Origin of the sequence: Streptomyces gobitricini, from assembly GCF_039532985.1 — a bacterium.
GTDB classification, from domain to species: Bacteria; Actinomycetota; Actinomycetes; order Streptomycetales; family Streptomycetaceae; genus Streptomyces; species Streptomyces gobitricini.
The window spans coordinates 172,662-230,332 of sequence record NZ_BAAASR010000027.1 but is presented as its reverse complement, the minus strand read 5'-3'; the positions used below and the strand labels follow the sequence as shown (position 1 = coordinate 230,332).

Annotated in this window: 46 protein-coding genes, 1 tRNA gene and 2 pseudogenes (1 of these 49 only partly in view); 24 read left to right on the top strand and 25 right to left on the bottom strand. The window is 72.5% G+C overall.

Annotated features, from left to right (window positions below):
• Together ABD347_RS24225 and ABD347_RS24220 are read right to left on the bottom strand one after the other, a co-directional pair.
• Positions 1–324, bottom strand: partial view of a helix-turn-helix domain-containing protein gene (locus ABD347_RS24225; RefSeq protein ID WP_344364945.1) — the 5' portion only. It extends 462 nt beyond the left edge of the window; 324 of the gene's 786 nt are visible here — the first part of the coding sequence; its start codon is at positions 322–324; its stop codon lies beyond the left edge, outside the window.
• Between the two features lie 83 nt (positions 325–407).
• A tRNA-Leu gene (locus ABD347_RS24220) sits at positions 408–493 on the bottom strand.
• Between the two features lie 96 nt (positions 494–589).
• Here ABD347_RS24220 and ABD347_RS24215 point away from each other — a divergent pair.
• Positions 590–1,246: an ANTAR domain-containing response regulator gene (locus tag ABD347_RS24215; RefSeq protein WP_344364943.1), complete on the top strand. Its 657-nt coding sequence runs from the start codon at positions 590–592 to the stop codon at positions 1,244–1,246.
• Positions 1,247–1,305: 59 nt separating this feature from the next.
• Here ABD347_RS24215 and ABD347_RS24210 read toward each other — a convergent pair whose 3' ends face one another.
• The 8 genes from ABD347_RS24210 to ABD347_RS24175 form a co-directional block, all read right to left on the bottom strand.
• A complete protein-coding gene (locus ABD347_RS24210) occupies positions 1,306–2,022 on the bottom strand; it encodes an ABC transporter ATP-binding protein (RefSeq protein ID WP_064073040.1) in 717 nt (238 codons plus the stop codon).
• Positions 2,019–3,116 carry an ABC transporter ATP-binding protein gene (locus tag ABD347_RS24205; RefSeq protein WP_344364940.1) on the bottom strand — a complete coding sequence of 366 codons (1,098 nt, stop codon included), beginning with the start codon at positions 3,114–3,116 and terminating at the stop codon, positions 2,019–2,021. The genes ABD347_RS24210 and ABD347_RS24205 overlap by 4 nt, the downstream gene beginning before the upstream one ends.
• A 2-nt stretch (positions 3,117–3,118) precedes the next feature.
• Positions 3,119–4,945, bottom strand: a complete 1,827-nt coding sequence (locus ABD347_RS24200) for a branched-chain amino acid ABC transporter permease (RefSeq protein WP_344364938.1) — start codon at positions 4,943–4,945, stop codon at positions 3,119–3,121.
• 7 nt (positions 4,946–4,952) lie between these two features.
• A complete protein-coding gene (locus ABD347_RS24195; RefSeq protein WP_344364936.1) occupies positions 4,953–5,882 on the bottom strand; it encodes a branched-chain amino acid ABC transporter permease in 930 nt (309 codons plus the stop codon).
• Positions 5,883–5,976: 94 nt separating this feature from the next.
• A complete protein-coding gene (locus ABD347_RS24190) occupies positions 5,977–7,209 on the bottom strand; it encodes a branched-chain amino acid ABC transporter substrate-binding protein (RefSeq protein WP_344364935.1) in 1,233 nt (410 codons plus the stop codon).
• Between the two features lie 435 nt (positions 7,210–7,644).
• Entirely contained in the window at positions 7,645–8,040 is a 396-nt protein-coding gene (locus tag ABD347_RS24185) for a hypothetical protein (protein ID WP_344364933.1), read from the bottom strand.
• Between the two features lie 783 nt (positions 8,041–8,823).
• A complete protein-coding gene (locus tag ABD347_RS24180) occupies positions 8,824–9,330 on the bottom strand; it encodes a PaaI family thioesterase (RefSeq protein WP_344364931.1) in 507 nt (168 codons plus the stop codon).
• A 63-nt stretch (positions 9,331–9,393) separates the two neighbouring features.
• Complete coding sequence (locus ABD347_RS24175; protein WP_344364928.1) at positions 9,394–11,676, bottom strand: FdhF/YdeP family oxidoreductase; 2,283 nt, start codon at positions 11,674–11,676, stop codon at positions 9,394–9,396.
• A gap of 190 nt (positions 11,677–11,866) precedes the next feature.
• Here ABD347_RS24175 and polA point away from each other — a divergent pair, with 190 nt between their 5' ends.
• Entirely contained in the window at positions 11,867–14,521 is a 2,655-nt protein-coding gene (polA, locus tag ABD347_RS24170; RefSeq protein WP_344365036.1) for a DNA polymerase I, read from the top strand.
• Between the two features lie 137 nt (positions 14,522–14,658).
• Here polA and ABD347_RS24165 read toward each other — a convergent pair whose 3' ends face one another.
• Complete coding sequence (locus ABD347_RS24165) at positions 14,659–15,468, bottom strand: DUF4184 family protein (protein ID WP_344364926.1); 810 nt, start codon at positions 15,466–15,468, stop codon at positions 14,659–14,661.
• 207 nt (positions 15,469–15,675) lie between these two features.
• On the opposite strand from ABD347_RS24165, the gene ABD347_RS24160 reads away from it, so the two are divergent.
• Complete coding sequence (locus tag ABD347_RS24160; RefSeq protein WP_344364924.1) at positions 15,676–17,460, top strand: lytic transglycosylase domain-containing protein; 1,785 nt, start codon at positions 15,676–15,678, stop codon at positions 17,458–17,460.
• 125 nt (positions 17,461–17,585) lie between these two features.
• On the opposite strand, the gene hrpB is transcribed toward ABD347_RS24160, so the two are convergent.
• Both hrpB and ABD347_RS24150 read right to left on the bottom strand, forming a co-directional pair.
• Complete coding sequence (gene hrpB / locus ABD347_RS24155) at positions 17,586–20,150, bottom strand: ATP-dependent helicase HrpB (protein WP_344364921.1); 2,565 nt, start codon at positions 20,148–20,150, stop codon at positions 17,586–17,588.
• Entirely contained in the window at positions 20,147–20,941 is a 795-nt protein-coding gene (locus tag ABD347_RS24150) for a class I SAM-dependent methyltransferase (RefSeq protein WP_344364919.1), read from the bottom strand. The genes hrpB and ABD347_RS24150 overlap by 4 nt, the downstream gene beginning before the upstream one ends.
• A gap of 351 nt (positions 20,942–21,292) precedes the next feature.
• On the opposite strand from ABD347_RS24150, the gene rpsA reads away from it, so the two are divergent.
• From rpsA to ABD347_RS24130, 4 genes are all read left to right on the top strand, one after another.
• Positions 21,293–22,795 carry a 30S ribosomal protein S1 gene (gene rpsA / locus ABD347_RS24145; RefSeq protein WP_344364917.1) on the top strand — a complete coding sequence of 501 codons (1,503 nt, stop codon included), beginning with the start codon at positions 21,293–21,295 and terminating at the stop codon, positions 22,793–22,795.
• 252 nt (positions 22,796–23,047) lie between these two features.
• Positions 23,048–23,986, top strand: a complete 939-nt coding sequence (locus ABD347_RS24140) for a PAC2 family protein (RefSeq protein ID WP_344364914.1) — start codon at positions 23,048–23,050, stop codon at positions 23,984–23,986.
• Between the two features lie 31 nt (positions 23,987–24,017).
• A complete protein-coding gene (gene coaE, locus ABD347_RS24135) occupies positions 24,018–24,632 on the top strand; it encodes a dephospho-CoA kinase (protein WP_344364912.1) in 615 nt (204 codons plus the stop codon).
• A 110-nt stretch (positions 24,633–24,742) separates the two neighbouring features.
• Positions 24,743–25,135 (top strand): tetratricopeptide repeat protein, encoded by a 393-nt coding sequence (locus ABD347_RS24130; protein WP_344364909.1) that lies wholly within the window; start codon positions 24,743–24,745, stop codon positions 25,133–25,135.
• Positions 25,136–25,206: 71 nt separating this feature from the next.
• Here the strand turns inward: ABD347_RS24130 and ABD347_RS24125 are convergent, their stop codons facing one another.
• Entirely contained in the window at positions 25,207–25,479 is a 273-nt protein-coding gene (locus ABD347_RS24125; RefSeq protein ID WP_344365033.1) for a DUF6343 family protein, read from the bottom strand.
• Positions 25,480–25,609: 130 nt separating this feature from the next.
• On the opposite strand from ABD347_RS24125, the gene ABD347_RS24120 reads away from it, so the two are divergent.
• The 6 genes from ABD347_RS24120 to ABD347_RS24095 all read left to right on the top strand — a co-directional run bounded on the left by ABD347_RS24120 (position 25,610) and on the right by ABD347_RS24095 (position 33,546).
• Positions 25,610–26,305: a class I SAM-dependent methyltransferase gene (locus ABD347_RS24120; RefSeq protein WP_344364907.1), complete on the top strand. Its 696-nt coding sequence runs from the start codon at positions 25,610–25,612 to the stop codon at positions 26,303–26,305.
• 75 nt (positions 26,306–26,380) lie between these two features.
• Positions 26,381–26,851: a DoxX family protein gene (locus ABD347_RS24115; protein ID WP_344364905.1), complete on the top strand. Its 471-nt coding sequence runs from the start codon at positions 26,381–26,383 to the stop codon at positions 26,849–26,851.
• A 97-nt stretch (positions 26,852–26,948) separates the two neighbouring features.
• Positions 26,949–28,388: a carboxylesterase/lipase family protein gene (locus ABD347_RS24110; protein ID WP_344364902.1), complete on the top strand. Its 1,440-nt coding sequence runs from the start codon at positions 26,949–26,951 to the stop codon at positions 28,386–28,388.
• 104 nt (positions 28,389–28,492) lie between these two features.
• The gene (locus tag ABD347_RS24105; RefSeq protein WP_344364899.1) at positions 28,493–31,318 is read left to right on the top strand and encodes a DEAD/DEAH box helicase; all 2,826 of its coding nucleotides are present in this window, start codon (positions 28,493–28,495) and stop codon (positions 31,316–31,318) included.
• Complete coding sequence (locus ABD347_RS24100; protein WP_344364897.1) at positions 31,315–32,577, top strand: SWIM zinc finger family protein; 1,263 nt, start codon at positions 31,315–31,317, stop codon at positions 32,575–32,577. Before ABD347_RS24105 ends, ABD347_RS24100 begins: the two co-directional genes overlap by 4 nt.
• A gap of 189 nt (positions 32,578–32,766) precedes the next feature.
• On the top strand, positions 32,767–33,546 hold the full coding sequence (locus tag ABD347_RS24095; protein ID WP_344364895.1) for a chaplin: 780 nt from the start codon (positions 32,767–32,769) through the stop codon (positions 33,544–33,546).
• 14 nt (positions 33,547–33,560) lie between these two features.
• Here the strand turns inward: ABD347_RS24095 and ABD347_RS24090 are convergent, their stop codons facing one another.
• Both ABD347_RS24090 and ABD347_RS24085 read right to left on the bottom strand, forming a co-directional pair.
• Positions 33,561–34,229, bottom strand: a complete 669-nt coding sequence (locus ABD347_RS24090; protein WP_344364892.1) for a DUF2293 domain-containing protein — start codon at positions 34,227–34,229, stop codon at positions 33,561–33,563.
• Position 34,230: 1 nt separating this feature from the next.
• On the bottom strand, positions 34,231–34,728 hold the full coding sequence (locus ABD347_RS24085; RefSeq protein ID WP_344364889.1) for a hypothetical protein: 498 nt from the start codon (positions 34,726–34,728) through the stop codon (positions 34,231–34,233).
• Between the two features lie 7 nt (positions 34,729–34,735).
• On the opposite strand from ABD347_RS24085, the pseudogene ABD347_RS30790 reads away from it, so the two are divergent.
• Positions 34,736–34,968: pseudogene (locus ABD347_RS30790) on the top strand (DUF7873 family protein); the annotation flags it as partial.
• 105 nt (positions 34,969–35,073) lie between these two features.
• Complete coding sequence (locus tag ABD347_RS24075) at positions 35,074–35,706, top strand: nucleoside/nucleotide kinase family protein (protein ID WP_344364887.1); 633 nt, start codon at positions 35,074–35,076, stop codon at positions 35,704–35,706.
• A gap of 176 nt (positions 35,707–35,882) precedes the next feature.
• Here the strand turns inward: ABD347_RS24075 and ABD347_RS24070 are convergent, their stop codons facing one another.
• The 4 genes from ABD347_RS24070 to ABD347_RS24055 form a co-directional block, all read right to left on the bottom strand.
• Entirely contained in the window at positions 35,883–36,776 is an 894-nt protein-coding gene (locus tag ABD347_RS24070; protein ID WP_344364885.1) for a carbohydrate kinase family protein, read from the bottom strand.
• Positions 36,773–37,681, bottom strand: coding sequence for a pseudouridine-5'-phosphate glycosidase (locus ABD347_RS24065; RefSeq protein WP_344364882.1), 909 nt, complete (start codon positions 37,679–37,681; stop codon positions 36,773–36,775). Before ABD347_RS24065 ends, ABD347_RS24070 begins: the two co-directional genes overlap by 4 nt.
• A 264-nt stretch (positions 37,682–37,945) precedes the next feature.
• Positions 37,946–39,187: an MFS transporter gene (locus ABD347_RS24060; RefSeq protein WP_344364880.1), complete on the bottom strand. Its 1,242-nt coding sequence runs from the start codon at positions 39,185–39,187 to the stop codon at positions 37,946–37,948.
• Between the two features lie 120 nt (positions 39,188–39,307).
• A complete protein-coding gene (locus ABD347_RS24055; RefSeq protein WP_344364879.1) occupies positions 39,308–39,850 on the bottom strand; it encodes a methylated-DNA--[protein]-cysteine S-methyltransferase in 543 nt (180 codons plus the stop codon).
• Between the two features lie 481 nt (positions 39,851–40,331).
• Here ABD347_RS24055 and ABD347_RS24050 point away from each other — a divergent pair, with 481 nt between their 5' ends.
• From ABD347_RS24050 to ABD347_RS24030, 5 genes are all read left to right on the top strand, one after another.
• Complete coding sequence (locus ABD347_RS24050; protein ID WP_344364878.1) at positions 40,332–41,201, top strand: MHYT domain-containing protein; 870 nt, start codon at positions 40,332–40,334, stop codon at positions 41,199–41,201.
• Between the two features lie 91 nt (positions 41,202–41,292).
• Positions 41,293–43,431 carry an excinuclease ABC subunit UvrB gene (gene uvrB, locus ABD347_RS24045; RefSeq protein WP_344364875.1) on the top strand — a complete coding sequence of 713 codons (2,139 nt, stop codon included), beginning with the start codon at positions 41,293–41,295 and terminating at the stop codon, positions 43,429–43,431.
• A 136-nt stretch (positions 43,432–43,567) separates the two neighbouring features.
• Complete coding sequence (locus tag ABD347_RS24040; RefSeq protein WP_344364873.1) at positions 43,568–44,146, top strand: TerD family protein; 579 nt, start codon at positions 43,568–43,570, stop codon at positions 44,144–44,146.
• A 101-nt stretch (positions 44,147–44,247) separates the two neighbouring features.
• Positions 44,248–46,212 carry a TerD family protein gene (locus ABD347_RS24035; RefSeq protein ID WP_344364871.1) on the top strand — a complete coding sequence of 655 codons (1,965 nt, stop codon included), beginning with the start codon at positions 44,248–44,250 and terminating at the stop codon, positions 46,210–46,212.
• Between the two features lie 244 nt (positions 46,213–46,456).
• Positions 46,457–47,455, top strand: a complete 999-nt coding sequence (locus ABD347_RS24030) for a TerC family protein (RefSeq protein ID WP_344364868.1) — start codon at positions 46,457–46,459, stop codon at positions 47,453–47,455.
• A 311-nt stretch (positions 47,456–47,766) separates the two neighbouring features.
• Here ABD347_RS24030 and ABD347_RS24025 read toward each other — a convergent pair whose 3' ends face one another.
• The 3 genes from ABD347_RS24025 to ABD347_RS24015 form a co-directional block, all read right to left on the bottom strand.
• Positions 47,767–49,050, bottom strand: coding sequence for an MFS transporter (locus ABD347_RS24025; RefSeq protein ID WP_344364866.1), 1,284 nt, complete (start codon positions 49,048–49,050; stop codon positions 47,767–47,769).
• A 119-nt stretch (positions 49,051–49,169) separates the two neighbouring features.
• Positions 49,170–49,826 carry an MBL fold metallo-hydrolase gene (locus ABD347_RS24020; RefSeq protein ID WP_344364864.1) on the bottom strand — a complete coding sequence of 219 codons (657 nt, stop codon included), beginning with the start codon at positions 49,824–49,826 and terminating at the stop codon, positions 49,170–49,172.
• 9 nt (positions 49,827–49,835) lie between these two features.
• The gene (locus ABD347_RS24015; RefSeq protein ID WP_344364861.1) at positions 49,836–50,519 is read right to left on the bottom strand and encodes a maleylpyruvate isomerase family mycothiol-dependent enzyme; all 684 of its coding nucleotides are present in this window, start codon (positions 50,517–50,519) and stop codon (positions 49,836–49,838) included.
• A gap of 190 nt (positions 50,520–50,709) precedes the next feature.
• Here ABD347_RS24015 and uvrA point away from each other — a divergent pair, with 190 nt between their 5' ends.
• The gene (gene uvrA, locus ABD347_RS24010; protein ID WP_344364859.1) at positions 50,710–53,703 is read left to right on the top strand and encodes an excinuclease ABC subunit UvrA; all 2,994 of its coding nucleotides are present in this window, start codon (positions 50,710–50,712) and stop codon (positions 53,701–53,703) included.
• Positions 53,704–54,029: 326 nt separating this feature from the next.
• On the opposite strand, the pseudogene ABD347_RS24005 reads toward uvrA, so the two are convergent.
• Positions 54,030–54,317 (bottom strand): annotated as a pseudogene (locus ABD347_RS24005) (PfkB family carbohydrate kinase); the annotation flags it as partial.
• 123 nt (positions 54,318–54,440) lie between these two features.
• Here ABD347_RS24005 and ABD347_RS24000 point away from each other — a divergent pair.
• Positions 54,441–54,869 (top strand): Rieske (2Fe-2S) protein, encoded by a 429-nt coding sequence (locus tag ABD347_RS24000; RefSeq protein WP_344364856.1) that lies wholly within the window; start codon positions 54,441–54,443, stop codon positions 54,867–54,869.
• 10 nt (positions 54,870–54,879) lie between these two features.
• Here ABD347_RS24000 and ABD347_RS23995 read toward each other — a convergent pair whose 3' ends face one another.
• On the bottom strand, positions 54,880–55,887 hold the full coding sequence (locus ABD347_RS23995) for a hypothetical protein (protein WP_344364853.1): 1,008 nt from the start codon (positions 55,885–55,887) through the stop codon (positions 54,880–54,882).
• Positions 55,888–56,108: 221 nt separating this feature from the next.
• Between ABD347_RS23995 and ABD347_RS23990 the strand changes: the two genes are divergently transcribed.
• Both ABD347_RS23990 and ABD347_RS23985 read left to right on the top strand, forming a co-directional pair.
• A complete protein-coding gene (locus ABD347_RS23990) occupies positions 56,109–56,729 on the top strand; it encodes a papain-like cysteine protease family protein (protein ID WP_344364850.1) in 621 nt (206 codons plus the stop codon).
• Positions 56,730–56,734: 5 nt separating this feature from the next.
• Positions 56,735–57,550 (top strand): hypothetical protein, encoded by an 816-nt coding sequence (locus ABD347_RS23985; protein ID WP_344364848.1) that lies wholly within the window; start codon positions 56,735–56,737, stop codon positions 57,548–57,550.
• Positions 57,551–57,671: the final 121 nt, after the last annotated feature.

Below are 57,671 nucleotides of genomic sequence, written 5' to 3'. Positions count from 1 at the left end.
TTCCTCGAGCAAGCCGGGCCACGTGCCCGCGCAGGCGACCGACAGACTGGGGACTCTCATCGCTCGGTTCTGGATGATGTGGCCGTCGCCGAGGTAGAGGCCCAGGAGGTAGGCGTATGCGGCGTGGTCCAGCCCTCCTTCACACCGCGGGCAGGCAGGGGTGTGCTTGTCGGGACACTCCCCACGCTTGGCCCGGTCCATGTGCAGCCAATAGGACACCGTGCCGGGCGGCACATCCAGCTCTCGTGCCACGTCCGCGTTCCGGGCGCCGCCGCGCAGCAGGGTGAGGGCCTTCTGTCGCACTGCTGTGCCGTGAAAGTTCATACGGCAACTCTGAGTGAGCGAACATCACGACGGGCAGCAAAAAGCGGATGTTCACGAGAATGAGAACATCCGCTTCAAGCTCTTGGTGCCGGGTGCGGGATTCGAACCCGCAAGCCCTTTCGGGCAGATGTGTTTGAGACATCCGTGTATGCCCTTCCACCAACCCGGCAGGAGGTCGCTCGTCGGAGTCTACCCGGTGCCCATGATCCCTGACAGCTAGGTAGGCTCATGGGGAGCTGTACCTGCCTTGGAACGAGGAGCCCACGTGACCGCCCCCGAGTCGCCCCAGCCCGACGCCGCCGACGACGACACGTCGCACGTCCCGCCGCTGACGACCCGTGTCGTCATCGCCGAGGACGAGGCACTCATCCGCCTCGACCTCAAAGAGATGCTCGAGGAAGAGGGCTACTCGGTCGTCGGCGAGGCCGGTGACGGTGCCCGCGCCGTCGAGCTGGCCCGGGAGCACCGGCCGGACCTGGTGATCCTGGACGTGAAGATGCCCGTCCTGGACGGGATCTCCGCCGCCGAGAAGATCGCCGGTGAGTCCATCGCGCCCGTGCTGATGCTGACCGCGTTCTCGCAGCGCGACCTGGTCGAGCGGGCGCGGGACGCCGGGGCCATGGCGTACCTGGTGAAGCCGTTCAGCAAGAGCGACGTCGTACCGGCCATCGAGATGGCGGTGTCCCGGTTCGCGGAGCTGAAGGCGCTGGAGAAGGAGGTCGCGGACCTCTCGCAGCGGCTGGAGACACGGAAGCTGGTGGACCGGGCGAAGAGCATCCTGCAGACGCAGTACGGGCTGTCGGAGCCGGCGGCGTTCCGGTGGATCCAGAAGACGTCGATGGACCGGCGGATGTCGATGCAGCAGGTGGCGGAGGCCGTCATCGAGGACGCCGAGGAGAAGAAGGCCGCGAAGGGCCAGTAGTTCCCCGTGCACGAGGAGGGCCCGCCCGTCACCGGGCGGGCCCTCCTCGTGCGTACGGCTCAGTCCTCGCCGAGGTAGGCCTTGCGGACGGACTCGTCGTGCAGGAGGTCCCGTCCGGAGCCCGAGAGGACGATCTTGCCGATCTCCATCACATGGGCCTGGTCGGCGAGCGAGAGCGCGGCCTGGGCGTTCTGCTCGACGAGCAGGATGGTGGTGCCCTGGGCCTTGAGCTCGGCGATGGTCGCCATGATCTTCTGCATCATGATCGGGGAGAGGCCCATGGAGGGCTCGTCGAGCATGAGCAGCTTGGGCTGGGACATCAGGGCGCGACCCATGGCGAGCATCTGCTGTTCACCGCCCGAGAGGGTGCCGGCGGCCTGCTTGCGGCGTTCACCCAGGATGGGGAAGAGGTCGTAGGCGCGCTGGATGTCCTTCTCGATGCCCGTCCGGTCGCTGCGGAGGAAGGCGCCGAGGCGGAGGTTGTCCTCGATCGTCATGCGGGGGAAGATGTGCCGCCCCTCGGGGGAGTGGGCGAGCCCGAAGGAGACGATCTTGTGGGCGGGGTACTTCCTCAGCGGCTTGCCGTCGAACTTCACCTGGCCGCCGACCGGCTTGAGCAGCCCGGAGAGGGTGCGCAGGGTGGTGGTCTTGCCGGCGCCGTTGGTGCCGATGAGGGTGACGACTTCCCCCGCGTCGACGGTGAAGGAGATGCCCTTGACGGCTTCGATCTTGCCGTAGGCGACGCGCAGGTCCTCGACTTCGAGCAGGGCGGTCATGAGTCGTTCTCCTTGCCGGAACCCGAGTCGCCCGGGGCTTCGGCGGCGGTGGTCGGGGCGGTGGTGCGGTCGGTGTCGCCGTCGCGGCCGGCGTCGCGGTCGGCGTCGTCCGAGGTACCGGTGTCGTCGGATGCCCCGGCGTCCGTGCGGGTGGTGTCGTCCGCGTCGGCGGCGTCCGCCTCCGGGGCGTCGTCGGCGTCCGCTTCGGCGCCGGCCCCTTGGGAGGCCTCTTCGGAGGCGGCTTCGGCAGCGGCGACTTCCGCGGCCTCCGCCTCGCCGGGCTCTCCCTCGAAGGGTTCGCCGAGGTAGGCGGCGATGACGCGTTCGTCGCGCTGGACGGTCTGGCCGTCGCCCTCGATGAGCTTCTCGCCCTGGACGAGCACCGCGACCCGGTCGCAGAGGTTCATGATGAACCGCATGTCGTGCTCGATGACGAGGATGGCGATGCCCATGTCCCGGATGGCGAAGACCAGTTCCTCGGTGGCGCGGGTCTCCTGCGGGTTCATGCCGGCGGTGGGCTCGTCGAGGAGCAGCAGGCCGGGCTCGCTGGCGAGTGCGCGGGCGATCTCGAGCTTGCGCTGCTCGCCGTAGGGGAGGTTGCGCGCGAGGTGGTCGGCCTTGGCGCCGAGGCCGACGAACTCCAGGAGCTCGGTGGCGCGGGCGCGGGAGGCGGCTTCGGCCTTGTGGAAGCCGGGGCCGCGGAGGAGGGCGGACCAGAGGCCTTCCTTGGTGCGGGTGTGGCGGCCGACGAGGACGTTCTCCAGCACGGTCATGTTGCTGAAGAGCCGGATGTTCTGGAACGTCCGGGCGATACCGGCGGCGGTCACCTTGAAGGACTTGGGCGGCAGGACCCGGCCCTTGTACCGGACTTCTCCCTCGGTGGGGATGTAAAGGCCGGTGAGGCAGTTGAAGAAGGTGGTCTTGCCGGCGCCGTTGGGTCCGATGAGGCCGACGATCTCACCGCTCTTCACCGTGAGGTCGACCGAGCGTACGGCGGTGAGGCCGCCGAAGCGCATGGTCACGCCGCGGGCGTCGAGGACGGTTTCGCCGGGAGCCGGAGCCTTGGCCGTGGTGGCCGTCGTAGGGGTGGTCATGTTCAGGCACCTGCCTTGGTGAGGGTGGCGGGCGCTTCCTCGTTCTCGTGGAACTCGAGCTGACGGCGGCGGTTGGGGATCAGTCCCTCGGGGCGGAAGCGCATCAGCAGGACGAGCGCGACGCCGAAGGCGAGGAGCTGGTAGTCGCCGAGGAACTGCAGCTTGTTGGGGATGAGGAAGAGCAGGGCGCCGCCGACGAGCGGTCCGCTGATGGTGCCCATCCCGCCGAGGACGACGGCGGCCAGCAGGAAGGCCGAGTTGGGCGGGACCACGTGGGCGAACTGGTACTGCTCGGGGGTGACGGTGTAGGTGACGTGGGCCTGGACGGCGCCGGCGAGGCCCGCGAGGGTGGCGCCCAGGGCGAAGGCGACGAGCTTGACGCGGAAGCCGTTGATGCCCATGGCGAGCGCGGCGGTCTCGTCCTCACGGATGGCGATCCAGGCGCGGCCGATGCGCGACTCGGCGCTGCGGCGGAACACCACGACGACGATCAGGGTGACCAGCAGCATCAGGAAGAAGTAGTTCGCGAACCGGCCGATGGTGAAGCCACCGATGGTGTGGACGGCGCCGAAGTCGAAGCCGAACATGTTGAGGTTCGGGATCGAGGAGATGCCGTTGGAGCCGTTGGTGACGTCGGGGCCGGAGGTGCCGTCGAGGTTCAGCACGGTGATGCGGAAGATCTCGCCGAAGCCCAGGGTGACGATGGCGAGGTAGTCGCCGCGCAGTCGGAGCGTCGGTGCGCCGATGAGCACGCCGAAGATCATGGAGACGGCCGCGCCGACGAGGATGGCCGCCCAGAAGGGCAGGTGGACGTCGTACGGCGAGGAGGGGGAGCCGGAGACCATGGCCGCGGCGTAGGCGCCGACGCCGAGGAAGGCGACGTAGCCGAGGTCGAGGAGGCCGGCGAGGCCCACGACGATGTTCAGACCGAGGGCGACGGTGGCGAAGATGAGGATGTTGACGCCGATGGTGGCGTACTGGTCGTCGCTCTGGGTGAACGGAAAGGCGGCGGCGGCGACGAAGGCGCCGATCATGGCCACGTTGCGGTGCCGTGCGGTGAGCAGGGAGACGCGGGCGATCAGGCCGGCCTTGTTGAGGGCCGCGAAGCCGAAGCCGGCGGTCATCAGGAAGCCGAGGAAGAGTTCGTCGTACTCGGTGCCGATGCCGTAGGTGAAGACGGTGAGGCCGAGGGCGAGTACGGCGGTGATGATGAGGATCTCGGCGTAACCGGGCAGCCGCCGGGCCGGGGCGATCGGCCCGGTGGCGAAGGCGGCCTTGGTGGTGGCCCACTGGTTGCCGGCGCGGTGCTTGAACTGGTCCCAGCCGGCGTCCTCGGGGTCGGCGGGCAGCAGCTGCGGCCGTTCGAAGGGGAGGGCCAGCGCGCCGATGAGCGCCGCCAGGGTGGCCAGGGCCACGACGTAGCCGCCGGGTTCGAGATTGATCACGCCGCCGAGCTGGACGCTGATGGCGATGACCGTGTACCAGGCGGTGACGAAGGCGGCGAGGGCCGACAGCTTGATGGCGGAGTCGGCGCCGGCGGGCACGAGCCAGCGGGTGCCCTTGATGCCGTACGAGGCGAGTCCGAACAGGGCGGTCAGGGCGCCGCCGATGAGGACGAGCCACTGGAGGCCGCCGGGGTAGCCGTAGTACGTGAGGTCCCCGGGGAAGGCGGGGGTCCAGGTCCAGGCCAGGAACGCGGAGACGACGGTGAGCGCGCCACCCGCGGTGGCGGTGGCCCGCGCGATGTGCGGGGGCAGGGCTATGAGGCCGGTGCGCTCGTCGGTCGTCGTGGTGTGCGGGGTGTCCGCGGTGGTGGTCTGTGTGGTCATGGTGGTGTCACGCCCTGTCCGCGACGCGCTCGCCCAGAAGCCCCTGGGGCCGGAAGAGGAGCACGAGGATGAGGAGTACGAACGCCCAGACGTCGGCCCAGGACTGGCCGCCGAGCTGCTGCATGCCGGGGATGTCGGCGATGAAGGCGGTGGCGAGGGTCTCGGCGAGGCCGAGGGCGAGGCCGCCGATCATGGCGCCGTAGATGTTGCCGATGCCTCCGAGGACGGCCGCGGTGAACGCCTTGAGGCCGAGGATGAAGCCCATGCGGAAGTTGACCTCGCCGTACTTGAGGCCGTACGCGACGGCTCCGATGGCGGCGAAGGCGGCTCCGAGGGCGAAGGCGACCACGATGATGCGGTCGGTGTTGATGCCCATGAGCTTGGCGGTGTCCGGGTCCTGTGCCGTGGCCTGCATGCCGCGTCCGGTCCGGGTCTTCATCACGAAGTAGCCGAGGATCGCCATGGAGAGGGGCGCGGCGGTGAGGAGGAAGATGTCACCGGTCTGGATGGTGACGCTGCCGAAGTGGAAGGGTCCGCCGGGGATCTCGGGGAAGGTGAGGGAGGAGGTGGCTCCCGGGTACCAGGCCCAGACCGCCTGCTGGAGTGCGAGCGAGATGCCGATGGCGGTGATGAGGGGCGCCAGGCGTGGTCCCCCGCGCAGGGGCCGGTAGGCGAATCGTTCGGCTCCGACCGCGATGGTGACGGCGACGATGATCGCGCCGATGATCATGAGTGGCAGGGCGAGCCACAGGGTCGTGCCGCCGGGGAGTATCAGCCAGACCGTGAGGGCGCCGAAGCCGCCGGTCATGAAGATCTCGCCATGGGCGAAGTTGATGAGCTGGACGATGCCGTAGACCATCGTGTAGCCAATGGCGACCAGCCCGTACATCGATCCGAGTAGCAGGCCGTTGACCAGCTGTTGCGGCAGTTCGTTCACCGCAGGTCCTCCGAAGTCTTTCGCCGGATGTGACACCGCGCGGGGCGCTTTGTGCAGCGTCCCGCGCGGCCAGGGATGTGATGCGGAGTGCTGATCAGCCGGTGTAGGTGCCGGACTTCACGGGCTTCCAGGCGTTGCCCTCGTAGCGGTACACGGTGAGCTGCTTGTTCGTCGCGTCGCCGAACTCGTCGAAGGAGACCTTGCCGGTGACACCGTCGAAGGAGACGCCCTTCATGGCGTCGAGGACCTTGGTGCGGGCGTCGGAGGGCAGCTTGCCGCCGTTGTCGTCGACGACCTTCTTGACGGCCTCGATGATCGACCAGGCGGAGTCGTAGGAGTAGCCGCCGTAGGCCTCGAAGGCCTCCTTGTACTTGGCCTTCTCGTAGTTCTCGACGAACTCCTTGGCCGAGGGAAGGGTCTCGACCGGGGCGCCCACGGAGGTGGCGAGGTCGCCCACGCCCTCCTTGCCGGAGAGCTTGATGAACTCGGCGCTGTAGATGCCGTCGCCGCCGATGAGCGGGATCTTGGCGCCGGAGGCCTTGATCTGCTTGCTCAGCGGGCCGGCGGCGGGGTACTCGCCACCGTAGTAGACGACGTCCGCGCCCGAGTTCTTGATCTTGGTGACGACCGCCGAGAAGTCCTTGGTGTCCGGGTTGACGTGGTCCTCGCCGGCGACCTTGCCGCCCAGCTTGACGAACTCGGCCTTGAAGGTGGCGGCGAGTCCGGCGCCGTAGGTCTTCTTGTCGTCGACGACGAAGACCTTCTTCTTCTTGGCGTCGTTGAAGAGGTACTGCGCGGCGAAGGGGCCCTGGATGGCGTCCGTGGTCGAGGTGCGGAAGTACGAGGCGTACGGCCGCTTCTTGGTGCCGTCGTTCCAGTCCTGTCCCTGGGTCAGGGCCGGGTTGGTGTTGGCGGGGGAGACCTGGACGAGCTTGGCGTCGTCGAACACCTTCTGCATGGACTCGGCCACGGAGGAGTTCAGCGGGCCGACCACGCCGAGGACGTTCTTGTTGGCGACGAGCTTCGTGGCGTTCTGCTGGCCCGAGGAGGGCTGTGCCTGGTCGTCGAGCGCCTCGATCTTGAAGGTGACGCCGTCGACGTACTTCTTCTCGTTGGCCTGCTTGGCCGCGAGGTCGACCGAGTTCTTGATGCCGAGGCCCAGGGCGGAGAGGTCGCCGGTCAGCGGGGCGTCCACACCGATGACCACGGTGGTGCCGCCACCTGCGGCGGCGTCCCCACCCTTGTCGTCGCGCGAGCCGCAGGCGGTGAGCGACAGTGCTCCGGTCGTGAGCACTGCGGTGAGTATGAGCAACGAACGCTGTCGCACGAAGGGGTCCTTTCCCTGGCGCGGTCTCCTCGGGTCGAGGAGCCGTGTCGAGCGCCGGGCCGTACATGGAGTGGTACAGCCGTGCAGTTGACGCGCCCGGCGGCGCGGTGACTGGCCGTGACTCTAAGCGCAGGCGGGGCGGCTCGGGGAGCGCCATCGGCAGGATGTGACTCTCTTGTTATGCCGTGGCCAAACGTTTTGATGCGTGGCGCTTACACCCTTCGGAGACGATCCGGCGTTCCTCTCACATGCCGAGAACGCCCAGTTCCGCTAAGGGGCTTGGGGTGATCTTGGTGCTTACGGCCGGCTCCGGTGCCGGTGCTCCGGGAGGGGTGGCCGAGGGTCCCTCGCGGCGCCCCGAGCCCTCCTGCGGGCATGATCGTCCGCTCGCCATGTTTATCACGCAGAGTGACGGTCGGCCGTTGGGCGTCAGGGTCATTGCCAGGGGTGGCCGGTGGGTCCGCCGCTCCCGTGGCGCTCGGCGCACCGCCGGTTCGTCTCCGCCGTGACCACCCTCTCGGCGCCGGCCGCACCGGAGCGTTCACGCTCGTCGCGGGCCGCTGCGACGACCGCCGTGAGGATCTCGTTCTGGCCGCCGGACAGACCCTTCTGCATGAAGTCCCCTCCGGCGCGCCCGGCCAGCTCTTCTCGTGCCCAGTGTCCGATGAGGGAGACGCAGAGTTCGATAGGTGAAGTGGGGTGCGGCGAGGGCGACTTGGGGTCGCCGTCGCTGGGCGGCCGGGGACTGCATCCGGCGAGCAGGGTGACGGAGACGAGCAGGGTGAGCGGCAGTGTGCGCCGTCGTCCGCGGTGCGGAACGCCGAGCCTCATACGGCAGACGTTACGGCGTGCCCGGGGCCCCGGCCAGTGGCGGAGGACATCAACTGTGCGTGAGCGGGGGGAGGTTGGGGCGGACTGGTGTGACTGGTGTGCGGATCGTGGAGCATGTGGGCGCATCGGGCGGCCTCGTCGGGTCCGCCGCCCTCCGTGGGTGGGGCTATGCCGCGATCAACCGGATTGTCCATGCCTCATAGGGAGTCGTCGGCTCGGCCTCGGGCGCCGTCGCCGCTCCACTTCCGGTGGCGTTGCCGCTGCCGCTCGGGCGGGCGCCGGTGACGCTCCCGTGGCGCGGATCCCGGGGAGGCGGCCAGGCCGTTCCTGTCGCGTGCGGGCGGGTCCCACCGGCGGGTGGACGGGCGGGCGGCGACGGACAGCGACGGACGGCGACAGCGGTGGAGGGGCGTGGCCGTGAGCGGACGGGGGTCTCGCGTGCCTGGGGACGCCGCTGCGGGCCGGGGCCGCGACCTCTGTGGCGGCGTCGCGGGGGCCCGGCGAGGTGGAGGCGCGGAGGGTGGGCCGAGGTGCCGCGAAGTAAGGAGCGCCGGCGGTCTGCGGGGCTTCCCCAGGGGGCGGCGCGCTGCTCACGAGGGGCGGGCGGGGGCGGGCGCCTCATCGCGGTGGCGCCGGTGACGTGTCCAAGGGGTGGACGCCCCGGGGGGGGCGCCCGGAGTGGTGCCCGGCCGGGGGTGCGGCGGGGTCGAGGGGCGCCGGGGCGGCGGGCGGCGGGCCGGCCGGGGCGTCGTGCTGCCGGTCGGCCCTTGACGGCTCGGACGGTCAGCGCGTGGTACCCGGGGCCGGCGTCCCGGGGACGGTGTCCGCGTCCTTGGGGGAGGCGTCGCGCAGCAGGCAGGTGAGGCGGGCCGTGCAGACCCGCTTGTCCTGCTCGTCGGTGATGACGATCTCGTACGTCGCGGTGGAGCGCCCGCGGTGGACCGGGGTGGCCACACCGGTCACCAGTCCGCTGCGGACACCGCGGTGGTGCGTGCAGTTCAGGTCGACGCCCACGGCGATCTTGGAGCTGCCGCCGTGGAGCATGGAGCCGACCGAGCCGAGCGTCTCGGCCAGGACGGCGGAGGCCCCGCCGTGCAGCAGTCCGTACGGCTGGGTGTTGCCCTCGACCGGCATGGTGCCGACGACCCGCTCGGCGGACGCCTCGACGATCTGGACGCCCATGCGGTTGCCGAGGTGCCCGGCGGAGAAGAGGGCGGGCAGGTCCACACCGAGCGAGGCGTACTCGTCGATGATCTCCTGCGGGAACTTCACCTGTGTCTGCTCGCCCATGGGTCCGGCTCCGATCGTCGTACGGTCATGTCCCTGCACTGCCGCCCCCGCCTAAGCGAACGCTCAGGCGGGGGGCGATTGTTCCAGACGCACGATGACCGACTTGCTGGCGGGGGTGTTGCTGACGTCGGCGGTCGAGTCCAGGGGCACCAGGACGTTGGTCTCCGGGTAGTACGCGGCCGCGCAGCCGCGCGCGGTCGGGTAATGGACGACGCGGAAACCGGCCGCGCGCCGCTCGGTGCCGTCCGTCCACTCGCTGACCAGGTCGGTGTACGCGCCGTCGGCCAGGCCCAGCTCCCGGGCGTCGTCCGGGTGGACCAGCACGACCCGGCGGCCGCCCCTGATGCCCCGGTAGCGGTCGTCCAGCCCGTAGATCGTGGTGTTGTACTGGTCGTGCGAGCGCAGCGTCTGCAACAGCAGCCGGCCTTCGGGGACCTCGGGGTACTCCACGGGCGCGGCCGTGAAGTTCGCCCTGCCGGTCTTCGTCGGGAAGCGGCGTTCGTCGCGCGGGCCGTGCGGCAGGGCGAAGCCGCCGGGGCTCGCCGCCAGCTTGGCGTTGAAGTCCTCGAAGCCGGGCACCACGCGCGCGATGCGGTCGCGGATCGTGGCGTAGTCCTCCTCGAAACGCTCCCATGGGGTGGCCGACGCCGCGCCGAGGACCGCCCGCGCCATGCGCGCCACGATCGCCGGCTCGGACAGCAGGTGGGGGCTTGCCGGCGGCAGGTTCCCGCGCGAGGCGTGGACCAGGCCCATCGAATCCTCGACGGTCACGAACTGCTTGCCGCTCTTCTGTACGTCCTTGTCGGTGCGGCCCAGCGTGGGCAGGATCAAGGCGCGCCTGCCGGTGACCGCGTGGGAGCGGTTGAGCTTCGTCGACACGTGCACGGTGAGCCGGGCGCGCCGCATGGCGGCCTCGGTGACCTCGGTGTCGGGAGTCGCACCGACGAAGTTGCCGCCCATGGCGAAGAAGACCTTGGCCCTGCCGTCGCGCAGTGCCTGGATGGCGCGTACGACGTCGAAGCCGTGGTGACGGGGGGAGGTGATCCCGAATTCCCTGTCGAGCGCGTCCAGGAAGCCGGCCGAGGGGCGCTCGAAGATCCCCATGGTGCGGTCACCCTGCACGTTGGAGTGGCCGCGCACCGGGCAGACGCCGGCGCCGGGGCGGCCGATGTTGCCCCGCAGCAGGAGGAAGTTGACCACCTCGCGGATGGTGGCCACGGAGTGCTTGTGCTGGGTGAGGCCCATGGCCCAGCAGACGATGGTGCGCTGCGAGGCGAGCACCATGCGCAGTGCGCGCTCGATGTCGCCGCGCTCCAGGCCGGTGGCGGCGAGGGTCTCGTCCCAGTCGGCGGCCTCGGCGGTGGCGGCGAACGCCTCGAATCCGTGGGTGTGCTCCTCCACGAAACGCCGGTCGACCGCGCCGTCGGTTTCCAGGATCAGCTTGTTGAGCAGCCGGAACAGGGCCTGGTCGCCCCCGATGCGGATCTGGAGGAACAGGTCGGTGAGGGCGGCGCCCCTGATCATGCCCTGCGGGGTCTGCGGGTTCTTGAACCGCTCCAGCCCGGCCTCGGGCAGCGGGTTCACCGAGATGATCCTCGCTCCGGAGGCCTTGGCCTTCTCCAGGGCGGAGAGCATCCGGGGGTGGTTCGTGCCCGGGTTCTGCCCGGCCACGATGATCAGGTCGGCCTGGTGCAGGTCCTCCAGCGAGACGCTGCCCTTGCCGATGCCGATCGTCTCCGTGAGCGCCGAGCCGGACGACTCGTGGCACATGTTGGAGCAGTCCGGCAGGTTGTTGGTGCCGAACTCGCGGGCGAAGAGCTGGAGCAGGAAAGCGGCCTCGTTGCTGGTGCGGCCGGAGGTGTAGAAGACGGCCTCGTCGGGGGAGCCGAGCGCCGTGAGCTCCTCCGCGATGATCGAGAAGGCGCGCTCCCAGCTCACCGGCTCGTACCGGTCGGCGCCTTCGGCGGCGTACACGGGCTGGGTGATGCGGCCCTGCTGGCCCAGCCAGTACCCGCTGCGGGTGGTGAGGTCCGCGATCGGGTGGGCGGCGAAGAAGTCCGGTGTGACCCGGCGCAGTGTCGCCTCCTCGGCGACGGCCTTCGCCCCGTTCTCGCAGAACTCGGCGACGTGCCGCTTGTCGCCCTCCGGCCAGGCGCAGCCGGGACAGTCGAAGCCGTCCTTCTGGTTGACCTTGAGGAGTGTGCGCGCGGTGCGGCGCACGCCCATCTGCGCTTGCGACATCCTGAGCGTGTGCCCGATCGCCGGGAGGCCCGCGGCGGCGTGCTGCGGCGGCGCGACCCGCGGCGCGTCCTGGACCGGGTCACCTGCGGGCGGCTTGCTGGCCATCGCGCTCCCCCTTGAGCGGTCGTGTCCGTCGGACGTCCTCGATGTACGTCTCCGATCCTGTCACGCGGCACCGACAGCGGCGGACTCAAGGCTCGCTCGGTCGGGATTGTCAGTGGGCCGTGGCAGGATCGTCCCCGTGGTAGAGACAGCATCGAAGAAGACCGACGACAACCGTCCGCGCCTGCTCCTCATGGACGGGCACTCCCTGGCGTACCGGGCGTTCTTCGCGCTGCCCGCGGAGAACTTCACCACCGCGAGCGGCCAGACGACCAACGCCATCTACGGCTTCGCGTCGATGCTGGCGAACACGCTGCGCGACGAGGCGCCCACGCACTTCGCGGTGGCGTTCGACGTGTCCCGCAAGACCTGGCGCTCGGCGGACTTCCCCGAGTACAAGGCCAACCGCTCCAAGACCCCCGACGAGTTCAAGGGGCAGGTGGAGCTGATCGGCGAGCTGCTCGACACCATGAACGCGGACCGGTTCGCGGTCGAGGGCTTCGAGGCCGACGACGTGATCGCCACCCTGGCCACCCAGGCCGAGGCGGCGGGCTTCGAGGTGCTGATCGTCACCGGCGACCGTGACTCCTTCCAGCTGGTCTCCGACCACATCACCGTGCTGTACCCCACCAAGGGCGTCTCGGAGCTGACCCGCTTCACCCCGGAGAAGGTCCAGGAGAAGTACGGGCTGACCCCCGCGCAGTACCCGGACTTCGCCGCCCTGCGCGGCGACCCGTCCGACAACCTGCCGGGCATCCCCGGCGTCGGTGAGAAGACCGCCACGAAGTGGATCAACCAGTTCGGCTCGTTCGCGGAGCTGGTCGAGCGGGCGGACGAGGTCAAGGGCAAGGTAGGGCAGGCGCTGCGCGACCACCTGGAGTCGGTCAAGCTCAACCGTCACCTCACGGAGCTGGTCCGTGACGTCGAGCTGCCCAAGGCCGTCGCGGACCTGGAGCGCAGGCCCTACGACAGGACGGCGCTGAAGGGGTTCCTGGAGATCCTGGAGATCCGCAACCCCAGCCTGCGGGACCGTCTCCTCGCGGTCGACCCGGGCGCCGAGGAGGAAGAAGCCCCTGCCCCCGCCGCCGGCGTCGAGCTGGACGGCTCGGTGCTGGGCGCCGGGGAAGTGGCGTCCTGGCTGGAGGAGCACGGCCGGCAGCCCCTCGGCGTCGCCACCGTCGCCACCTGGGCCCTGGGTGTGGGCAATGTCAGCGAGGTCGCGCTCGCGGCCGCCGACGGCAAGGCGGCCTGGTTCGACACCACCCAGCTGGACGAGGCGGACGAGAAGGCCTTCGCCGGCTGGCTCGCCGACCCCGGCCGACCGAAGGTCATGCACAGCGCCAAGGAGGCGCTGCGGGTCTTCCCCGAGCACGGCTGGCACATCGAGGGCATCACCATGGACACCGCCCTCGCCGCCTACCTGGTCAAGCCCGGTCGCCGGTCCTTCGCGCTGGACGCCCTGTCCGTCGAGTACCTGCACCGCGAGCTGGCCCCCGCCGCGGCCGACGGGCAGCTCGCCTTCGGCACCGACGAGCAGGCCGAGGCCGACGCCCTGATGGCACAGGCCCGCGCGGTCCTCGACCTGGGCGAGGCGTTCGGCGAGAAGCTGGACGAGGTCGGCGCCGCCCAGCTGCTCCACGGGGTGGAACTGCCCACGTCCCTGCTGCTCGCCCGATTGGAGCGGCACGGCATCTCCGCCGACCGCGCCCATCTGGAGGCGATGGAGCAGCAGTTCGCGGGAGCGGTGCAGCAGGCGGTGAAGGAGGCGCACGCCTCCGTCGGGCACGAGTTCAACCTCGGCTCGCCCAAGCAGCTCCAGGAGGTCCTCTTCGGCGAGCTGAACCTGCCGAAGACGAAGAAGACGAAGACCGGTTACACCACGGACGCCGACGCTCTGGCGTGGCTGGCGGCGCAGACCGAGCACGAACTGCCGGTGATCATGCTGCGCCACCGCGAGCAGGCGCGCCTGCGCTCCACGGTCGAGGGCCTCATCAAGACGATCGCGGCGGACGGCCGTATCCACACCACGTTCAGCCAGACGGTGGCGGCGACCGGCCGCCTGTCCTCGACGGATCCCAACCTCCAGAACGTCCCGGTCCGTACCGACGAGGGCCGGGCGATCCGGCACGGCTTCGTCGTGGGCGAGGGCTTCGAGTCGTTGATGACGGCCGACTACAGCCAGATCGAACTGCGGGTGATGGCGCACCTGTCCGAGGACGAGGGCCTGATCGAGGCGTTCACCTCCGGCGAGGACCTGCACACCACCGTCGCCTCCCAGGTGTTCTCGGTGGAGCGGTCCGCCGTCGACGCCGAGATGCGCCGCAAGATCAAGGCCATGTCGTACGGCCTGGCGTACGGCCTGTCCGCCTTCGGTCTCTCCCAGCAGCTGAACATCGAGGCGGGCGAGGCGCGCGTCCTGATGGACACCTACTTCGAGCGGTTCGGCGGGGTGCGCGACTACCTGCGCCGAGTCGTCGACGAAGCGCGCGCCACCGGGTACACGGAGACGATGCTCGGTCGCCGCCGGTACCTGCCGGACCTGAACAGCGACAACCGCCAGCGCCGTGAGTCGGCCGAGCGGATGGCGCTGAACGCTCCGATCCAGGGCACCGCCGCCGACATCGTGAAGGTCGCCATGCTCAACGTCGACCGGGCGTTGCGGGAGGCGGGCCTGAACACCCGGATCCTGCTCCAGGTCCACGACGAAATCGTGCTGGAGGTCGCCCCGGGGGAGCGTGAGCGCGTCGAGGAGCTCGTCCGTCACGAGATGTCCACCGCGGTCGAACTGCGCGCCCCGCTGGACGTCTCGGTGGGCGTGGGCCCGGACTGGGACTCCGCCGCTCACTGACGCGACCACCCGCCGTCCCGGAGCCCGCCGCCCCGGGCACGCCGCCCCCGGACCGGGGGCGGCGTGCAGGCCGGAGCCGGTCCGCCGGCCGGTGCCCCCGGCCCCGGATGCGGAGGCGCCGGCCGCGCGACGGCTCCTTACCGCGCCGCCCGCAGCCGCATGCCCGCGCCGTACAGCAGGAGACCCGCCGCCAGCCCCGCCCCCGCTCCGAAGCACGCGGTCGGGATGATGTCCAGCGGCGTGTCGATCCGCCCCCAGTACGCGTACCACCGCACGCACCGGTGGACGATCCCCGCCGCCACGCACGCCCCGAGCAGGCCCACCGCCGCCCACCGCCCCCGCCGGTCCAGCACCGGCACCGCCGTCGCAGGCCGCACCGGGGCCTGCGACGGAACCCGCCGCAGCGCGCTGCCCACGAACCACACCAGCACCACCAGCGCGACGGCGGAGCCGCCGTACTGCGCGTAGAGGTACAGAGGGAACCCGGCCACCACCGCCCCGAGTGCCGGAAACACCTCCGTGCCCCACCGGCCCGGGTGGGTGAACAGGTCCCATCCGACGTGCGTCGCCGCCCCGAGGACGGCCGAGGCGTAGAACCGGGCCGCCAGTCCCACCGGGTGGCGCCCCTGCCAGGCCTCTCCCCGTACCAGCGTGTGCACCCGCCCCTGCCACCGCGCCGGCACCAGCGCCAGCAGGGGCTCACGCACCATCAGCCACAACGCGACCAGTGCCCCGGCGATCAGGACGTCGACGGTCAGGATCCCCGGCAGACTGTGCGTCACGTCGCCGAAGAGCATCGCGCCCGGGACCACGGTGTCCGCGAAGTACGTCATATCGGGTGAGAACGTCCCCATGACAAGTGCCGACGCGACAAAAGGCCCCCGCGCGGTGCCGGTCCTCCGTATCCCGGGCAGGACCGCCGCGGCATGGCTGAGCGTGAATGGCATGACTGTCGTGCCCCCGTAGCGCGTACCGCCGATCAATGGCGCCCAGTATGCGCGACGTTCCCGGACCGGATCCCGGACGACTTAGAGGTGACGAATACGTGAAAACCGGTCAGGTGACGGTGTGCAGGGGCGTCGAGTTGACGTAGGGTCGCCTGAGTCACCGCGCTGGGGAGCGCGAAGGGCCGCCAACGGGGAGGGACCAGACGTATGGCAGGGCGTATCGGCCGTCGGCTGCGCAAGGGAGCCACCAGCACAGCGGTGGCCGCGGTGGCGGTGGCGGCGCTGTCCGCCTCGCAGGCGCCCGGCGTCACGCCCGCCGCCGCGGACGGAGCCGACCAGCCGATGTCGGACGTGACACCGCCCTCGCCCGACGGCTCGGCGACCGGAAACTCCCCGTACTACACCGACCTGCCGCCCCTCAACACCCCGGCGCCGCCCGGCGGTTCCCCCCAGCCGCCCGTCGTCACGGGTCCCGCGGAGGCGGGTATCCCCGCGACCGTACTCGCCGCCTACAAGCAGGCCGAGCAGCACCTGAAGACCAACGATCCGGGGTGCAACCTGCCCTGGCAGCTCCTCGCCGGCATCGGCAAGGTCGAGTCCGGACAGGCGCGCGGCGGCCGTGTCGACGCCGCCGGCACCACCTTGTCGCCGATCCTCGGTCCCGTCCTCAACGGTGTCGGTTTCGCCAACATCACCGACACCGACAACGGCGCCTACGACGGTGACACGACGCACGACCGCGCGGTCGGCCCGATGCAGTTCATCCCGTCCACCTGGGCGACGTGGGGGCAGGACGCCAGCGGCGACGGCCGCAAGGACCCGAACAACATCTACGACGCCGCCCGGGCGGCGGGCATGTACCTGTGCGCGAACAACCGCGACCTCGCGGTCAAGGCCGACCTGGACAAGGCGATCCTCAGCTACAACCGCTCGACGGAGTACCTGCGCACGGTGCTGTCCTGGTTCGAGTACTACAAGAACAACAGCCACCAGGTGCCGGACGGCGCGGGTGTCCTTCCGGTCGACCGCAGCGTCGTCGGCACGGACCCGACGCACACCCCGGCCCCGAAGCCCACCCCGGCCCCGCCGGCCGCGCCCAAGCCCACCGCGCCCAAGCCGCCCGCCTCGCCGGGCTCCGGCGGCACCACGCCGGCCCCGACCACGCCGGCCCCGAAGCCGCCGATGCCCACCCCCACTCCGACCCCGAAGCCGCCGACGACGAAGCCGCCGACCCCGGCCCCGCCGGTGACGACCCCTCCGGCCAAGCCGACCCCGCCGTCGCCCCAGCCCCCCACGCCCGCCCCCTCGCCTTCCGCGACCGTCACCCGCCTCAAGGACGCCGGTACCGGGCCGCTGACCGCGACGGCCGGCACCCGGTTCGCGGAGCGTCCCGCCGTCACGGCGCTGAACGCGGGCGGCGAGCCGGTGGCCCGGGTCGGTGTACGGTTCGCGATCACCGGCGACACCGACTCCCGCTTCCCGGACGGCGCCACCACCGTCACCGTCCTCACCGGCGCCGACGGCACCGCCACCGCGCCCGCGCTCCAGGCGGGGGACCGGGCAGGCGGGTTCACGGTCCGGGCCACCGTGGCCGGCCGGACGGTCGCCCCCGTCGACTACGCCGCGACCGTGACCGCCCGCCAGGCCGACGCACTGGTCAGGGCGGACGACAAGGAGCTGACGGCCGGGCCCGAGTCGGAGTTCGCGAACCAGGTCCAGGTGAAGGCGACGTACAAGGGTGCTGCCGCCTCCGGGGTCGCTCTGACCGCCACGATGATCAAGGCGGCGGACGACGCGACCGTCAACGACCAGGGGCCCTTCTTCAAGGACGAGCAAGGGAACGCGGTCCGCACCCTCCAGGGCCTCACGACCGACGCGAACGGCATGCTCACGCTCCCGAAGGTCCACGCGGACGGCCGGCCCGGCACGTACCTGCTGCGCCTCACCACCACCGGCGGCGCCACCCTGACCGTCGAGCTCACCGTCGCCTGACCGGGCCCGCCTGACCGACCGCCCGGCCTGACCGCCCGCGCGCTCCCCGGTCGCCCCGCCCGGCGCCCGCCCGGTCCCGAGCCCCGGCGGGCGCCGGGCGAACCGGGCCCGGCGCCTCCCGGCGGTCAGCGACGCGCGTTCGTCCTCCGGGTCGGCCGCGCCGCCGCCGGGTCCTCCGGCCACGGGTGCTTCGGATACCGGCCGCGCAGCTCCGCGCGGACGGAGCGGTATCCGTCGCGCCAGAAGGACGCCAGGTCCGCCGTGACCGCCGCCGGGCGCCCCGCCGGCGACAGCAGGTGCACCAGGACCGGAACGCCCGCTATGGAGGGCGTTTCGGTGAGCCCGAACAACTCCTGGAGCTTCACCGCCAGCACGGGCTGCTCGCCGCCGTACTCGACGCGGATCCGCGACCCGCTCGGCACCTCGATCCGCTCCGGGGCGAGCTCGTCCAGCCGGGCCGCGTCACCGGTGGCCCAGGGCAGCAGCCTCCGCAGGGCGTGACCCGCGTCGATCCGGCCCAGGTCCGCCCGGCGCCGGGCCCGGGAGAGTTCCGGCTCCAGCCACTCCTCCGGGCGCTCGAGCAGCGCGGCGTCCGACACGTCCGGCCACGGCGCCCCCAGCACCCGGTGCAGGAACGCCAGCCGTCGGCGCAGCTCGTCCGACTCCCGCGACCAGCGCAGCAGTCCCGGCCCGTCCCGCCGCAGCCCCTCCAGCAGGGCTTCCCGCACGAGTGCCGGATCGGGGTCCCTCAGCGGGCGTACGACGGTCTCGATCGCGCCCAGCCGCTCCACCGACCGGGCGACCACGTCACCGTCCTCCCACCGCACCTCGTCGCCCGCCACGAGCAGGTGCCTGGCCGCGGCCCGCGCGGTCCCGTCGTCCACCACGGCGGCCAGCCGCACGCGCGCGGAGGCGGCGTGCGACGGCCGGTCCGCGACGGCGACGGCGAGCCACGCCGAGCCCCGCAGCCGGGACTCCGGGGCGAGCTCCGCGCCCGTCCCGGAGGCCATCAGGAACGCCCCGCCACCCTTGCCCCGCGCCACCCGCTCGGGAAAGGCGAGCGCGGCCACCAGCCCGGCGGCGGCGTCGTCCCCCGGCCCGGCCGCCCCGTCCGGGCCACCGCCGTCCCGGGTGCCCCGCGCTCCGGGGCCCCCGCCCTCCCGCGTGCCCCGCCCTGCCGGCGGCCGGTCGCCCGCCTCCGGCGCGTCCAGCTGCCGGGCCAGGCGCCGCGCCTCCTGCCGCCAGCGCGCCCCGTACGCGTCACCACCCCGCCGCGCCGCACGCCACACGGCCGCCAGGTCGTCGCCGTACTCGCGCGGCGGCTCCTCGCTCAGCAGCGCCACCACCTCGGCGGCGCGCCGCGCGCCGACCGCCGGCGCCCCGTCGAGCAGCGCCCGCGCCAGGCGCGGGTGCAGACCCAGGCGGGCCATGGTGGCGCCCCGGTCGGTCACCCGGCCCGCCGCGTCCACCGCGCCGATCGCCGCCAGAACCGACCGCGCCGCGGCCATCGCGCCCGCGGGCGGCGCGTCCAGCAGCGCGAGGCCCGCCGCGTCCGGGTCACCCCAGGCCGCCGCCCGCAGCGCGAACCCCGCCAGATCCGCGACCTGGATCTCGGGCGCCGGGAACCGGGGCAGACGCCCGTCCTCCGCCTCCGTCCAGCACCGGTACACCGCGCCCGGTGCCTCGCGCCCCGCCCGGCCCGCGCGCTGCCGGGCGGCAGCCCTGGACGCCCGTACCGTCGTCAGCGAACCGAGACCCCGCGCGTGGTCCGTGCGCGGCTCGCGGGCCAGCCCCGAGTCCACCACCACCCGCACCCCGGGCACCGTCAGCGACGACTCGGCGACCGACGTCGCCAGGACCACCCGCCGCCCCGTCCCGGGGGAGAGCACCGCGTCCTGTGCGGCCGCCGGCGCCCGCCCGTGCACCTGGAGCACCTCCGCCTCCACCGACGACAACAGCCCCGCCACGCGCGCGATCTCCCCGGCGCCGGGCAGGAAGCACAGGACGTCCCCGGGGCGCTCGGCCAGCGCCCGCCGCACCACCGAGGCCACATGCGCCAGGAGCGCCGGGTCCACCCTCATGCCGTGCGGCGGCCGCACCGTCCCGGGCGGCGGCGCCCACACCACCTCCACCGGATGCGCCACGCCCCGCGCCTCCACCACCGGCGCGCCGCCCAGCAACCGGGCCCAGCCCGCCGCGTCGGTCGTCGCCGAAGCGGCCACCAGCCGCAGTTCGGGCCGCAGGGCCGCCCGTACGTCCAGCAGGAACGCGGCGGCGGTGTCCGCGTCCAGGTGCCGCTCATGGCACTCGTCCAGGATCACCACGTCCACCCCCGCCAGCTCGGGGTCCCGCTGGAGCCGCTGGAGCAGCACGCCCGTCGTCACCACCTCGACGACCGTCCCGTGTGACACCACCCGCTCACCGCGCACCGTGAAGCCCACCCGGCCGCCCACCTGCCCGCCCAGCAGCCACGCCATCCGCCGGGCCGCCGCCCGAGCCGCGATCCGCCGCGGCTCGGCCACGACGACCCGCGCCCCGCGCTCGGCGAGCGCCAGCGGCACCAGCGTCGTCTTGCCGGTCCCGGGCGGCGCGCACAGCACCGCGGAGCCGTGCTCCTCCAGCGCCCGTTCGAGGGCCGACAGGGCGGTGCGTACGGGAAGGCCCAGGGCTTCCTCACGGAGGCGCGTCACGCGCGCTCGCAGACGAAGACCGCCGTGCCGGGGATCAGGTTCCCGCGCAGCGGGGACCAACCGCCCCACTCCTGGGTGTTCCAGGCCGGCCACTCCGGCTCGACCAGGTCCACCAGCCGGAACCCGCCCGCGACCACGTCCCGCACCCGGTCCCCGATCGTCCGGTGGTGCTCGACGTACACGGCGTTCCCCTCCTCGTCCTGCTCCACATAAGGGGTGCGGTCGAAGTAGGAGGCGGCGACGGACAGGCCCTCCGGACCCGGCTCGTCGGGGAAGGCCCACCGGATGGGGTGGGTCACCGAGAACACCCACCGCCCGCCCGGCCGCAGCACCCTGCGCACCTCCCGGAAGACCAGCACCGGATCGGCCACGAAGGGCACCGCCCCGTACGCCGAACACGCCAGATCGAAAGAGCGGTCCCTGAAGGGCAGCGCTGTGGCGTCGGCCTCCACCAGGGGCACGTCCTCGCCGATACGCAGGGCGTGCTGGAGCTGCCGGTGGGACAGGTCGAGTGCGACGGGACGGGCGCCGTGGGCGGCCAGCCAGCGCGAGCACTGGGCGGCGCCCGCACCGATCTCCAGTACGTCGAGCCCGGCGACGTCCCCCAGGAGGCCCGCTTCGGCCTCGTCCAGTCCCTCCGGGCCCCATACGAACCGGTCGTCCCCGAGGAACGCCCCGTGCTCGTCCTGGTACTCGTCCGCGTTCCGGTCCCACCAGCCGCGGTTCGCCCGGCTGCTCTCCTGGTCACCGGCGTGGCGCCGAGTGGCTTCAGGCTCGTACTCTTGGATCATCCCGCCCGCCGTTGTAGGTTGCGCACGGCTCCCGCGCAAGCGGCGGCCGCGGCCACGATGGCCTTGGGAAACTTTAATTGTGCCGGGAATGCGACGTTCTGCCCCGGGTGTGCGCCTTCGCGCATTGACCCTGTCCGGCCGTCCCCGTATGCTAAAGGTTGCGCTGCGGGCCTGCGCGCCTCAGACGGAGCAGGTCGCGCTCGCATCTGTTGTATGTCCCCTCGGTTGTCGAGGCGCCTCCCCTGGCGGGGACAGGCGCTTCCTTGGCTGTCCGGCTTCTTCAGCTGCGATACGGGCTCTCGGCGTAGCAGTACCTACGACTTCAATGTCCGTACCGGAGCCCTTTCCCACATGACGAGCAGCACCGAGACCACCGCCACCACCCCGCAGGTTGCGGTCAACGACATCGGTAACGAGGAAGCTTTCCTCGCCGCGATCGACGAGACGATCAAGTACTTCAACGACGGCGACATCGTCGACGGCGTCATCGTGAAGGTCGACCGGGACGAGGTCCTGCTCGACATCGGTTACAAGACCGAAGGTGTCATCCCGAGCCGCGAGCTCTCGATCAAGCACGACGTCGACCCGAACGAGGTCGTCAAGGTCGGCGACGAGATCGAGGCCCTTGTTCTCCAGAAGGAGGACAAGGAAGGCCGCCTGATCCTCTCGAAGAAGCGCGCCCAGTACGAGCGTGCCTGGGGCACCATCGAGAAGATCAAGGAAGAGGACGGCATCGTCACCGGCACCGTCATCGAGGTCGTCAAGGGTGGTCTCATCCTCGACATCGGCCTCCGTGGCTTCCTGCCGGCCTCCCTCGTCGAGATGCGCCGTGTCCGCGACCTCCAGCCCTACGTGGGCAAGGAGCTCGAGGCGAAGATCATCGAGCTGGACAAGAACCGCAACAACGTGGTCCTGTCCCGCCGCGCCTGGCTCGAGCAGACCCAGTCCGAGGTGCGCCAGACGTTCCTCACCACCCTGCAGAAGGGTCAGGTCCGCTCCGGCGTCGTCTCCTCGATCGTCAACTTCGGTGCGTTCGTCGACCTGGGTGGCGTCGACGGCCTGGTCCACGTCTCCGAGCTGTCCTGGAAGCACATCGACCACCCCTCCGAGGTTGTCGAGGTCGGCCAGGAGGTCACCGTCGAGGTTCTCGACGTGGACATGGACCGCGAGCGTGTCTCCCTGTCGCTGAAGGCGACGCAGGAGGACCCGTGGCAGCAGTTCGCCCGTACGCACCAGATCGGTCAGGTCGTCCCGGGTAAGGTCACCAAGCTGGTTCCGTTCGGTGCGTTCGTCCGCGTGGACGAGGGCATCGAGGGTCTGGTCCACATCTCCGAGCTGGCCGAGCGCCACGTGGAGATCCCGGAGCAGGTCGTCCAGGTCAACGACGAGATCTTCGTCAAGGTCATCGACATCGACCTCGAGCGTCGTCGCATCAGCCTCTCGCTGAAGCAGGCCAACGAGTCCTTCGGTGCCGACCCGGCCTCGGTCGAGTTCGACCCGACCCTGTACGGCATGGCCGCGTCCTACGACGACCAGGGCAACTACATCTACCCCGAGGGCTTCGACCCGGAGACCAACGACTGGCTGCCGGGCTACGAGACCCAGCGCGAGGCGTGGGAGACCCAGTACGCCGAGGCGCAGCAGCGCTTCGAGCAGCACCAGGCCCAGGTCATCAAGTCCCGCGAGGCCGACGAGGCCGCCGCTGCCGAGGGTGGCCCCGCCGCTCCGGCCGGTGCCCCGGCGGGTGTCTCGGGTGGTTCGTACTCCTCGGAGTCGGACGACAACTCCGGCGCCCTGGCGTCGGACGAGGCCCTGGCTGCCCTCCGCGAGAAGCTGGCCGGCGGCCAGAGCTGAATCCCCGGCTCACCGCTGAGCAGTAGCAGCTGAGTATCGAGGCCCGTCCCCGGAAGGGGGCGGGCCTCGGTCGTGTCCCCGTGCTCCTGTGACCCGCCGGAGGACGGTGCCCCGCCCCCAACCGCCCTCCTGGGCATGGGTCTCGCAGCCCTTGCCCAACGGGTTCGCACCGGACCGGAAAGAAGCACTCCGGGGGAATGCCTGTACGGCGAGTGACGTTCTTCCCTACGAACACGAGGAGGAGCGGTAATCGTGCTTGATCCGCAGGATTTGTACGCATGGGAGCCCAAGGGCCTGGCCGTCGTCGATGTGGCGCTGGCGCAGGAGTCGGCCGGCCTGGTCATGCTCTACCACTTCGACGGATACATCGACGCGGGTGAGACCGGCGATCAGATCGTCGACAGCCTGCTGGGCTCGCTGCCCCACCAGGTGGTGGCCCGCTTCGACCACGACCGTCTCGTGGACTACCGGGCGCGCCGTCCGCTGCTCACCTTCCGGCGCGACCGCTGGGCGGCGTACGAGACACCGGCCATCGAGGTCCGCCTCGTGCAGGACGCCACCGGGGCGCCCTTCCTGCTGCTGTCCGGCCCCGAGCCCGACGTGGAGTGGGAGCGGTTCGCGGCGGCCGTACGGCAGATCGTCGAGCGGCTCGGGGTGCGGCTTTCGGTCAACTTCCACGGCATCCCCATGGGCGTGCCGCACACGCGGCCCGTCGGCCTCACCCCGCACGGCAACCGCACCGACCTCATGCCCGCGCACCGCAGCCCGTTCGACGAGGCGCAGGTGCCGGGCAGTGCCGAGGCACTGGTCGAGTACCGGCTGATGGAGGCCGGGCACGACGTCCTCGGCGTCGCCGCCCACGTACCGCACTACGTGGCGCGGTCGGCCTACCCGGACGCGGCGCTGTCCGCCGTGGAGGCCATCACCGCGGCGACCGGGCTCGTCCTGCCCGGCATCGCGCACACGCTGCGGACGCGGGCCCAGCGCACCCAGACCGAGATCGAGCGTCAGATCGCCGAGGGGGACGAAGAACTGACCGCGCTCGTCCAGGGGCTGGAGCACCAGTACGACGCGATGGCGGGTGCGGAGACGCGGGGGAACCTGGTCGCCGAACCGGTGGAGCTGCCGTCGGCGGACGAGCTCGGCCGCGAATTCGAACGGTTCCTCGCGGAGCGGGAGGGCGACCTCTAGGGGCCGCCCGGCAAGGCCTAGGCTTCCGTTCATGCTGAAGGTTGGGTTGACCGGCGGAATCGGCGCCGGAAAGAGCGAGGTGTCACGGCTCCTCTCCTCGTACGGAGCGGTCCTCATCGACGCCGACAAGATCGCACGCGAGGTCGTCGAGCCCGGCACGCCCGGGCTCGCGGCCGTCGTGGCGGCGTTCGGCCCGGAGATCCTCACGGCGGACGGAAGCCTGGACCGCCCCAGGCTCGGTTCGATCGTCTTCTCCGACCCCGAGGCGCTGGCCACGCTGAACGGCATCGTCCACCCCCTGGTAGGCGCCCGCTCGGCGGAGCTCGAGGCGGCGGCGGGGCCGGAGGCCGTCGTCGTCCACGACGTACCGCTGCTCACGGAGAACGGCCTCGCGCCACTGTACGACGTGGTCGTGGTCGTCGACGCGTCCCCCGGGACGCAGCTGGACAGGCTCGTGCGGCTGCGCGGGATGACCGAGGTGGAGGCCCGCTCCCGCATGGCCGCACAGGCGACGCGGGAACAGCGGCGGGCCGTGGCCGACCTGCTCATCGACAACGACGGCCCGCTGGAGGACCTGGAACCCCAGGTGCGGAAGGTCTGGGACCGGCTGACCCGGGGGCGCGGCGGGTCCGCGGGCAGCCCCTGACGTAGGGCGGTGGCGGTGGCGGTACGGAGAAACGCCGGGGTCCGCGCGGCCGAGGGAATACCGGCCCGGCCGCGGATGTTGAACCGCCGGAGCGAGGGAAGGATCCGAGCGTGCCCGAGACCAACCCGGAGACCCACGTCATCGACTACCGCGCGGCGGAGCAGCTGCTCGCGGCGCGGGACCCGCGCGGAGCTGTCAAGCTCCTCGATTCCGTGATCGCGGCCCACCCCGAGAACACCGCCGCGCGCCTGCTGCGCGCCCGTGCGTTCTACGCGGCCGCCCAGCTGCGGCCCGCCGAGCTGGAATTCGAGCTGGTGCTGGAGCGCGAGCCCGACAACGCGTTCGCGCACTTCGCGCTGGCCCGCACCTTCCAGCGCTCGGGCCGCCCCGAGCAGGCGAAGCGCCATTTCCGCCTCGCCGCCGCACTGGACCCCAAGCCGGAGTACCTGGAGGCGGCGCGTTTTCCGGTGGACTTCCCGGCCGACGTGCCCCCCGAGGAGTGACCGCCCCGGAGGAGTGACCGCCCCGCGCCACGGGTGACGGCCCGCGCCACGGGTGATGGCCCGCACCGCCACTACCGTGCGCCGGGGCGCCCGTCGTCCGGGTCGTAAGGGGGGACGTCGCGGCCGGGTTGGTAGTGCGCGCCCTGACGGATGTGGCGCAGGACGACTACGAGGTCGACGATGATGACCGCGGTCAGCAGCCCACAGGCCGCCGCCCAGCCGGGCCGGCCGACCATGGCGAAGGCCACGGTTCCCGCGCCCGCCCAGAGCAGCCCCCACAGACCCAGCCAGAAGCGGATCCGCAGCGGGCTGCGTGCTGTTCTCGGTTCACTGCCGGTACGCATACGCATGGTGATCGCTCTCCCGGTCCGCGAGTACCCGCGCGGCGCCGTTCGATCCCGGCCAAAGGCGAGCGGGAGGGAACGGGACCGTGAGGCCGGCCGTTCAGGGCACATGGACGAAGAGGGCGGACCGATGCGTGAGGGATACCGGGGCACAGGCCCGGGGGCGATCACCCCGGACGGGTGTGCGGTCGATCTGTACAGCAGGCTCGTCGCGGGCACCGAGCCCGACATCGTCGCCGACGCGGTGCCGGCGAACGCGACCCTGCTGGAACTGGGCAGCGGAGCGGGCCGGCTCACCCGGCCGCTGGTCGAGCGGGGCCTGGTGGTCACCGCCGTGGACGAGTCGGCCGAGATGCTGGCACGGGTCCGGGAGCGGGTGCCCGGCGTCAGGACCGTGCGGAGCCCGATAGAGAGCCTGAGCCTGGGGGAGCGGTTCGACGCCGTTCTGCTGGCGTCGTTCCTGGTGCACACGGGCGACCGGCGGGTGCGCGACGGGCTGCTCGCGGCCTGTCGGCGGCACGTCCGGGACGACGGGTGCGTACTGATCCAGCGGGAGGGCGTGGACTGGCACACCCGGGTGCCGCGTGAGCGCGAGGACCCGTCCGGCTGCACGGTGCGGATCGCGTCGGCGCAGCCGGTCGGGGACGGGGTGAACTCGGTGGTCTGCGAGTACGTCTTCCCGGACGCTCGCTGGACACAGACCTTCCTCTCCCGGCCGCTGACGACGAAGGACTTCGAGAGCTGCCTGGCCGCCGCCGGGCTCACCGTCGACACCTGTCTGACCGATGACGGAACGTGGGTGCGGGCGCGGCCGGAACACCGATGAGTTCCGGACGGTTCTCCGGTCTACCTCCCCGACAGCGACACACCGCTCGGGCAACGCCCGCAGGAGGAGACCGACATGACCGCCACCACCGCACCCGCCACCACCGCACCCGCCACCACCGCACCCGCCACCACCGCACCCGCCACCGGCGCCGCCGGCACGACCCGTCGCGCGCACACCGCCGTGTGGGCCCTGCAGATTGTCCTCGCCCTCTTCTTCGCGATTCCGAGCGCCGGGCCGAAGCTGGTCGGGCACTCCGCGGCGGCGACGTCCTTCGACGCGATCGGTCTCGGCGACTGGTTCATGTACCTGGTGGGCGCGCTGGAGCTGGCGGGCGCCGTCGCGCTGGTGGTGCCCGCGCTGTCCGGGGTGGCGGCACTCGCGCTCATCGGTCTGATGGCCGGTGCGCTCGTCACCCAACTGGCCTTCCTGGGCGGGGAGTACTGGTTCACGCCGGTGATCTTCGCGCTGCTGCTGGCCGTCGTCGCCCGGACCCGCCGGAACCGCACCGCCACACTGCTGCGCCGGGTCCGCGGCCGGGTGTGAGCCGGGACACGAGTGGGGGCGAGCCCCTTTACGCCAGGCGGGGCGGCACGGTACGAGAGGGGCAGGCGACGAAGGGACCCCGATGCGACCGGTGTGCATGACCAGGCAGGGCGCGGTACGCGGTGACATCGCGGCCGACGGGACCGCCTCCTTCCTCGGAGTCCCGTACGCCGCCCCGCCCTTCGGCCCCCTGCGCTTCCGGCCACCGTCCCCACCGCGCGCGTGGAGGGGGACACGGGACGCGACGGCCTACGGCCCCACGCCGCCGAAGGCGCCCTACGCCCCGCCCTTCGACGCCCTCCTCCCGGAGACGACGATCCCGGGGGAGGACTGCCTCAACCTCAATGTGTGGACGCCGTCACCGGGCCCCGGCGCCCGGCTGCCGGTCATGGTGTGGCTGTACGGCGGGGCCTTCGCCAACGGGGCGGCGTCGTCCGCGTACGACGGCAGCGCCTTCGCGCGGGACGGCGTCGTCTTCGTCTCGCTCAACTACCGCATCGGGACGGACGGTTTCCTCCACCTGGACGGCGTCCCGGACAACCGGGGCCTGCTCGACCAGATCGCGGCGCTGGAGTGGGTCCGCGACAACATCGCGAACTTCGGCGGCGACCCGGACCGGGTCACCCTCTTCGGCGAGTCGGCCGGAGCGATGAGCATAGGCGTCCTGCTGGGCGAGGCGCGAGCCCGTGGCCTGTTCCACCGGGCCATCCTGCAGAGCGGGGCCGCGCACCACTTCCTCCGCCCCGCGTCGGCCCGGCGGATCACCGCCCGGCTGGCCGAGAAGCTCGCGGTGGAACCGACGGCCGACGCCTTCGCCGCCGTACCGCTCGACCGTCTCCTCACCGCCCAGGCGGAGCTGCGGGGCGAGATCGGCGCCCGCCCCGACCCCGCCCTGTGGGGTGAGGCGGCACTCAACGCGATGCCCTTCGAGCCGGTGACCGAGGGCCCGGCCCTCCCAGGGCCGGACTGCGGCGTCGACCTGCTGGTCGGCAGCAACCGCGAGGAGTACCGGCTCTTCCTCGTCCCCACCGGGCGGCTGCACCTGCTGTCGGAGACCAGGCTCCGGACCACCGCCGAGGCGTACGGCCTCGATCCGCAGGAGGCCCTGCCCGTCTACCGGGACGCGCGGCCCGGCGCCGGGCCGGGGGAGATCTTCGACGCGATGGTGACGGACTGGTTCTACCGGATCCCGGCGATCCGGCTGGCCGAGTCGGTGCCGGGGTCGTACGTGTACGAGTTCGCGCGGCGCTCCTCCGCCTACGACGGCCGGCTCGGGGCCTGCCACGCGGGAGAACTGGCCTACGTCTTCGACCGGCTCGACGACCCCCGGTACGCGCCGATGATCGGTGACGACCCCGCGCAGGCGGTGGCGGACGCGATGCACGGGGCGTGGGTGGCGTTCGCGGCGACCGGCGACCCGGGGTGGCCCGCGTACGATCTCCGGAGCCGGACGACGATGATCTTCGACGACACGAGTCCCGGGCCCGTCGACGACCCGCGTGGCGCGGAGCGGGCCCTGTGGGAGGGCCTGCGCTGACCAGGGCTCGAGCGATGGCCGAAGCCGATTGCCCCGATTGTCAGACCCCCGCCGTAAGGTCGTAGATCCACGACACGACCAGTGTGAGGGGAGGCGACGGACCGATGCCGCAGCGACCGCTGCACACCTGTGCCGCCGTCTTCCTCCCCGCCGCGCTGCCCCGCGAAGGCCGGGTCGCCTTCTGGTCCCCCGACGCCCGGCCCCTGCCCCCGGGGACAGCCGACCCCACCGGGCAGGCCGCCGGCCACGCGACCATCACGGTGGTGCGGGCCCACGGCGGCGGGGTGCGCGGCAGGGGCGTTCCGGCGGTGGTGCTGCCCGTGGCCGACGCCCTGCCCGTGCTGGTCGCCGCGCGGCACGCGCCGGACGCCCACCCGGCGGCGGCCTGCTGGGGCGCGGCCGCCCTGCACGCCCTCCATCTGGCCGGGCGCGGCCGGCTGCTGCCGGGGCTCACCGCCGGCGACCTGGACGCCTGGCGGGCCGGGCCGCTGGACGCGGACGACATCGCCCACCTCCGGGCGGTCGCCGCGGCGATGCCGTACGAAGCCCACGCCGTGCCGGTGCCCGGCGCGCGCCCCCTCCGGCTGCCCGAGCCCGAGGCCCTGGTGCGCGCGTTCCTCGACGCGGTCGCCGACACCCTGCCCCGCACACCGGCCGCCGCCTACGCCGCCGGGCCGCCGTTCGCGGCACGCGCCCCGCAGCACCTGCCCCGCGCGCGTGCCTGGGCCGCCGAGGCGGCGGCGGGCATGGACGCCGGTGTCCGCGTCTCCCTCCGCCTCGACCTGTCCGGGTACGAACTGTTCGACACCCTCGCGGAGGGCGGCGGCGAGCGGGAGGCCGCCGCCGCGCTCGTCCAGGTCCACAGCCTCGCCGACCCCACCCTGGTCGTCGACGCGGCCGCCCTGTGGGCGGGAGAGGGCACCGAGCACTTCGGGCCCCGCGCGAGGATCGACGCCGTGCTGGCGCTGCGGCGCGCGGCACGCGTGTGGGCGCCGCTCGCCCGGCTGCTGGAGCGGGACGTGCCCGACGTCCTGTCGCTCACCGAGGACGAGCTGTACGAGCTGCTGGGCCCGGCGGCGGCGCGGCTCGGCGCGGCCGGCGTGACCGTGCACTGGCCCAGGGAGCTGGCGCGGTCGCTCTCCGCCGCCGCGGTCGTCCGGCCCGCGCCGGGCTCGGCGACCGACGGGACGGCGTTCTTCGACAGCGAGGAGCTTCTGCGGTTCAACTGGCAGCTGGCGCTGGACGGCGACCCGCTGACCGAGCGGGAGATGGACGCCCTCGCCGAGGCGCACCGCCCCGTCGTGCGGCTGCGCGACCAGTGGGTGGTCGTCGACCCCGCGCTCGTGCGGAAGGCCCGCAAGCGGGAGCTGGGCCTGCTGGAGCCGGTCGACGCGCTGGCCGTGGCGCTCACCGGCACCGCCGAGGTGGACGGCGAGACGGTCGAGGCGGTCCCCGTCGGCGCCCTCGCGGCGTTGCGCGACCGGCTGGTGACGGGCCCCGGCACCATCGACCCGCCGCCGGGCCTCGACGCCACCCTGCGCGACTACCAACTGCGCGGCCTGGCCTGGCTGGACCTGATGACGTCCCTGGGCCTCGGCGGCTGCCTCGCGGACGACATGGGCCTCGGCAAGACCGTCACCCTCATCGCCCTCCACCTGCGCCGCGCCCGCCGGGCCCCCACCCTCGTCGTCTGCCCGGCCTCCCTGCTCGGCAACTGGCAGCGCGAGATCGCCCGCTTCGCCCCCGGCGTACCGGTGCGCCGCTTCCACGGCACCGACCGGACCCTGGACGGCCTCGAAGGCGGCTTCGTGATCACCACGTACGGCACGATGCGCACCAGCGCCGAGCAACTGGCCGCGCACGAGTGGGGGATGGTCGTCGCCGACGAGGCGCAGCACGTCAAGAACCCGTTCTCCGCGACCGCCAAGGCGCTGCGCACCATCCCCGCGCCCGCGCGCGTCGCCCTGACCGGCACCCCCGTCGAGAACAACCTCTCCGAGCTGTGGACGCTGCTCGACTGGACCACGCCGGGGCTCCTCGGCCCGCTCAAGGCGTTCCGCGCGCGCCACGCGCGCGCCGTCGAGAACGCCGAGCAGATCGAGAACGACGAGGCGGTCGAGCGTCTCGCCCGGCTCGTCCGTCCCTTCCTGCTGCGCCGCAAGAAGTCCGACCCGGGCATCGTGCCCGAGCTGCCGCCCAAGACGGAGTCCGACCACCCGGTTCCCCTCACCCGCGAACAGGCCTCGCTCTACGAGGCGGTGGTGCGCGAGACGATGGCGCGGATCGAGGCAGCGGAGGGCATTGCACGCCGCGGGCTGGTGATGAAGCTGCTGACGTCCCTGAAGCAGATCTGCAACCACCCGGCCCAGTACCTGAAGGAAGAGCCCGCCCGACTGGCCGGCCGGTCGGGGAAGCTCACGCTCCTCGACGAGCTCCTCGACACGATCCTGTCCGAGGACGGCTCCGTGCTGGTCTTCACCCAGTACGTGACCATGGCACGGCTGCTCACCGCGCACCTGACTGCCCGCGCGGTCCCCTCCCAGCTGCTGCACGGCGGGACGCCGGTGGCGGAGCGGGAGCGGATGGTGGACCGGTTCCAGTCCGGCGAGGTCCCGGTGTTCGTCCTGTCCCTCAAGGCCGCCGGCACCGGGCTCAACCTCACCCGTGCCGGTCATGTCGTGCACTACGACCGCTGGTGGAACCCGGCCGTCGAGGAGCAGGCCACCGACCGGGCGTACCGCATCGGCCAGACCCAGCCGGTCCAGGTCCACCGCCTGATCGCCGAGGGGACGGTGGAGGACCGCATCGCGGAGATGCTGCTGGCCAAGCGCGCGCTGGCCGACGCGGTCCTCGGCTCGGGGGAGTCCGCCCTCACCGAGCTGACCGACCGCGAGCTGGCCGACCTCGTGTCCCTGAGGAGGCTGTCGTGAGCCCGCACCGCCCCGGCACCCGGCGCGCCCCGCTGCACGACGACCGTCGCCGCACGTTCCCGCAGCTCTCCCCCGCCCGGAGCGCCGACGGGAGGTTCGCCGCCACCTGGTGGGGCAACGCCTGGGTGGAGGCCCTGGAGGACACCGCCCTGGACCCGGCGCGCCTGGCACGCGGGCGTGCGTACGCCACCACCGGGCACGTCGACGCGATCACCGTGACACCGGGCCGAGTCACGGCGTACGTCCACGGCAGCCGCCCGCGCCCGTACCGCACGGAGATCCGGCTGCGGGTCCTCGCCGACGACGACTGGGAACGTTTCCTGGACGCCGCGGCCGCCCGCCCCGACCACATCGCCGCTCTCCTCGACAAGGACGTGCCGCACGCCCTGGCCGCGGCGGTGGACCTGCTGCCCGGCCCGGGCGACCTGGTCCCGGACTGCTCCTGCCCCGACCACGGCTACCCCTGCAAGCATGCCGCCGCCCTCTGCTACCAGGCGGCACGGCTCCTCGACGAGGACCCGTTCGTGCTGTTCCTGATGCGTGGCCGGGGCGAACAGGAGATCCTCGCGGCGCTCAGCCACCGCAACGCCGCCCATGAGGCCGCCGAGACCAGTGCCGTGCCCCCGCCCATGCCCACCGTGCCCGCCGGCGCGGTCCTCGCCGCCCCGCCCGCCACGACCCTGCCGCCGCCCCTGCCCGCCCCCGACCGGCCTGGCCGCCCGCCCCTCTACCCCGAGGACCCGGAGGCGCCCGACCCGCTGGCCCTGGAGATGCTGGCCACCGAGGCGGCGGTCCGCGCACACACCATCCTGACCACCGGGCAGGACCCGGTCGCCGCGCTCACCCCCTGGCAGGACGCCGTCCGTCTCGCGGCCGCCCACCCCGGCTCCGGTCTGACCGCCTCCACCCGCGCCCTCTACCGCGACCTCGCCGCCGCCCTGGACCGCACCCCCGCCGACCTCGCCCGCGCCGTCGCCGCCTGGCGCCAGGGCGGACCGGAGGGACTCGCCGTCCTGGAAGAGCCCTGGGACCCGCCCGCCGGCCCCTTCGACCGCGCCCGACCCGCTCTGATCGGCGCCGACCTCCCCCACTTCCGCCCCTGGCGCAACCGTCTCTCCACCCGCTCACTGCAACTGCGCTACGGCCGCGACGGCCTCTGGTACGGGTACGAATCGGACCCCGACCGCGAGGACTGGTGGCCGAGGGGCACCCCTGACGCCGACCCGGTCGGCGCGCTCACCGACCTGCTGGAACGCTGACACGCGGCCCGCACTCCCGGGCGGGTGTTGTCCCGGCCCACGAGGACGACAGGTAAAGAGCCTGTGAGGGTTCGAATGAGCCACCACTCGATGGAGTGAATGGTGGATGCGTCATAACCCGGCTTGGCTGTACGGCGTTAATTCCGGTGCGGGCGGGTGCCCGTGACAGTCTCCGGAAGGCAGGAAGCCATGAGGCACACTCGCCGAAATGGTCTGGTCACACTGATGGCCACGGGCGGCGCGCTCGCTATGGCGGCGGGATACGCGCACGCCGACTCCGAGGCGGCCGGCGTCGCGGCCGAATCGCCGGGGGTGATCTCCGGCAACGCCGTTCAGCTGCCGGTGGACGTCCCGGTCAACGTCTGCGGCAACACCGTCAATGTGGTCGGGCTGCTCAACCCGGCGGCCGGCAACAGGTGTGAGAACAAGGGCGGGGGCCACCAGCACAAGGACCACCACGGTACCTCGCACGGCGGACACGGCGGACACGGCGGACACGGCGGCGGGCACGGAAGCGGCAGTGGCGGCGAGAACGGTGGTGGCGGAGCTTCGGCGGACGGTGCCGCCGTGGAGTCGCCCGGCGTGATCTCCGGCAACGGCATCCAGCTGCCCATCGACCTGCCGGTCAACGTCAGCGGCAACTCCGTCAGCCTGGTCGGCGTCCTCAACCCCACCTTCGGCAACGCGTCCAGCAACGGCGGCAGCAAGCCGCCCGCCACGCCGCCGAAGCCCGCCGAACCCGTCGCGCCCGTCGCGCCGCCCGAGCACGACGAGCCCGCCGCACCGGCTCCGGTGCCCGCACCGGCCGGCCAGGCCCCCGCGCCGCTGCCGCAGACCAGCTCGACGTCGCTGGCCGAGACGGGCTCCGGCGCCGGTCTGCTCGGCGTCGGCGTGCCCGCCGCCATGGGCCTCATGCTCGGCGGAGGGCTCCTCTACCGCCGCTCCCGCCCCGCGGCGGACCGCGCCTGACGATCGGCCGAAGGTCACCGCCGCCAGGCGGCCAGCACCGAGTCGATGACCGGTGCCACGCGGGTACGCGCCTGGCGGCGGGGGACACCGCGCATCAACAGCGCGTCGTACTCGGTGTCCAGGTGCCGCACCGACGCCCGTACCGCCGCGGTGACCGCGCCTTCGTCCAGCGCCCGTCCCGCCGCCGTACGCCCCACCCTGCCGCTCCCGCGCTCCCCGGCGTGCGCCGCGATGCCGGCCGCGCGCTCCGGCGGGCAGCCGGGGAAGAGGCGCAGGATCTCGGCGGCCAGCGCGGCCCGGAACCGCACGTCCTCGGAGGCCCGGCGCGTCGCGTCCCGGGCCCGGCGTCGCGCCCGTGCCTCGGCGTCGGCCAGACACGCCGCCTCCGCCCGCGCGAGGGCGGCCTCCTCCACGAGGATCCCCTGGCGTTCGTACCGCGTGCGGCGCCGGTTGTGGCGTACGACCACCGCCCACAGGCCGCTCGCCTCGCGGGCCCGGCGGGTCAGCGCCGCGTCGCCGCGGGGGAGATGGACCAGGTGGCCGAGGTCGGCGCAGTCCAGGCAGAGCGGCGCGCCGAACTCCAGGACCAGCCGGGGCAGCGGCCCGCCGCCGCATTCCGCGCAGTGGCGGCGCTTGAGCGGCTCGATCACCACCAGCGGTGCCGGCACCCCATGGCCCGCCATGTCAGCGCACGCCCGGGGCCGCGGCCCCGATGAACGCGTCCAGCGCCCCGGCGGCCTCCTCGGAGCGCCGCTCCCGCTCCGTCTCGTCCTTCGCCTCGTGGATGTGGTGCGTCACCTCGAAGGCCCTCCTCGCCAGTTCCACGGTCCGTGAGTCGTCGCACACCAGCTGGACGCGCACCAGCGCCTGCCGGGCGGCGGCGCGCCGCTCGTAGGACTCCAACCGGGTCGATTCGGCCTGCGAGCCGTTGCGGCGGTACACGCGGGCGTTCTGGGCACGCCGGTACTCGATCACCGCGCCCGCGAACAGGGCGTACGTCGTTATCCGCTCCTGGCGCAGTTGTTCGGCACGTGTGAGGGCGGCGGTGCGGTGCGCCGCCCGGCCCTGGAAGAAGTGCGTGACGACCGCGCCGAGCAGCGTGCCGATCACGGCTATGAGCGCCGTCTCCATCGATCCGTACCCCTGAAATCGTTCGGCCGGAGCATGCCTGCGCCGCTTCACTTGCCGCGTGGTAACAACAAGGCTCCATCAGATCAACGCCGTTGAGAAGGGCGTCAAGGCCCAGGCGCAGCAGGACCTGGCGGCGGCGCCCACGGGCCGCGGAAGCCCGTGCTGCTCGCCGGCATCGCCCGTACGGAGCAGCCGGAGGACGAGGAGGGGGCGCAACTGCCGCCCGGGTCCACCCTCGTGCGGGTCACGCCCGAGGACGTGCTGCGGGACACGGCGAAGACACTGACGAGGCGTTCGAGCGCGGTTTTGGTCGCCGCGTACACGGCGTTGCCCGGCCCGGCGCGCTGACCGACCGAGGAGGTCAAGCCGGCTCCGGTCTCGGGCAGCATGAGGGCAATGAAGTTCGAACCGATCACCTGGGAACGCCTGGCCGACGCCCTTGCCGCGCATGTGGACGGTCTGACTCCGGCCGACGGGGGGCCGTGGCTCAAGGTGGCCGTCGACGGGGCGCCCGCCGCCCGGCCCGAGGAGCAGGCCCTGCTGCTGGCGGAGGCGCTGCGGTTGCGCGGCCGGGCGGTGACGACCGTCGGAACGGGCGGGTTCCTACGGCCGGCGTCGCTGCGGTACGAGTACGGCAGGGAGGACCCCGACACCTACTACAGCGGCTGGTTCGACACCGGCGCCCTGTGGCGGGAGGTCTTCGGACCGCTGGAACCGGGCGGCAGCGGGCGGGTGCTGCCCGACCTGTGGGACCCGGCCACGGACCGGGCGACCCGAAGCCCGTACCGGACGCTGGCCCCGGGCGGGGTACTGGTACTGCACGGGCCGTTCCTGCTCGGCCACTGGTTCCCCTTCGACCGGACGGTCCACCTCCGCCTGTCACCCGGCGCGCTGGCCCGCCGCACGGAGCAGCCGTGGACGCTCCCGGCCTTCCGGCGGTACGAGGCCGAGGTCGCCCCGGCCGAAGCCGCCGACGTCGTCGTCCGCGCCGACGACCCTCGGCACCCGGCCTGGACGGGCCTGCCGTAGCCGCACCCGCGCCGGGCCCCAGGCCGTGCGGTGTCGCCCCACCCCTCTCGTGACCTCCTGACCTCGTCGCGCGTCACCCCCTGCCCGTCGCCCCGTGCCTGTCACCCGCTGCCCGTCGCCCGCCGCACCGTCGTAGCCGCAGTACCGGCCCCCGCCGCCGCCCCGCCCCGTCCTCGTCAGCCGGCCGGCGGACGGCCGCCCAGTACGGTGACCGCCGTGGCGCCGGCGCGGCAACCCGCTTCCGCCGCCGCGACCGGGTCGGCGCCGGACAGGCGGGCCGCCAGGAAGGCGCCGGTGAACGCGTCGCCCGCCCCCGTCGAGTCGACCGCGCGGACCGCCGGGGCCACGGCCCGCGCGATGATCCGCCCCGACTCGGCCACCAGGGCACCCGCCGCGCCGGTCGTCACCACGACGAGCGGGAAACGGCGGCTCAGCGCGGCTGCCGCGTCCTCGGGAGCGGCCAGGCCGGTCAGCAGCGCGGCCTCGTCGGCGTTGGGCAGGAGGAGGTCCGCCCCCTCGACCGAGGCCAGGAACGGAGTCACGCCCAGCTCGGAGACGAACCCCGCCGACGCGGGGTCCACGCTCACCGGAACACCCCGCTCACGTGCTGTTGCCAGGGCCAGTCGCGCCGTCTCGCGGCTGGCCCCGGCAAGGAAGAGGTACCCGGACAGATGCAGGTGGGACACCCCGTCCAGCACGGTTGGCGACCAGTCGCCAGGCGCGAGCCGGAGCGCCGCGCCGCTGTCCGTGAGGAACGTCCGCTCGGCGGCCGCGTCGACCAGCGAAACCACCGTCGCGGTCGGCGCGCCCGGGTCCCGTACCAGCGACGGCCGCACCCCGGCGGCCCGCAGCCGCTCCTCGTGCCAGGCCGCCCGGTCGGTGCCCACCCGCCCCAGGATCCGCACGTCCGGGCAGCCGGAACGCGCCGCCCAGCACGCCACGTTCGCCCCCGCCCCTCCCGGCAGCGTCCGGATCTCCGCGGCGGTGTCGGTGGCCGGGGCGAGCGGGGCGCGGTGCCGGGCCACCACGTCGGTGACCACGTCCCCGACCACGAGCAGCGCGCCGCTCACAGCGCGGCCGCGATACGCGCAGCCAGCCGCACATTGCCGCGTACCGCCGCGAGGTTGGCCTCCAGGGACGCCCCGTCGGTGTGCCGCATCAGGTACTCCAGGAGGAACGGCGTCACGGCCTGGCCGGCGATGCCCCGCTCCCGGCACTCGTTCAGTGCCCGCGCGAGCACCCGGTCGTGCAGCGCGGGATCCAGCTGCTCCGCCACCGGCACCGGATTGGCGACGATCAGTGCCGCCTCGGGGCCGCCCAGTGCGTCCTGCGCCCGTATCACCGCCGCCACCTCCTCCGGGGACCGCACCGTCCAGTCGACCGGCTCACCCGACGAGGCCAGATAGAAGCCGGGGAAGTGTTCCGTCCCGTACCCCAGGACGCCCACTCCCAGCGTCTCCAGCCGCTGTAGCGTCGCCGGCACGTCGAGGATGGACTTGACCCCCGCGCACACCACGGCGATCCGGGTCCGGGCCAGCAGCCGGAGGTCGGCCGACTCGTCCTGGGTCTGCGCCCACCCGCGATGGACTCCGCCGAGCCCGCCGGTCGCGAAGACGCGGATGCCCGCCCGCGCCGCCAGGAAGGCGGTCGCGGACACCGTGGTGGCACCGCTCGCCGCGGCGGCCACGGCGGGTGCCAGGTCCCGGTGCCCCAGCTTGCGCACGCCGGACCCGGCCGCGATCCTTTCCAGCTGCTCCGTGTGCAGCCCCACGCGCGCCACGCCGTCCAGCACGGCGACCGTGGCCGGGACGGCCCCGCCGGCACGGACGAGCGCCTCCAACTCCCGCGCCACGGCGAGGTTCCGCGGTCGGGGGAGGCCGTGCGCGATGATCGTCGACTCCAGGGCGACGACGGGCCGGCGCTCGGCCAGCGCCTGCCGTACCTCTTCCGACAACGTCACAGTGGTCTCCGGCATGTCCCATCCCTGGCGCGGCGGCAGCCCGCGCAAACGTCCGGTCGGGATTTCGCGTACGGCACCGCCGTGCGCGTCCCCGTGCCCGCTCGCCCCAGGGCGGGCCGCCCGGAGCCACGTCCTCCCGGCGGACGCGGGGTCGTCCGTCGCGCCCGGGTCCCCGGGCCCCCCGGCGGGGCCGGCCGCAGTGGCGCCGGCCACGTCCGGGCCCGGCGCGGGACACCCGGGCGCGTGAGCCGGGCCTTCCGGGCGCGCCGACCGGGCATGTCACCCGGGCGCGCGAGCCGGCTTGTGCCGCACGACCAGGGCGGCGAGCGGGAGCAACAGCAGCGCTCCGACCGCGTTCAGCCAGCCGTATCCCGCCAGGGCGACGATCAGACCGGCTCCCGCGCCGCCGATGCCCGCCGCCGTGTTCATGGTCAGGTCCGACAGGCCCTGCACCGCGGCTCGGGCGGCCTGCGGCACGGAGTCGGTCAGCAGCGCGGACCCCGAGACCAGCCCCGCGGACCAGCCCAGCCCCAGGACGAAGAGCCCGGCCGCGGTCTGCCCGTGGCTCGCCCCGGCGGTACCCGCGAGGAACGCGGCGAACGCCAGCAGGCCAACCGCCAGCCCGATCACGGACAGCCTCCCCAGCCGGTCCGACAACCAGCCCATCACGGGCGAGAACGCGTACATGCCCGCGATGTGACCGCTGATGACCAGCCCGATCAGCGTGATGTCCGCGCCGTGGTGGCTCAGCGCCACGGGGGTCATCGACATGATCGAGACCATCGCGGTGTGCGAGACCGCCACGGTGACCAGCGCCAGCCGGGCCCGAGGTGACTCCCGCACCGCCCGCACACCCGCCCGCAGCGACCGGCCCTCGGGCCCCGTGGCCTCCTCGGTCCCGTCCGCCAGCGCCCGTGCGGTCAGCAGCGGATCGGGTCGCAGCAGGGCCGCGACCATCACCGCCGATACGAGGAACACCCCGGCCGCCCAGAGGAACGGTCCGGCCGCCGCCGGTATCCCGAGCCCCGACACGCTCCGTCCGGCGGGTGCGGCGATGTTGGGGCCCAGCACCGCCCCGATGGTCGTCGCCCACACCACGGTGGAGATGGCCCGCCCGCGCCGCTCCGGCTCCGCCAGGTCCGCCGCCGCGAAGCGGGCCTGAAGGTTGGCCGACGATCCGGCCCCGAACCCCGCCATACCGGCCAGCAGCAGCGGGAAGTTCCCGAGGACCGAGGCCAGCACCACCACGCCCGCCCCCACCGCCCCGATCAGATACGCCAGGACCAGCCCGGGCCGCCGCCCGCGTGAGGCCATCAGCGCGGCCAGCGGCATGGACAGCAGCGCCGTCCCGGCGACCATGGCGGTCGGGGCCAGTCCGGACAGCGCCTCCGTACCGCTCACCTCCTGCGCCAGTACGGAGGCGAGGGCGACTCCGGTGGCCACCCCCAGCCCGCCCAGGATCTGGCTGGTGATGAGCACGGCCGTGATCCGCCGTCGCAGGGCGGGCAGTTCGGCGGTCATGACGGAGGCCGGGCGCGCGGCCGTGGATCGGGGTCCCGAGGTGGTTGTTCCGACCGGCCCGGACGGCTCCGGTATGTCAGGGTCTGTAGTCACCGCAGCAGTGTGCCACCCCTTACACGCTCAGAACAGGGGCTGCGGCAGCACCCCCTCCAGCGCCAGCAGCCGGCGTTTCGTCTCCAGTCCTCCACCGAACCCGCCGATCCCCCCGTCGCTCTCCACCACCCGGTGGCAGGGCACCACCAGCGGCAGGGGATTGGCGCCCATCGCCGCACCCACCGCCTGTGCCGCACCCGGCTGCCCCACCCGGCGGGCCAGCTCGCCGTACCCGACGACCGTTCCGTACGGCACACCGGACGCCAGCTCGCGCAGCACCTCCCGGTTGAACCCCGCCGTCAGCGACCAGTCCAGAGACAGCCTGAACTCCCGCAGCGCACCCGTGAAGTAGGCCTCCAGCACGCGTATCGGCTCGGCCAGTCGCCCCGCCGCGCTCTCCACGGGCTCGGCACCGAGCTGTCCGCACAGCCGCGCCAACGCCCGGTCGCGCACCGCGTCGTCGGCATGGAACACCACGCTCACCAGTCCCTCGCCCGTCGCGGCGAGCATCAGCGGGCCGATGTCACTGCCGACGACGGCCCACTCCACGAACTGCCCGTTGCTGTCCATGCCGACCACCGTACGACCGGCCACTGACAACACCGCCCGGCACGGCGCGGACCGGGTCGGCGCACCACCTCCCGCACCACGTCAGGACGGTTGACGATGGTCCCGCCCACCCGAGGCTGTCGACCCGCACCGCGCCCGCCGCGTCGTCCACGGTCCCCGCGCTGACGTGCGGCGGCGTGCCGTGCGGGCCCTTCGGCCAGTGCGCGAAACGTGTCCTCGGTCCCGGGGCGGCGCGCGGCGAGCGTGCTCTCCGGCGTACAGAAGAACCGGCGTACAGGAGAAGATGGCCGGAATGTGAACGCCGGGGCCCCGGCCGCACCGGAAGGCGTATGTCGACAAACCCACGTGTGAATGTTTGCTCCGTCATGGACGCGCCATAGCCTCGCGCCCGTACCAGCGGGTACACATGGCACCACCGGCGCCGCGACGCGCGCGAGGCTTCCGGACGGCGGAGCACGAGGAGCGAAGGGCGGGCGTACGGATGCAGGGCACGGTCGACGGTTTCAGCTACGGCTTCGTCACACCCTTGGCCGCCTTTCTCATGGCGTGCCTGGGTGGTGCTCTGGGGCTGCGGTGCACCACCAAGGCGCTGTGCGAGCACGGCGCTCCCCGACTCGGGTGGCTGGCGCTCGGCGCCACCGCCATCGGCTCCGGCATCTGGACCATGCACTTCATCGCGATGCTGGGCTTCACCGTCCGGGAGACGCCGATCGGCTACGACCCCGCCATCACGTTCGCCGGCCTCGCCGTGGCCATCGTGATGGTCGGCATCGGGATCTTCATCGTCGGACACCGGGGTGCCACCGCGATGGCCCTGGTCACCGGCGGCACCATCACAGGCCTCGGCATCGCCACCACGCACTACCTCGGCATGGCCGGAATGCGCCTGCCGGGCACGCTCCAGTACGACACGCCCACCATCGCCCTCTCCGTGGTGATCGCGGTCGTGGCCGCGACCTCGGCCCTGTGGGCGGCCGTCTCGCTCCACGGGTTCCTGCCCAGCCTCGGAGGCAGTATCGGCATGGGCACCGCGGTCACCGGTATGCACTACACGGGCATGGCCGCGGTCAGGGTGCACCTGCACGGCGACGGCGCCACGACGGGCGCCGGTGAGGCCGCGAGTCCGCTCCTCGTCCCCATGCTGGTCGGCCCGGCGGTGTTCCTGCTGCTCGCCGGGCTCATGGTGATGATCGACCCGCTGCTGGTGGCCGGGGACGGCGAGAGACGGCGGCTCGCGGCGCCTCGCCGCCCGGGCGCGCCCATTCCGTGGCAGAGCCATTCCCATGGTGATCCGGCCACGCGCCCGTCCTTCCGAGGGCCCCGCCGCCGCGAGCACACCCACGGTCGCTGACCGCCTCCGGCGCCCGCCGGCGACCGCGTGACCCAGGCTTCCGGCCCCGCTCGGCCCCCCGACTGTCAGTGCCGGGTCGTACGGTGGTTGCATGCGGCCCGTTTCCAAGATCGAACGCTCGGTGGCGCCCTTCGAGGTCGTCAGCCCCTACCAGCCCAGCGGTGACCAGCCGACGGCCATCGCCGACCTGGCCCGGCGCGTGAACGCGGGCGAGAAGGACGTCGTCCTGCTCGGCGCGACCGGCACCGGCAAGTCGGCGACGACGGCCTGGATGATCGAGAAGCTTCAGCGCCCCACCCTGGTGATGGCGCCGAACAAGACGCTGGCCGCCCAGCTGGCCAACGAGTTCCGCGAGCTCCTGCCGAACAACGCGGTCGAGTACTTCGTCTCGTACTACGACTACTACCAGCCCGAGGCGTACGTCCCCCAGTCGGACACCTACATCGAGAAGGACTCCTCGATCAACGAGGAGGTCGAGCGGCTGCGCCACTCCGCCACGAACTCGCTCCTGACCCGGCGGGACGTCGTCGTGGTGGCCTCCGTCTCCTGCATCTACGGCCTCGGCACGCCCCAGGAGTACGTGGACCGGATGGTCCCCCTCAAGGTCGGCGAGGAGTTCGACCGGGACCAGCTGCTGCGCCGCTTCGTCGACATCCAGTACACCCGCAACGACCTGGCCTTCACCCGCGGCACCTTCCGCGTGCGCGGCGACACGATCGAGATCTTCCCGGTGTACGAGGAGCTCGCCGTCCGGATCGAGATGTTCGGCGACGAGATCGAGGCGCTGTCCACGCTCCACCCGCTCACGGGCGAGGTCATCAGCGACGACCAGGAGCTCTACGTCTTCCCGGCCAGCCACTACGTGGCGGGACCGGAGCGTATGGAGAAGGCGGTCAACGGCATCGAGCGGGAGCTGGAGGAGCGCCTGGCCGAGCTGGAGAAGCAGGGCAAGCTGCTGGAGGCCCAGCGGCTGCGGATGCGCACCACGTACGACATCGAGATGATGCGCCAGATCGGTTCCTGCTCCGGTATCGAGAACTACTCGATGCACTTCGACGACCGTGAGCCGGGCTCGCCGCCCAACACCCTCCTCGACTACTTCCCCGAGGACTTCCTGCTCGTCATCGACGAGTCCCACGTCACCGTGCCGCAGATCGGCGCCATGTACGAGGGCGACGCCTCCCGCAAGCGCACCCTCGTCGACCACGGCTTCCGGCTGCCGTCCGCGCTGGACAACCGGCCGCTGAAGTGGGAGGAGTTCCAGCAGCGCATCGGCCAGACCGTCTACCTGTCGGCGACCCCCGGACAGTACGAGCTGTCCCGCTCCGACGGCTTCGTCGAGCAGATCATCCGCCCCACCGGCCTCGTCGACCCCGAGGTCGTCGTCAAGCCCACCGAGGGCCAGATCGACGACCTGGTCCACGAGATCCGGCTGCGCACGGAGCGGGACGAGCGGGTGCTGGTCACCACCCTGACCAAGAAGATGGCCGAGGACCTCACCGACTACTTCCTGGAGCTGGGCATCCAGGTCCGTTACCTGCACAGCGACGTCGACACCCTCCGCAGGATCGAGCTGCTGCGCGAGCTGAGGGCCGGTGAGTACGACGTCCTGGTCGGCATCAACCTGCTCCGCGAGGGCCTCGACCTCCCGGAGGTGTCCCTCGTGGCCATCCTCGACGCCGACAAGCAGGGCTTCCTCCGCTCCGGCACATCGCTGATCCAGACCATCGGCCGTGCGGCGCGCAACGTCTCCGGCCAGGTCCACATGTACGCGGACACCATCACTCCGGCCATGGCGCAGGCCATCGACGAGACCAACCGCCGCCGCGAGAAGCAGGTCGCGTACAACAAGGCCAGGGGCATCGACCCGCAGCCGCTGCGAAAGAAGATCAACGACATCGTCGCGACCATCGCGCGCGAGGAGGTCGACACCGAGCAGCTGCTCGGCACCGGTTACCGCCAGTCCAAGGACGGCAAGGGCGCCAAGGCACCCGTGCCCTCGCTCGGCAAGTCGGCGCAGGCCGGTGCCAAGGCCGGCAAGGCGGGCGGAAAGGGCGCGCTGGTCAGCGATCGGCCGGCGGCCGAACTGGCGGGAATCATCGAGGAGATGACCGAACGGATGCGTGCGGCCGCCGCCGAGCTGCAGTTCGAGGTGGCGGCACGGTTGCGTGACGAGGTGAGCGAGTTGAAGAAGGAGCTGCGGCAGATGAAGGAGGCGGGCATCGCCTGACGCGGGGGCACCGCTGTGTTGCAACACCGCCACAAAAGCGGACCGTGCCTGCTGCCGTCCCATGGCCGCTGCGTAGGGTGCTGGCAACCGCACCCTTCGGATGGTCGCGGGGGTAGGCAACGGAAGGGGACAGCGCGTGACGGTCAACATGACCAAGGGTCAGGCCATCAGCCTGCAGAAGAGCGACGGGGGAACTCTCACCGCGGTGCGGATGGGGCTCGGCTGGCAGGCGGCGCCGCGCCGTGGTCTGTTCGGCTCGCGCACCCGGGAGGTCGACCTGGACGCGTCGGCGGTGCTCTTCGCTGAGAAGCAGCCCGTGGACGTGGTGTTCTTCCGCCACCTGGTCAGCGACGACGGCTCCGTCCGCCACACCGGTGACAACCTGGTGGGCGGCGCGGGACAGGGCGGCGACGACGAGGCGATCCTCGTCGACCTGCAGCGGGTCCCCGTCCACATCGACCAGATCGTCTTCACGGTGAACTCCTTCACCGGACAGACGTTCCAGGAAGTGCAGAACGCCTTCTGCCGCATCGTCGACGAGACGAACGGCCAGGAGCTCGCGCGCTACACCCTTGACGGCGGCGGCCAGTACACCGCGCAGATCATGGCCAAGGTGCACCGGTCCGGTTCCGGCTGGCAGATGACGGCTCTGGGCAGCCCGGCCAACGGCCGTACGTTCCAGGACCTGATGCCGTCGATGCTCCCCCACCTGTAGGTACGGCACACGCACACACACCCGCAGCTCCCGGAGGCCAGGCCGCCGGGAGCTGCGGTCACACCGAGGCACGAGGCCCGCAGCACCGAGGGGACACAGGCATGACGGCCGAGCTGGTCCGGGGGCAGAACCATCCCCTGCCCCACACCCGACTCGAGATCAGGGTGTCGGTCGGCACACCGGTCATCGCCGGCGCCACGCTCGCCGACGACAACGGCAGGGTCAGCGGTGCCGGGATGGTGGCCCATCCCGGCTCGCCCGCGCTGCCGGGACTGGAGGTCTCCCGGCAGGCGGCCGCCGACCACCGGCTCGCCGTGGACCTCGGAGCGCTCCCCGAGACGGTCCATCGGGTGGCGGTGCTCCTCGCCCTTCCCGCCGGTGGTGACGGTCCGAGCCGGTTCGGCGCCGTGGCCCCGCCTTACGCCGCCGTCACCGCGCTCGACGGCACCGAAGTCGTCGGCTACCCCCTCACGGGGCTGGACACCGAGTCCGCCGTGGTCGCCCTGGAGCTGTACCGCCGCCAGGGCGCCTGGAAGATACGGGCCGTCGGCCAGGGGTACGCGGGCGGGCTCGCCGCGATGCTCGCCGACCAGGGCCTCGACCGGGCCGCGGAACTCGCGGCCACCATCCAGCAGGCCGTCGCCCACGGGCTGACCCGGTCGGTCGCCGTCCCGCCGCCGCGTTCCGCCGACGGTGACCGTGCCCGGCACGGCACCTCGCTCACCGCGTCCGGCACGCCCGCCGGCACGGCGCCCGCCGACACGGAGGCCGGCCCCACCGCCGCGCCCGTACCGGCGCACGCCGGGCCCGTGCCGAGCTGCCCGATCAGCTACGCCCACCCGCGCCGGGCGGGCACCGTCCCGCCCCCAGCCCCGGAAGGGGCCGGCGGCGCCCAGGCACGGCCCGCGCAGCAGGCGCAGCCCGGACAGCCCGCCCCGCCCGTCGCCGGAGACGCCATCGGCCGATGCATGGAAGAGCGCCTGTACAACCAGGTCTGGGGCATGTTCGAGGACCTGGCCCGTACCACCGCCGCGTACCGCAGCGCCGTCGACTTCGCGGAGTCCCGCATGGACCAGGATCTCGACCGTGCCCTGGCCGATCCCCGCAGCCGTATCGGGTCCTCCGGGGACACCGCCCGAGCCGCGGCCCGCGCGAAGCGCGACGAGCTGACCGCCCGGGCACGTGAGGCGCTCGACCGGGACCTCGCGCAGCTCACCGCCGAGTCCGAGGTCGTCGAGCCCGCTCTCCCCGTCGCGTACGCCGGCTGGGACCACCCGGCCTGGCACGCGTACCGCGTTCCCCGGGAGGCCCCGATGGCGCTGCGCCTGGGCGACCTGCGCCTGCCCGAGCGCCCCGAGCTGCGCATCCCGATGCTGGTGCGGCTCCCGCTGGAGCGCGGCCTGTGGGTGGACAGCGGCCGTTCCGGCTCGGAGGCGACCGTCGGGATGGACGACGCCGAGCTGCGCCGGCTGGCGGTGGACACGGCGGTCCTGCACGCGACCCGGCTGCTCGCCGTCCATCCGGTGGGGCGGTACGCCGTCCACGTCATCGACCCGGCGGGCGCGGCGGCCGCCTCGCTCGCCCCGCTGACCGGAGCCGGGGTCCTCGCCGCCCCGCCCGCGTCGGGGGCCCAGGGCGTGTCCGACGTCCTCTCCCACCTCACCCAGCGCGTGGAACTGGTGCGGATGGCCGTCAGCGGTGGCGCGACCGACTCCCTCCCGCCCGGCCTGGACACCGCCGGCCAACTGCTGATCGTCAACGACTTCCCGCACGGCTTCGACGACCGCGCCGTCACCCGGCTGCGCTACCTGGCGGACGAGGGCCCCGCGGTCGGCGTCCACCTGCTGCTGGTTGCCGACCGCGAGGACGCCGGTGCGTACGGGCCGGTGCTCGACCCGCTGTGGCGGTCGCTGCTGCGCCTGACGCCCGCTCCGGACGACCACCTCGCCGACCCCTGGGTGGGCCACGCCTGGACGTACGAGCCGCCCCGGTTGCCGACGGGCAGTGGCATCCTGCGGCAGGTCCTGTCCCGGGTGGCCGGGGCCCGTACCCAATGGCGGCCCTGACCTGCTGTTTTGGTCTCCCTTTTACTTTTCTCTTTACCTTTCTTTGGTCATTGCGGTAACGTTCTTGGTGCGGAGGGGAGTACTCCCATGCGCGGCGTGCCCGTCAATACGGATGGTCGGACATAAGACCGGTCCCGGGGCGCCGGCCCGTGGTGCGACCGGCGACGGATGCCGGGCGGCCCGGGTGGAAGAGACCTCCGGCAGCGACGACGCTGATCAGTAGCCGTACGACGCCGGAGGCGCAATGGACGTTTCAATGGGTTTGTGGGTGGCGACCATTCTTGGTCTGTCCGCCCTGATCGCAGTCGACTTCTTCATCGGGCGCAAGCCCCACGACGTGTCGATCAAGGAAGCCGGTACGTGGACGGCCGTCTGGATCGCCCTCGCCGTGATGTTCGGCGTCGGCCTGTGGGTCTTCGGTGAGACGCGGGCGTCGGGTGAGTTCTTCGCCGGTTTCATCACCGAGAAGTCGCTGAGCGTCGACAACCTGTTCGTCTTCGTTCTGATCATGGCGAAGTTCTCGGTACCGAGCCACCTCCAGCAGCGCGTGCTGCTGATCGGCGTGCTGATCGCCCTTGTGCTGCGCGCGATATTCATCGCCGCCGGTGCCGCGATCATCGCCAGCTTCTCGTGGGTCTTCTACATCTTCGGTGCGTTCCTGATCTACACCGCCTGGAAGCTCGTCAAGGAAGCCCGTGCCGACGAGCCGGAGGAGGAGTTCGAGGAGAACCGCCTCCTCAAGTCCATCGAGAACCGCTTCGGCGTCGCCGACAAGTACCACGGCACCAAGCTCTTCATCCGCGTCAACGGCAAGCGCGTGCTGACACCGCTGATGGTGGTCATGCTCGCCATCGGGACCACGGACGTCCTGTTCGCGCTGGACTCCATCCCCGCGATCTTCGGCCTGACGCAGGACCCGTACATCGTGTTCACCGCCAACGCCTTCGCCCTGATGGGACTGCGGCAGCTGTATTTCCTCATCGGCGGTCTGCTGAGGAAGCTGGTCCACCTGAGCTACGGCCTGTCGGTCATCCTCGGCTTCATCGGCGTCAAGCTGGTGCTGCACGCCCTGCACGAGTCCGGGGTCCACGTGCCCGAGATCTCCATCCCGGTCTCGCTCGGGGTCATCTGCGGCGTCCTGATCATCACCACGATCACCAGCCTGATTGCCTCCAAGAAGCAGGCGGAGCGCGAGGCCGCCGAAGGAGCCGAGAAGGCCGCGAAGGACAGCGTCGAGGCCTGACGGCAGACCGGCGCGACGCCGCCGGAGCCACGGCACCGGCCGGATCCGTCCGCATCGCGGGCCGATCCGGCCGGTGTCTGCTTCGACGCGAGCGCCCCGGTGGCCGGGGCACGGCGGCCACCCTGTCGGACCGTACCGGCGGCGGTCCCACCCGGCGCGCCTGCTGCGGAACCGGGACCGGAACCGGAACCGAGACCGAGCCCGGAATCGAGTCGATCCGAACCGCTACGTCATGGTCCTCCAGTCCGACCACCGACTGCGCCCTGGTGTCCCAGGGCACCAGGGCGACCTCCGCTGATCGCGCCGGTGCCTCAGACGGCCGCCGACTCCAGGGCGGGGTCCGCCACCGGCTTGGGCAGCGTCTCCGGCAGCAGGGCGAAGCAGCCGAGACTCAGCAGGGCGATCGCCGTCAGGTAGGCCGCCACGCCCCAGGGCGGCCCCGAGCCGCCCGCCGCGGCCGTCGCCACCATCGGGGTGAGGGCTCCGCCGACAACGCCCGCCAGGTTGTAGCCGACGGCCGCACCGGTGCAGCGCACCCTGGGCTCGTACAGCTCCGGCAGGTACGCGGCCACCACGGCGAACATCGTGATGAACGCCAGCAGCGCCCCGGTGAACCCCAGGAACATCAGCACCGGCCGCGCGGTGTGCAGCAGGCCCACCATCGGGAACATCCACAGCGCGGCGGCCGCGCAGCCCGCCAGACACATCGGCCGCCGCCCGACGCGATCGCCCAGCATGGCGGCGAACGGCGTCACCACCCCCTTGACGGCCACCGCCGCCATGATGCAGACCAGCATCACCGTTCGGCTCACACCGAGCCGGTCGGTGCCGTACGCCAGCGCCCAGGTGGAGACCGCGTAGAAGATCGCGTATCCGACCGCCAGGGCGCCGGCCGTCAGCAGCACCAGCCGCCAGTGACCGCGCGCGACCTCCACCAGCGGGGCGCTCGCGCGCTTGCCGGTCTCGGCCAGCTCCCGGAACTGCGGCGTCTCCGTCAGGGAGGTACGGAGCAGCAGTCCGCCGGCCGCCAGCAGTCCCGCCGCCCAGAACGGCACCCGCCACCCCCACTCCCGGAACTGGGCGTCGCTCAGCCCCGCCGACAGCGCCAGCATCACCCCGTTCGCCAGCAGGAACCCGACCGAGGGGCCGATCTGCGGGAAGCTCGCCCACAGCGCGCGCCGCCGCTCGGGCGCGTGCTCCACGGTCAGCAGCACAGCTCCGCCCCACTCCCCGCCGAGCCCCAGCCCCTGAAGGAACCGCAGTACCAGGAGCAACAGCGGAGCGGTCACGCCGAGCGTCGCGTACGACGGCACGCACCCCACGGCGACGGTCGCGGCACCGGTCAGCGCCAGGGAGGCGAACATGACCGGACGTCGCCCGTACCGATCGCCGATGTGCCCGAAGAGGACAGAACCGAGCGGACGTGAGAGGAAGCCGATCGCGAACGTACCGAAAGCCGCCAGCGTTCCGGCAACCGGCGAAAAGGTCGGGAAGAACAGAGGGCCCAGGACCAGCGCGGCCGCGGTCCCGTAGACGAAGAAGTCGTAGAACTCGATGGCCGTGCCGGCGAGGGATGCGGCGGCGAGCCGCACCATGGAAGGCGGACCCGGTGGCGTGGGCGAGGACGTACGCGGAATGTGACTCTGGCGCATGTCGCGCCCAACCACCCGTGACGCCCTCGGGTCACGGGGCGCGCGGGAGGCGTACGGAGCGACTACCAGCCGCGCTCGCGCCACTCCGGGAGCTTCGGGCGCTCCTCGCCGAGCGTGGTGTCCCTGCCGTGCCCGGGGTAGACCCAGGTCTCGTCCGGCAGCGCGTCGAACAGCTTGGTCTCGACGTCGAGGATCAGACTGGCGAAGGCGTCGGGGTCCTTCCGGGTGTTGCCGACGCCGCCGGGGAAGAGGCAGTCGCCGGTGAACACGTGCGGGTGACCGTGCGGGTCGTCATAGACGAGCACGATGGAACCCGGTGTGTGCCCCACCATCCGGCGGGCGGTGAGCTCCACCCGGCCGACCCGGATCGTGTCCCCGTCCTCGACGGCGACGTCCGTCGTGACGTCGATGCCCTCGGCGTCGTACGTCCCGGCGTAGGTGCGGGCGCCGGTCGCCGTCACGACCTCGGCCAGCGCGTCCCAGTGGTCGCGGTGGCGGTGGGTGGTGACGACGGACGCGATGCCGTCGTCACCGATCAGCCGGAGCAGCGTCGCGGGCTCACTCGCCGCGTCGATCAGCAGCTGCTCGCCGGTGGCCCGGCAGCGCAGCAGATACGCGTTGTTGTCCATCGGCCCGACGGCGACCTTGGAGATCATCAGGTCCGTCAGCTCGTGCACATCGGCGGGCCCGCCCACCTTCACCGCTCCGCTGTACGTCATGGATCCAGCCTATAGCGGGGGCAGAACGGGAAGGGCGCCGCCGGTGACGTCCAGGGCCGCGCCGTCGCGGCGGCCCGCGAGCCAGCCGAGGAGGTCGGGCGCCGGACCGGAGACGGTCACCCCGGGACCCTGGTCGCCGCCCGTGCGCCACTCCTCGCCCGGCGTGACGAGGCGGGTCGGGGGTACGGTGGGATGGCCGGTGAACCGCTCGGCCAGGAAGGCGATCTCGCGCTCGGTGAACTCCCGCGGGAGGTCCTCCAGCTCGTAGCCGACGCCCAGGTCGACGTGGTGCAGTTCCACCTCGACGAGACGGCGGAAGGGCAGCCGTGCGGCCCGGTCGGTCACCCCGTTGCGCAGCTCCACCCGGCGGTCCCAGTCGGCGGGCACCTCGCCCTGCGCCTGGAAGCGGGCGGCGCTGTCGCGCACGTCGTCGAGCTGGACGGCCGTCGGCCGGTGGGCGTCGCGCTCGATGTCGGCGTCGCGCGCCTCGGCGCTGACGTACATCGGACGGCCCTGGAGAACATTTACGAGGGCGTCGGCGTTACGTGAGAGGTGGGCCAGGATGTGGCCGCGGGTCCATCCCGGAAGCCGGGACGGCGCGGCGACGGCGGCGTCGTCCAGAGTGGCGGCAGCGGCCAGCAGCCGGTCGGTCGCCTCACGTACGGAGGCCAGGTCATGCACATGGTCGATCATGCTGCTGACCCTAGCGCCGCCACACGATCGGGTGAAGGTGGCTGAGCGCGGCCGGAAATCGAATGCGCGTGCTATACGCTCGGTGGAGGCATCCTTGAAAGTCAGACATCCATTTGGCGGCCCCCCGTAGGCTTGAACAGCTGGGACGGGGGCTGTGCCCCCGCTTCTCTCAAGAAAGGTGCGGACCGGCGTGGCCGACCGTCTCATCGTCCGTGGCGCGCGCGAGCACAATCTGAAAAACGTCTCGCTCGACCTCCCGCGCGACTCCCTCATCGTCTTCACCGGGCTCTCCGGGTCGGGCAAGTCCTCCCTCGCGTTCGACACGATCTTCGCCGAGGGGCAGCGCCGGTACGTCGAGTCGCTCTCCTCCTACGCCCGGCAGTTCCTCGGCCAGATGGACAAGCCGGACGTCGACTTCATCGAGGGCCTCTCCCCGGCCGTCTCGATCGACCAGAAGTCGACCTCGCGCAACCCGCGCTCCACGGTCGGCACCATCACCGAGGTCTACGACTACCTCCGTCTGCTCTTCGCGCGCATCGGCAAGCCGCACTGCCCCGAATGCCACCGGCCCATCTCCCGCCAGTCGCCGCAGGCCATCGTCGACAAGGTGCTGGAGCTGCCCGAGGGCAGCCGCTTCCAGGTCCTGTCGCCGCTGGTGCGCGAGCGCAAGGGCGAGTTCGTCGACCTGTTCGCCGACCTCCAGACCAAGGGCTACAGCCGGGCGCGGGTGGACGGGAAGACCATCCAGCTCGCCGAGCCGCCCACCCTGAAGAAGCAGGAGAAGCACACCATCGAGGTGGTCGTCGACCGCCTCACGGTCAAGGAGAGCGCCAAGCGTCGGCTGACCGACTCGGTCGAGACCGCGCTGGGCCTGTCCGGCGGCATGGTCGTGCTCGACTTCGTCGACCTCTCCGAGGACGACCCCGAGCGCGAGCGGATGTACTCCGAGCACCTGTACTGCCCGTACGACGACCTGTCCTTCGAGGAGCTGGAGCCCCGTTCCTTCTCCTTCAACTCGCCCTTCGGCGCCTGCCCCGACTGCACCGGCATCGGCACGCGCATGGAGGTCGACCCCGAGCTGGTCGTCCCCGACGAGGAGCGGTCCCTCGACGAGGGTGCGATCCACCCCTGGTCGCACGGCCACACCAAGGAGTACTTCGGGCGGCTGATCGGCGGCCTCTCCCAGGCCCTCGGCTTCCGCACGGACATCCCCTGGGCCGGGCTGCCCGCCCGCGCCAGGAAGGCGCTGCTGTACGGGCACAGGACCCAGGTCGAGGTCCGCTACCGCAACCGGTACGGCCGGGAGCGGGCGTACACCACGCCCGCCTTCGAGGGCGCCGTCTCCTTCGTCAAGCGGCGGCACAGCGAGGCCGAGAGCGACTCCAGCAGGGAGCGCTTCGAGGGCTACATGCGCGAGGTGCCCTGTCCCACCTGTGACGGCACCCGTCTCAAGCCGATCGTCCTCGCGGTCACCGTCATGGAGAAGTCCATCGCGGAGGTCTCCGCGATGTCGATCAGCGAGTGCGCCGACTTCCTCGGCGAGCTGAAGCTGAACGCCCGCGACAAGAAGATCGCGGAGCGGGTGCTCAAGGAGGTCAACGAGCGGCTGCGCTTCCTGGTCGACGTGGGGCTGGACTACCTGTCGCTCAACCGCGCGGCCGGCACGCTCTCCGGCGGCGAGGCGCAGCGCATCCGGCTCGCCACCCAGATCGGCTCCGGCCTGGTCGGTGTGCTCTACGTGCTGGACGAGCCGTCCATCGGCCTGCACCAGCGTGACAACCACCGGCTGATCGAGACCCTGGTGCGACTGCGCGACATGGGCAACACGCTCATCGTCGTCGAGCACGACGAGGACACCATCAAGGTGGCCGACTGGGTCGTCGACATCGGCCCCGGCGCGGGCGAGCACGGCGGCAAGGTCGTCCACTCCGGCCCGTTGAAGCAGCTGCTGGCCAACAAGGACTCCATGACCGGTCAGTACCTGGCCGGGAAGCGGTCCATCCCGACGCCCGACGTCCGCCGCCCGGTGGACCCGGCGCGGCGGCTGACCGTGCACGGCGCCCGTGAGAACAACCTGCGGGACATCGACGTGTCCTTCCCGCTGGGCGTGCTGACGGCGGTCACCGGCGTCTCGGGCTCCGGCAAGTCGACGCTGGTCAACGACATCCTGTACACCCACCTGGCGCGCGAGCTCAACGGCGCCAAGTCCGTGCCCGGGCGGCACACGCGCGTGGACGGTGACGACCTGGTCGACAAGGTCGTCCACGTCGACCAGTCGCCCATCGGCCGGACCCCGAGGTCCAACCCGGCGACGTACACCGGTGTCTTCGACCACGTCCGCAAGCTGTTCGCCGAGACGATGGAGGCGAAGGTCCGGGGATACCTGCCGGGCCGGTTCTCCTTCAACGTCAAGGGCGGCCGGTGCGAGAACTGCGCCGGTGACGGCACCATCAAGATCGAGATGAACTTCCTGCCGGACGTGTACGTCCCGTGCGAGGTCTGCCACGGGGCGCGCTACAACCGGGAGACCCTGGACGTCCACTACAAGGGCAAGTCCATCGCCGAGGTGCTGGACATGCCGATCGAGGAGGCCCTCGACTTCTTCGAGGCCGTCCCGACGATCGCGCGCCACCTGCGCACCCTCACCGAGGTCGGCCTCGGGTACGTCCGGCTCGGCCAGCCCGCGCCGACGCTCTCCGGCGGCGAGGCGCAGCGCGTGAAGCTCGCGTCCGAGCTCCAGAAGCGGTCGACGGGGCGCACCGTGTACGTGCTGGACGAGCCGACCACCGGTCTGCACTTCGAGGACATCTCGAAGCTGATCAAGGTGCTGTCCAACCTGGTCGACAAGGGCAACTCGGTGATCGTCATCGAGCACAACCTGGACGTCATCAAGACGGCCGACTGGGTCGTGGACATGGGCCCCGAAGGAGGCAGCGGCGGTGGCCTGGTCGTCGCCGAAGGCACGCCCGAGCAGGTCGCGGCCGTTCCGGCGAGCCACACCGGCAAGTTCCTCCGCGACCTCCTCGGCGCCGAGCGCGTCAGCGACGCCGCCCCGGCCGTCCCGGCGGCACGGAAGCGGACGGCGAAGAAGACGGTCGCGGCGGCTGACGGCGCGGTCCGCAAGACGGCGACGGCGAAGACCGCGAAGCCGAAGAAGAGCACGGCCCGGTCCGCCACGTCCTGACCCCGGGCCTCGCGCCCGCCGGAAGGCCCCGCCCCGGGTTCACGCCCCGGGGCGGTGCCGCCGTGGGTTCACGCCCCGGGGCGCGGCCGCCCCGGGTTCACGCCCCGGGGCGGTGCCGTCCGTCCGCCGGTCCCGTCGTCCGCACCCGGGCTCCGCCGGTCACGCCCCTGGACCCATGGGCCGCATCGCTCGGTCCGTCGGCCGCAACCTCCTGACCGGCGATCACGCCCCCGGGCCGACGGCCGTGTCGCCGGGTCCCCGTCCGCACCCCTGGTCCCGCCGGTCACGCCCCCGGGTTCGTCGGTCGCATCGCCGGGCCGCCGTCCGTACCCCGCCGCCCCGTCCGCCGCGACCGGGGCCACCGCCGGCGTCGTCGGCTCGGTCCCTCGCTGTACGAGACCGGTCGCGACCCCCGCCGCCCGCAGCCCGTCCAGCAGTGCCTCGCCGAACTCGTCCACGCAGACCCGGGAGCAGAAGGCCGCGTCGGCGCCGAGGCGGCCCAGGTCGACCGCCGTGTTGTACGGACCGCCGCCCCGCCGCGGTACCAGGGCGCACAGCGGTCCGGTCCCGTCCGGGACCAGGTCGATCAGGGACTCCCCGGCGACGACGATCACGCTCCCGAACGTAGTCCGTCGGCCCCGTCCCCCGACAGCCTCGAACCCCCGCGCAGGGCCACCGATCTACCCCGGTATCGTCGGTTCCGTCACCGCGCCCCCCCAGCCCACCGTGGAGCCCCCATGCCCGGCCAGCCGCCCGCCCGCCGTACCGTGCTGAAAGGCGCCGCCCTCGCCGGGGCGGCAGGGGTCGGCGCGGCCGCCTGCTCCACCGAGTCGAAGCTGGGCCACGCCCAGGCGCCCACGCCCACAGCGCCCGTCGACCTGGGCGCGGCGGACGCGGTACCGGTCGGCGGCGCCAAGCTCTACCGCGAACAGCGCCTGGTGGTGAGCTGCCCGGCCAAGGGCCAGTACAAGGCGTTCAGCGCCCAGTGCACCCACGCGGGCTGCGTCTTCGACAAGGTGGAGGGCACCGAGGGCAACTGCCCCTGCCACGGCAGCCGTTTCGACGTGACCACCGGGAAGGCGCTGAAGGGCCCGGCCACCGCCGCGCTGCCCGAGGTCCCGGTGAAGGTCACCGACGGCAAGCTGGTCGCGGGTCCCGACGCGTAGCCCCGCTCACTCACTCCCAGTCCCAGTCGATCCCCAGGATCCCGGGCCGGACCCCCTGCTCCACGAAGTGGACCGTACGGTGCCGCCCGCTCAGCGTCAGGTCGCCGCGGGCACCGCGCGGCGCACCTGCCGTGGTCTGGGCGAAGCGCCGGCACCGTACCGGCAGGGCGTCCTCGTGGAACCGCACCTGCAGGACGTACTGCCCGCCCGCGAAGCTGAACCCGCGTACGTACTCGCCGCTCACCCCGCCCGTACCGTCCTCGAAGCCGTACCCGAAGAGGTACGTGTCGCCCGCCCGCAGGCGCGCGTCGAACAGCAGCTCCGCGACCACCACCCCGGTGTCACCGTGCCGCCGCACCCGCCCCGTACGGCAGTTCTCACCCGCCCGCACCACCACCCGCTCCGGGTCGCAGCCGGGATCCCCGTGGTGGATGGCCAGGTAACGGTCGACGCCGTCGCGGTGTGCCCGCACCACCTGCTGCGACTTCCGGCCGACCAGCTCCCGCCCCGCCCCGATCCGTACCCGCTCCTGGTGCCCCACCGTGTGGAGCCCGCCGTCCGCCGGCGACTCCAGCTCCGCGATCAGTTGTTCCACCGCGCCGGAAGCCCCCAGCAGCGAGCGGTACGAGCGGCCCGCGGGCCTGGCCGGCACAGGCCCGGACCCGGCCCCGGACCCGGACCCAGGCCCAGGCGCAGGCCCGGCCCCAGGGCCGGCGGCCGACCGCCTTCCCGCCCCGCCCCCGGCCGGGTCGCCGAGCAACCGGATCAGTGACTCACCGGGCAGGTGGAGCAGCTCCTCCAGGGCCCGCACCGCCTTCAGCGACTCCGGCCGCTGCGGACGGCGGGCGCCCTGCTGCCAGTAGCAGAGGCTGGTCACCCCGACCTTGATGCCGCGGTGCGCGAGATGGTGCTGCACCCGCTGGAGCGGCAGCCCGCGCACCGCCAGCGCCGCACGCAACGCCAGGTGGAACGGGCCCGTCCGCAAAATCTGCGCCAGATCGGTCTCGGTGTGTCCCATGGGAGTCCTCAGTGAACGTTCACGACGGGGCGGTGCGACTCCGGGCCGGTGGCGACGGGCGGCAGGTGGGGGAGGGGATCCGTTCACTCGTCGACCAGTGGCGTTCACAGCCCGGTGTCATCCCGCATTGAAGCGTGTTGACCTGCTCCCGACAACGATCGATGCTCCCCTCAGCGTCCGGACGCGATCCTCCCTCCCCACATCCCCACCGGAGGAACGCGATGCGCGAACCCCACAACCTCATGGGCGATCCGGCGGGCAGAGCGAGACGGCTCCTGCTCGCGGTGCTCCTCGCCGCCACGACCACCCTCCTCGGTCCGGTGTCCGCCGCCACCGCCGAGGGCGACTCCACGACCACGCTCGCCGCCAAGCGCCTCGACATCACCATGCAGGCACAGGCGAAGACCAACTGGTGCTGGGCCGCCGGCGGCAACACCATCGCCACCTGGTTCGGCCGCTCCTACTCCCAGAACCAGTTCTGCAACGCCGCCTTCAACCGGCAGCAGGGCTACGACTGCCCCAACTGGCAGGCCACTCTGGGCAATGTGCAGAACGGGCTGCGCTGGGCCGGCGTCAGCCCGGGATCGTACGTCGACGGCTGGCTGCGCTACTCCACCGTCCAGACCGAGATCAACGCGAACCGCCCCATCGAGACCCGTATCCAGTGGGCGAGCGGTGGCGGACACATGCACGTGATCTACGGGTACGACGACGCCAACAGCTGGGTGTACTGGGGGGACCCATGGCCCTCCAGCAACCGCTACAACTGGGCGTCGCACGCCTGGTACGTCGACAACAACTCCTTCTCCTGGACCCATTCGCTCTACCGGACAGGGGCGTGAGCGCCATGACCCCGCACCGTCTCCTGGCAGCGGTCGCCCTCAGCCCCGCGTTGCTGCTTCTCCCCGCCCCCACCGCCACCGCCGCCGACACCCCGGACGCGGCGGTCACCGCCCCCGCCACGCTCGACACGCTCTCCCGGTTCTTCGCACGGGACGGCGCCGTGACGCGGGCCGCCGCAGCCCCTCGTGTCGAAGGCCCCACCGTCCCCGTACGCGTCCTGTCGCCGGACTTCGTGGCGGGCAGGGCGGGAGCGCCGGTCGCCCGCGTCGAGTTCCACGCGGCCGGGGCCGTCTCGTCCGACGGGCGGAAAGCCTCCGTCTGGACCGCCCGCCAGGGCGCGAAGGGCTGGCAGGTGGTGAACATAGCGACCGGTGACGACGAGATCCGGTACACGAAGGAAGGCGCCCGGCGCCTGCCCGGAGGGACGGTCTTCCGGGAGCCCCAGATCGACGCCTGGTACGTCAGCAAGGGCGCCAGGGTGCTTCCCCTGGACGCGGACGCGGTACGCGCGGTGGGGGCCCGTGGCACCACCCTCGCCGCCTACCGGGACCGGGTCGCGGCGGCGTACGGGGACAAGCTGCCCGGCACGGCGTACGCGCACAGGGGAAGCGCCGGCGGCTACGGAAGCCCCGCCGGCCCCGCCCCCGGCGCGCCCGCCCCCGCCGGTCCGGCACCCGCGCGGGACCTCGCCCCAGCGGGGGACCCGTCCGCCGCTTCGGCACCGGCCTCCGGGGCCGCCGGGACGGTCTGGGCGGCCGCCCTCGCCGCCTCGGCCCTCGCCCTGACCGGCGCCGTGCGGCTGCGCCGCCGCCGAGGCTGAGGCCCCGGGCGCCGGCATCCCCCGGGCCCCGGCACCTGCCGGGGCCCGTCCCGCCCCGCCCCCGCCCCGCCCACGGCCGGCCCGCCCTCCCGGCGCGGCCGTCCCGCGGGCCCCGCGGAGC

Bases quoted from the DNA above. Each gene is read 5' to 3' on its own strand.
- ABD347_RS24175 (WP_344364928.1), bottom strand. From the start codon at position 11,676: ATGGCCAGCAAGCCGCCCGCAGGTGACCCGGTCCAGGACGCGCCGCGG.
- ABD347_RS24105 (WP_344364899.1), top strand. From the start codon at position 28,493: ATGCCGCAGCGACCGCTGCACACCTGTGCCGCCGTCTTCCTCCCCGCC.
- ABD347_RS24210 (WP_064073040.1), bottom strand. From the start codon at position 2,022: ATGACCGCCCTGCTCGAAGTCGAGGACCTGCGCGTCGCCTACGGCAAG.
- ABD347_RS24030 (WP_344364868.1), top strand. From the start codon at position 46,457: ATGGACGTTTCAATGGGTTTGTGGGTGGCGACCATTCTTGGTCTGTCC.
- ABD347_RS24110 (WP_344364902.1), top strand. From the start codon at position 26,949: ATGACCAGGCAGGGCGCGGTACGCGGTGACATCGCGGCCGACGGGACC.
- ABD347_RS24075 (WP_344364887.1), top strand. From the start codon at position 35,074: ATGAAGTTCGAACCGATCACCTGGGAACGCCTGGCCGACGCCCTTGCC.
- ABD347_RS24000 (WP_344364856.1), top strand. From the start codon at position 54,441: ATGCCCGGCCAGCCGCCCGCCCGCCGTACCGTGCTGAAAGGCGCCGCC.
- ABD347_RS23995 (WP_344364853.1), bottom strand. From the start codon at position 55,887: ATGGGACACACCGAGACCGATCTGGCGCAGATTTTGCGGACGGGCCCG.
- ABD347_RS24205 (WP_344364940.1), bottom strand. From the start codon at position 3,116: ATGACCACCCCTACGACGGCCACCACGGCCAAGGCTCCGGCTCCCGGC.
- ABD347_RS24065 (WP_344364882.1), bottom strand. From the start codon at position 37,681: ATGCCGGAGACCACTGTGACGTTGTCGGAAGAGGTACGGCAGGCGCTG.
- ABD347_RS24050 (WP_344364878.1), top strand. From the start codon at position 40,332: ATGCAGGGCACGGTCGACGGTTTCAGCTACGGCTTCGTCACACCCTTG.
- ABD347_RS24055 (WP_344364879.1), bottom strand. From the start codon at position 39,850: ATGGACAGCAACGGGCAGTTCGTGGAGTGGGCCGTCGTCGGCAGTGAC.
- ABD347_RS24180 (WP_344364931.1), bottom strand. From the start codon at position 9,330: ATGGGCGAGCAGACACAGGTGAAGTTCCCGCAGGAGATCATCGACGAG.
- ABD347_RS24115 (WP_344364905.1), top strand. From the start codon at position 26,381: ATGACCGCCACCACCGCACCCGCCACCACCGCACCCGCCACCACCGCA.
- ABD347_RS24060 (WP_344364880.1), bottom strand. From the start codon at position 39,187: ATGACCGCCGAACTGCCCGCCCTGCGACGGCGGATCACGGCCGTGCTC.
- ABD347_RS24150 (WP_344364919.1), bottom strand. From the start codon at position 20,941: ATGATCCAAGAGTACGAGCCTGAAGCCACTCGGCGCCACGCCGGTGAC.
- ABD347_RS24020 (WP_344364864.1), bottom strand. From the start codon at position 49,826: ATGACGTACAGCGGAGCGGTGAAGGTGGGCGGGCCCGCCGATGTGCAC.
- ABD347_RS24095 (WP_344364895.1), top strand. From the start codon at position 32,767: ATGAGGCACACTCGCCGAAATGGTCTGGTCACACTGATGGCCACGGGC.
- ABD347_RS23990 (WP_344364850.1), top strand. From the start codon at position 56,109: ATGCGCGAACCCCACAACCTCATGGGCGATCCGGCGGGCAGAGCGAGA.
- ABD347_RS24035 (WP_344364871.1), top strand. From the start codon at position 44,248: ATGACGGCCGAGCTGGTCCGGGGGCAGAACCATCCCCTGCCCCACACC.
- ABD347_RS24165 (WP_344364926.1), bottom strand. From the start codon at position 15,468: ATGCCATTCACGCTCAGCCATGCCGCGGCGGTCCTGCCCGGGATACGG.
- ABD347_RS24160 (WP_344364924.1), top strand. From the start codon at position 15,676: ATGGCAGGGCGTATCGGCCGTCGGCTGCGCAAGGGAGCCACCAGCACA.
- ABD347_RS24185 (WP_344364933.1), bottom strand. From the start codon at position 8,040: ATGAGGCTCGGCGTTCCGCACCGCGGACGACGGCGCACACTGCCGCTC.
- ABD347_RS24200 (WP_344364938.1), bottom strand. From the start codon at position 4,945: ATGACCACACAGACCACCACCGCGGACACCCCGCACACCACGACGACC.
- uvrB (WP_344364875.1), top strand. From the start codon at position 41,293: ATGCGGCCCGTTTCCAAGATCGAACGCTCGGTGGCGCCCTTCGAGGTC.
- ABD347_RS24025 (WP_344364866.1), bottom strand. From the start codon at position 49,050: ATGGTGCGGCTCGCCGCCGCATCCCTCGCCGGCACGGCCATCGAGTTC.
- polA (WP_344365036.1), top strand. From the start codon at position 11,867: ATGGACGGGCACTCCCTGGCGTACCGGGCGTTCTTCGCGCTGCCCGCG.
- ABD347_RS24090 (WP_344364892.1), bottom strand. From the start codon at position 34,229: ATGGCGGGCCATGGGGTGCCGGCACCGCTGGTGGTGATCGAGCCGCTC.
- ABD347_RS23985 (WP_344364848.1), top strand. From the start codon at position 56,735: ATGACCCCGCACCGTCTCCTGGCAGCGGTCGCCCTCAGCCCCGCGTTG.
- ABD347_RS24120 (WP_344364907.1), top strand. From the start codon at position 25,610: ATGCGTGAGGGATACCGGGGCACAGGCCCGGGGGCGATCACCCCGGAC.
- ABD347_RS24125 (WP_344365033.1), bottom strand. From the start codon at position 25,479: ATGCGTACCGGCAGTGAACCGAGAACAGCACGCAGCCCGCTGCGGATC.
- rpsA (WP_344364917.1), top strand. From the start codon at position 21,293: ATGACGAGCAGCACCGAGACCACCGCCACCACCCCGCAGGTTGCGGTC.
- ABD347_RS24015 (WP_344364861.1), bottom strand. From the start codon at position 50,519: ATGATCGACCATGTGCATGACCTGGCCTCCGTACGTGAGGCGACCGAC.
- coaE (WP_344364912.1), top strand. From the start codon at position 24,018: ATGCTGAAGGTTGGGTTGACCGGCGGAATCGGCGCCGGAAAGAGCGAG.